Genomic DNA, 55,761 nt, shown 5'->3' with positions numbered 1-55,761 from the left:
CGGAGTCGACCGCCGAGGCGCCGGGTCCGCCGGGGTTGACGAACAGCGCGCCGATGCGCTCGCCGGTGGCCGGGATCTTGACGACGGCCAACTGTGCTTGCGGCCCAGCGGGATCCGCGTCGCTGATCGGCACCGGCACAGTTGTGCACTGTGCGGTCGGGATGTCACGGGCGCCGTCACCGAGGAAGCGCTGACAGCTCCCCCACGTGACCTGCGGCGCCGACGCCTGACCGGGCCCGGCGTTCGGCGTGGCAGCAGCCGGTGGGGCCGTGACACCCATGGCCAGCACGGTGCAGTAGACGAGCGCCGAGCCGATCCGACTCGTGCGTCCCATGGCAGCCATCGTCGCATGGCTGCCGGTTCGCCGCGGCGGCGAGGCGGTCACACTCCGGTCTCAGATGCGAGCGAAATTTGGTAACGAATGTTGACGCCGGCGTAGAAGCGTTGTGGCACCTAGTGTTTGGCGTCAGCAGGTGGTGCCGGGCGGGGGCAGCTTCAAATCGACCAGGTAGGCGGCGGAGTAACTGTCCACGCAGGCATTGCCCTGGAAGACGACCGTGTGCTGAGTTCCGTTGAACGTCAGCAGCACTCCACCGAGTTGCTTGGCCAGGTCCACACCCGCCTGATACGGCGTCGCCGGATCGTTGGTCGTGGACACCACGAGCACGGGCGGCAGACCGGGCGCCTTCACCTCATGCGGGGTGCTGGTCGCCGGGGTCGGCCAGAACGCGCACGTGCTCAGCGGAGCGTGCCCGGTGAAGTCGCCGTAGCTCATGAACGGCGCGACCTCACGCATCTTCTTATCTTCCGCGATCACCTTGTCACGGTCGGCGATCGCCGGCTGGTCCACGCAATTGACCGCGATGCGTGCGTCGGTGGCGTTGGTGTAGTGCCCCTGCGCGTCGCGGCGCATGTACATATCGGCCAGCGCCAGCATGGTGTCGCCGCGACCGTTGGACATCTCGGTCAGGCCCTGCGTCAGGTGCCGCCAGAGATTCGGCGAATACAGCGCCATGATCGTGCCGATGATCGAGTCACCGTAGCCGAGGCCGCGCGGATCCCGAGTCGGCAGTGGCTTGTCGACCAGCGGGTCGACCAGGCTGCGGTAGACGTCGACGGCTTTGGCCGGGTCGGTGCCCAGCGGGCAGCTGGGATCCTTGGCGCAGTCGGCGGCGTAGTCGTTGAAGGCTTGCTGGAACGCGGCGGCCTGGTCGATATCGGCCTGAATCGGATCGGCGTTCGGGTCGACCGCGCCGTCGAGGATCATCGCGCGCACCTTGTCTGGGTAGGCCTCGGCGTAGGCCGAACCGATCCGGGTGCCGTAGGAGTAGCCGAGGTAGGTCAGCTTGTCGTCGCCGACAGCCGCGCGCAGCGCATCCAAATCCTTGGCGACGCTGGCGGTACCGACATTGGCGAGGAAGTCCTTACCCATCTTGTCGACGCAGCGCTGGATGAAGGCCTTGGTCTCACCCTCGATGTGAGCGACACCTTTGGGGCTGTAGTCGACCTGCGGGTCGGCCCGCAGCCGGTCGTTGTCGGCATCGGAGTTGCACCACACCGCTGGGGTGGAGGAGCCAACCCCGCGCGGATCGAAGCCCACCATGTCGAAGCCCTGCCGCACCGAGGAGGGCAGGTTTTCCACGATGCTGGCGGCTGCTTCGATGCCCGACTCGCCGGGACCGCCCGGGTTGATGATCAGCGAGCCGATCTTCGTGCCGGTGGCCGGAAAACGAATCAGCGCAAGGACGGCGACGCCGGCGTCGGGCTTGGCGTAGTCGACCGGCACGGCGATCTTGCCGCATTGCGCACCCGCGGGAATCGGCAACGCGTTACCACCACCGCCACCGCCGACCCGGCACGGACCCCACTGCACCGGTTGCCCGATCTGCGGCCCGGCGATCACGGCCGATCCCCCCACGGTGGTGCTGCAGCCGGCGCTCGCGACGAGTGCGGCCACGGCGGGGAGCACCACAGCGGTGCGGATAGCGCGTGGTCGGTGGTAGAGCCTCATGGCAAACATGCTGCCATGCATGGCTGTGGCGCCCTGCACACCGACCCGCCGGGGCGGGTCATTTGGTGGCGTCGAGCAGTTCCTTCATGCCCACGGCGAAGTCATCGGCCAGATCCCACAGGTCCGGCAACAGCTCGGGGCAGGCGATCAGACCCACGTCGAGTTTGCCGTTCAGCGACATGACGGTGATGTTGAGACCTGAGCCGTGGAAGATCGGCCCAAGCGGGTACATCGCGGTCACCTTGGCGCCCAGGAAGTAGAGCGGAATCTGCGGGCCGGGCACATTGGAGATCACCAGGTTGTGCACCGGGCGGGCTTCGGTCAGCTTGGTCCGGGCGTAGACCCGCATGGCGACTCCGAAGATGGCCGGGCCGGCGAACTGACTCCAGTCCTGCAGCAGGGTCGCCCCGATCGCCGCGCTGTGTTCCTTGGCGGTGGTGTTCGCCGCGGCGATGGCCGCCAGGCGCTCGCCCGGATCCTCGATCTGGGTCTCCAGTCTGGAGAACATTCCAGAAACCTGGTTGCGGCCGGGACGGTCGGAGCGGTCATGCACGGAGACCGGAACCATGGCCACCAGCGACGACTCGGGCAGTTCGTCGTGGTCGAGCAGGTATTGCCGTAGCACGCCGGCGACCAGGGCCATGACCACATCGTTGACCTTGACCCCGAAGTGGTTCTTGACGGTCTTGATGTCTTCGAGGTCCAGTTCGGCGAACGCGACATTGCGGTGCGCGGTGATGGCGGCGTTGAACTTGGTCTGCGGCGCCGCGAAGGGGGCGGCCATCGCTCGGCCGCCGACCGCGCGCTGAACGGTGTCAACGACGGTGCTGACTGTCGAGGGAATGACCTTGGTGGCCAGATGCAGGGGCCGGGTGACGAAGTTACCCAGCCCGCCCAGCGCGATGCGCAGCTGGTTGGTGGCGCCGAACTCGTCGGCGACCGGCTCCGGTGCGGGCGCGTCCGGCTCGGTGCTGCACAGCTGCGACATCAGGTTGGCGCCGGTCACCCCGTCGACGGCCGCGTGGTGGACCTTGGTGAGCAGGGCCAGCCGGCCGCCGTCGCGGGCGTCGGTGCCGCCGACGCCCTCGATGACCCAGGTCTCCCACAGCGGGTGGCGGCGATCCAGCGGCAGCGAGGCCAGATGACCGCAGATCTCCCCGAACTCCGCGCGACCGCCCGGGGCCGGCAAGCCGATTCGGTGCAGGTGGCGGTCGATGTCGAAGTGCTCGTCTTCTACCCACACCGGATGGTCGAGGTTGAGGAAGCTGTTGGCGAGTCGCTCGCGGAAGCTCGGTATCGCCTTGACCCGCAAGGCGAATTCGTCACGCAGCCGCTGGAAGGTGTAGCCCCCGGGGATCGTGGACGCGTCGAACTCCAGGATCGAGCACACATGCAGTGGCTGGGTAGGAGTTTCGAGGTAGAGGAAGCTGGCGTCGAGTCCGCTGAGTCGTTGCAGGTGTTGCACCATGGGACCGATGGTATGTCGACAGGCTTGTGACAGGTGTGAGAAAGTCCACTTCACTGTCCGTTCATCTTTGCCAGCCGTGGTGGCACACTCGAGCGCGTCAAACGAACCCGGGGACCCGGATGGGCCTCGAGGATCGAGAACGACAAACTCAAGGGACAAAGATGTCTGAACAGACTGTCTATGGTGCCTGTACTACTTCCACTGTTTCGCGCAGCAAGGTTCGAAGTCACCATCTGCTGAAGTGGAAGTCCGAAGGCCACAAGTGGGCGATGCTCACGGTGTACGACTACTCCACCGCTCGGGCCTTCGATGAGGCCGGCATTCCCGTTCTTCTGGTCGGCGATTCCGCCGCCAACGTCGTCTACGGCTACGACACCACGGTGCTGGTTTCGGTCGACGAGCTCATCCCGCTGGTTCGCGGTGTGGTCCGCGGCGCCGAACACGCGCTGGTCGTGGCCGACCTGCCGTTCGGTAGCTATGAAGAGGGGCCGAAGCAAGCCCTGCGAACCGCCACCCGCTTCATGAAGGAAGCCGGCGCACACGCGGTCAAGCTCGAGGGCGGCGAGCGGGTCGCCGAGCAGATCGCGACGCTGAGCGCTGCAGGCATCCCCGTGGTCGCCCATATCGGGTTCACCCCGCAGAGCGTCAACGGCCTGGGCGGTTTCCGCGTCCAGGGCCGTGGCGATGCCGCCGAGCAGACCATCCACGACGCGATCGCGGTCCAGGAGGCCGGCGCCATCGCCGTGGTGATGGAGATGGTGCCCTCCGAGCTGGCCACTCAGATCACCGGCAAACTCACGATTCCGACGATCGGCATCGGCGCCGGGCCCAATTGCGATGCGCAGGTGCTGGTCTGGCAGGACATGGCCGGACTCACCAGCGGCAAGACCGCCAAGTTCGTCAAGCGCTTCGGGGATGTCGGTGGCGAATTACGCCGCGCGGCAACGCAGTACGCCGAAGAGGTGGCGACCGGCGCGTTCCCGGCCGAGGCGCACAGCTTCTAGCTGAACTCGGGCGCGCGCTTGTTCAGGAACGCGTCGATACCCTCGCGGCCGTCGGCACTGTCGGCGCATTCCCCGATCAGCCGGGCTTCGAGATTCATCTGTTCCTCGAGCCCGCTACCGAACGTGGCGAGCAAGAGTTTCTTCACTGCTCCACTGGAACCCTTTGCCCCAGAAGCGATCTGTTCGGCCAGCGCCTGTGCGCGGGCCTCCAGTTCGGCGGCGGGCACCACCTCGGTGACTAGTCCCCAGTCGGCGGCCTCGGGCGCCTTCAGGGTCCGGTTGGTCAGCATCAGCTCCTGGGTGCGGCGCACACCGATGATCCGCGGCAGGTAGTACGACGCGCCGCCGTCCGGACTCAGCCCGGCCTTGGTGTAGGCCATGGTGAACGACGCGTTGTCCGCAGCCAGCACCAGATCACCCGCGACCGCCAGGCTGAAGCCCGCGCCAGCGGCCACCCCGTTGACCGCGGTAATCAGCACCGCATCCATCTGGGCCAGCGTCGAGATCGCCCGGTGCAGATCGTCGGCGATGCCCTTGACGAACGGGCCCGGGCCCAGGGGGGACGCCGCCATCGCCTTGAGATCTCCCCCGGCGCAGAAGAACCGGCCGGCTCCGGTGAGCACGACGGCTTTGATCTCTCCGACGTCGCAGCGCTGCGCGACCTGCGCGAGCTCGGCGGTCATGTCGTCGTTCATGCCGTTGGCTGCGTCGGGCCGGTCCAGCACGATCCGCGCGATCGGGCCGGACTGCTCGAAGGACAGGGTCTGGTAGTCGCTCACGGCCGGAACGTTAGCAATGGCCGCCCAGGATCCGGAGCGCGGCATCGGCTATGACTGTTGGCGTCTCGGGAGTGCACTCTTTGTTGTCGGAGCGGCGGTTGATGACCGACTCCACCAGGCGGAACGGCAGGTCGTCGGCGTCGGGGATCCCGTCGCACTCCGCGATCACCTGAGCCGCCAGCTGGCGGTAGCGGCGGCGCAGCTCCTCGCGATTGGCCCGCAACTGCGCGAACCGGTCGATGCGAAGCTCCGGAAGTAGATACAGGGCGCCGAGGTTCCAGCGACTGCCGCACAACTGCGAGCAGTCCGCGACCACCAGGGCGTGCAGCTTGCTCGTGGCCGGGCCCGGCTGGGCGAGCAGCTCCCCGGCGAACCGAAGGGCTTCGTCGACGGTTCCGGCCAACAACGCGTCGAGGATGTCGTCCTTGGTGGCGAAGTGGTGGTACAGCGAGGCCTGACGCATGCCGACCGCGTCGGCGATCCGGCGGGTCGAGGTTCCGGCGTACCCAATCGTGGTGAACAGCTCGGCGGCGGCATCCAGGATCTCCTCGCGCGCGGTGTTGCCCGGTCGACGGGACTGTTCGAGCCGAGGACGACCACGCCCCTCATGGCCCGCGCTGCGCATAGACCATTGTCGCATTCACGGCCAGCGCCGATACCTGTCATTTGATAGAAATACAGTCAACCCAGTCGTTACACCGACGACACCCCATGGGAACGGCGCCTCGGTCAAACTTTCACTTGACAGTTAATCGGGCGTCGAAGCCCGGACAAGGAGTGAGACATGACCACCGCGTCGACCGACGGTGCCCGCTCGCACGCGCGATCCCAGGCGAGCAGCGCGGCCTTGCGCGTGCCCATACTGCCCGATGGCGTGGACGACTCGCGGCTGGTCTGGGCCGAGGCCGTCCCGGCCGAGTCCTACGTCTCCCGGGTACTCGGGCGGGGCACCCGCCTGCGGCTCTCCGATCCCGACGGCGGCGCCTGCGCGCACCTGCTGCTGTTCCGGGCCGATGCGTCCTGGGAACGGCTCAATGTCGCCGACACCATGAAGGTGCCGTGGCAGGCATACCTCGGTGTCGGCCACCCCCTGCTGTCCGATCAGGGCCGCCTGCTGGCGACGATCGTCGCCGACAGTTCCGGTCACCACGACCTCCTGTGCGGCCTGCCGCCGGCCGGTCAACAGCAGATGCTGCTGGCAATCATGAAACACGGCATGGACATTCGCGATGTCGCCCCGTCGGCGGCCCTGTTCAAAGGGGTGCAGGTCGAAAACTCCGGTGCGCTGACGTTCACCGGCTCGGCCGGGCCGGGCGGTTCGGTCGATCTGCTGATCCACCTGCCCGTCGTGGTGGCGGTGGTCAACACCGCCCATCCGCTGGATCCCCAGCCCGCGACGACCGGGCTGGACATCGTGGCGTGGCGGGCTGACGAGGAACTCAGCAGTCCGGTCAATACCGACCCGGAGTACTCCCGGGCGTTGTTCAACACCGAATCCACTTGGGCGGCAGCACAATGATCTCCGACGATATCGTTGCGGCGCGTTCACCGTGGTCGGCGATTCTGCGCGCCGGGCAGTCCCTGCAGATCATCGACCTGCACGGCAATCAGGCGGTGGACACCTTGTTCTATGCCGTCGACGGGGAGCGAGTGGACCCGGCCGGGCGCTACAGCGCACAGGCCACGATCGCCGCGCAGCACAACATCTTTCTGACGACGGGTTCGGTGTTGCGGGCCGCCGACGGCAGGGCGCTGGTGACGATCGTCGCCGACGAGGTCGGCAATCACGACACCATCGCCGGCGCCTGCTCCAAGGAATCCAACACGCTGCGCTACGGCCATCACACCGTGCACCAGCACGCCTGCGCGGAGAACTTCCTCGCCGAGGCCGCCAAGTGGGGAATGGGCAAGCGCGACATCGTCTCCAACGTCAACTTCTTCATGAACGTCCCCGTCGAGGCCGATGGGACACTGGGCATCGTCGATGGCCTGTCCGCGCCCGGCAAGTCGCTGACCGTTCGAGCCGATACCGACACGCTGGTGGTGGTCTCCAACTGCCCCCAGATCAACAACCCGTGCAACGGTTTCGACCCCACTGAGGTACGGATGGTGATCACGGCCTGATGACGACGATCGAGGTGATGCGGCCGGGAATGCTCACCACTGTTCAGGACTGGCCCGGCCGCGTCGGGTACTGGCATATCGGCGTGCCGCCATCGGGCCCGATGGACGACCTGTCGTTCCGGATCGGCAACCGGGTGCTCGGCAACTCCGAGGGAGCTGCCGGTCTGGAGTGTACGAAAGCCGGTCCGGCACTGCGCTTTCCCGACGGTGCTCGGGTCTGCGTCGCCGGTGCGGCCGCTCCGGTCGCCCTGGACGGCACACCGGTGCCAATGTGGCAGTCAGTCACGGTCCCCGCCGGTGGCGTGCTGGACGTCGGCATGGTTTCCGGGCCGGGGATGCGCTGCTACGTGCTGATCGCCGGCGGTCTGCAAGAGCTCGAATATCTAGGGAGCGCAGCGACGTTCACCCTGGGCTGCTTCGGCGGTCACGACGGGCGCCCGCTGCGTGCCGGTGATGTCCTCGCCGTGGGCGTGGATCCTGGCCCGGCCTCGGCCCGGCCGGCCCGCGCCACCATCGAGGAACAGCCGGCGATCGGCCACCGCTGGCAGGTCGCGGTCACCGAGGGCCCGCACGCCGCACCGGAATTCTTCACCCGCGCCGATATGGCTGCGATCGTCGGCACCGACTACACGGTGCACTTCAACTCCGATCGTACCGGTGTGCGCCTGATGGGCCCCAAGCCGCAGTGGGCCCGCACCGACGGCGGCGAAGCCGGATTGCACCCGTCGAACATTCACGACAATGCCTACTGTGTCGGCACTTTGGACTTCACCGGCGACACCCCGATCCTGCTCGGACCCGACGGGCCTAGCCTCGGCGGATTCGTCTGCCCGGTCACCGTGGTGCGGGGGGATCGCTGGAAGCTCGGGCAGATGGCCCCCGGTGACACCGTCCGGTTCGTGCCGGTGCGCGCCGACCGCGCCCCGTCGCTGGGCAGTATCGATGCCAACCGGCGGGCGTCGCTGCCGCTGGTGATCTCCACCTCCAGCGACGCCGACGACGGCGTGCTCGCCCGATTCGTCGGCGCCGAGGGCACCGATGTGACCGTGCGCCGCGCCGGTGACGGCGGCATGCTGGTCGAGTACGGGCCGATGGTGCTCGACCTGGCCATGCGCGCGCGGGTGCATGTGCTCTACGAATCCCTCTCGGCCAGTGCGGTTCCCGGTGTCACCGAACTAACCCCGGGCGTGCGTTCGCTGCAGGTTCAGTTCGATCCGGCCGTCGTGAGCGGACCGGAGCTGGTGGATCTACTGGCCCGCACCGAGGAGTCGCTGCCAGCCACTGACGAGCTCGTCGTACCCAGCCGCAGCGTGCACCTGCCACTGTCCTGGGACGATCCGGCCACCCACGAGGCCATCCAGCGCTACATCCACGGGGTGCGCGCCGACGCCCCGTGGTGCCCGTGGAACATCGAATTCATCCGGCGGATCAACGGTTTGGCCGATGTCGAGCAGGTGCATGACATCGTCTTCGGCGCGCAGTACCTGGTGCTCGGTCTCGGCGACGTCTATCTGGGGGCGCCGGTGGCCACTCCCCTGGATCCGCGCCACCGGCTGGTGACCACCAAGTACAACCCCGCACGCACGTGGACACCGGAGAACGCCGTCGGGATCGGTGGCGCGTATCTGTGCATCTACGGGATGGAGGGACCGGGCGGCTACCAGTTCGTCGGACGCACCACACAGGTGTGGAATCACCGCCACCCGCAGGACTCCCGCTCATTCGAGCCGGGAACACCGTGGCTGCTGCGCTACTTCGACCGGATCGGCTTCTACCCGGTCAGCGCCGAGGAGCTACTGGACCTACGGGCCGATATGGCAGCCGGCCGCGGTGACGTCGCGATCACCGACGGCACCTTCTCGATGGCCGGCTACCAGCAGTTCCTGACCCACAATGCCAGCGGCATTGCCGAATTCCGGGCCCAGCAGGCCGAGGCTTTCACCGCCGAGCGCCATGCCTGGGACCAGGCTGGCGAATTCGCGAGTCCGCTGGCCAGCTGACGCTATGGACTCGCGCGGTAGGGGATCATCTCGCGCGACAGGGCACGCCGGAGCGCTGGCTGCTGGCTGCACGCAACGGCGAAAACGGTCAACAGCAGCCAGCTCAACACCGAGCTGGCCAAGACGAGAATGAATGCCACCCAGGTGCCACCGGTCAGATGATCGTTCGCGGCTTGCCGTGCCCACAAGCGCCAGTAGATCGTCAGGTTCACGGTCAATCCGACGCCATAGGAGATGACGAAAGTGAACAGGTAGGGCTTCCAGGTGCCGTCGTGCAACCGAGCGGTCACCGGCTCATGGCGCAGCGGGTAGACCACAGACAGCACGTTGCCCACACCAAGCCAGATGAACACCATCGTCACCAGCTGGTCGATCAGGGCGACCGGGTTGACCTCGGTGGCCCACCACAAGGCGGCGACCACCGGTAGTCCGGCGGCGGTGATCATCAGCGCCATCGCCAGATTCTTGACCGCCAGCACCTGCCACATCCGGTCGCCGTCGGCCAGGCGCTGACGTACCCGTTCGGCATCGAAACATAGTGCGTTGGTGCAGATTACGCTACCGACCACAGCGGAGAACAGATACAGAGTCAGACCACTGAGGTCATAGCGCTTAATCTCGGTCAGGTGGTAGCCGGCCACCAGGGACAGTGCGATGGCCAGGGTGATGACGACGCGGAACAGAATCGCCCGCGGCCGGCCGACAGCGATGTGGCGGACCTCAGCCAGAACGCGGGCGCCCAGACCGGCCGCGGGCCGGCGGCCGATGGGTAATGGGAACCGCCAGGCATCGGAGGACGAGGTGTTTTCGGATCGGGTGGCGTCGACGGCCAGCACGGCTCGCGCGACCGACAGTCGGGCCGCCTCGATCGCGGCCAGAGCCGTAGCGTCACCGACGACGTCGCCGACCGCCCGCTGTTGTTTCGCTACTTCGTGTCGGGCGTCGGTGACGATGCCGCACAGTTCGTCGTCGTCCTGCCATTCAGCGGCGGTGATCGCTCGATCGAGACGGCTCAGCATCGCGGCGAGGTCGCACAGTTCTCGCAGCGCATGCGGATCGGGACTGCCATTCATTGCCGAGGAGACTACTGCCGCAGGACCAATCCCCGATCCAGCTCGATCGGTTCAGCATCACCCCACCATCTCGGCGCGACGTCGTGTTCACTTGGATATGACACCCTGACCGGCAGTGCATAACGCTGTTGGTCGTCGCGAGCGAAGGTGAAAATGGGTTCTGGAAACCGCCATGTCGAGGTGGAGAAGAAGTTCGACGTCCCCGCAGGCACGGTGTTCCCGTCCTTCGACGGGCTCGCCGCGGTAGCCCGGGTCGAGAAGCTGCCTGCGCAGTCGCTGAACGCCGTCTACTTCGACACGCCCGGTCGCGACTTGGCCGCCCACCGGATCACGCTGCGTCGCCGCACGGGCGGCCCCGATGCCGGCTGGCATCTGAAGCTGCCCGCCGGGCCGGACGCCCGCACCGAGGTGCACGCACCGCTGGACACCTCCGCGCAGGCAGCCGACACCGCGGTGCCGAACGACCTGGTCGACATCGTGCTGGCGATCGCCCGGGACCGTCCGCTGGCCCCGGTGGCCCGGATCGCGACGACCCGCAATGTGGTGATGCTCTACGGCGGTGACGGTGCCGGGCTGGCGGAGTTCTGCGACGACGAGGTCAGCGCGTGGGCGCTCGGATCGGCCGACGGCCCCGGCGAGGAACAGCGCTGGCACGAGTGGGAGCTGGAGCTGGTCGACGGCGAAATCGAGGGCGGCAGGGATCTGCTCAAGCGGCTCAGTAACCGGCTGTTGGACGCCGGTGCGGCACCCGCCGGGCGCGGCTCGAAGCTGGCGAAGGTGCTCGAGACCGCAGGGTCGCTGCCCGAGGCGCCCGAAGAGACGGAGGAGTCTTCGGATCCGGTGCACCGCGCGGTGGCCGAGCAGGTGGACGAGCTGCTGGTGTGGGACCGCGCCGTGCGTGCCGACACCTACGACTCGGTCCATCAGATGCGAGTGACCACCCGCAAGATCCGCAGCCTGTTGCAGGCGTCGGACGACTCGTTCGGGCTGAGCGACGACGCCTGGATCCTTGACGAGTTGCGTGCACTGGCCGGTGTGTTGGGGGTGGCCCGCGATGCCGAGGTGCTCGCCGAGCGCTACGAGGCCACGCTGAAGGAGCTGCCCGACGAGCTGATCCGCGGTCCGGTGTACGAGCGTCTGGTCGCCGGCGCCGAGCGCAGCTACCAGGCCGGTCTGCGGCGCTCGTTGTCCGCGATGCGCTCGCCCCGGTACTTCCGGCTGCTCGACGCACTGGAGGGCCTCGTCGCCACCCAGCGACCGGAGGCCGCCCCCGGTGAAGAGCCGAAGCCGGTGAGCCTCGACTCGGCCTACAAGAAGGTGCGCAAAGCGGCCAAGAACGCCGCGGAGGCCACCGAGGACCGCGATGAGGCGCTGCACCGGATTCGCAAGGGCGCCAAGCGACTTCGCTATGTCGCGGCGGCCACCGGCGAGCCCAAGGTGTCGGATCGGGCCAAGACCATCCAGACTCTGCTCGGCGATCACCAGGACAGCACGGTCAGCCGCAGCCACCTCCTCCAACAGTCCCAGGTGGCGCACGCGGCCGGCGAGGACACATTCACCTACGGTCTGCTGTATCAGCTGGAGGACGACCTCGCGAACCGGTGCCGCGAACAACTCGACGACGCGCTGAGCGCCTTGCGGAAGACGTTCAGCAAGTCGCACTGACGTGCGAGGGCTGCAGCGAGGTGATCGCTGCCGGCGGACAACGATTGCTCGTGATAGGGCGAACGAGTTGGCCTGTAAGCCGGATTCTGTCCCGCTCTGCCCCGGGTAACCGTGGCAGAGCGGCGGCGACCATCCATCTGGGCACACCGTCACCGGGTGCCTCGAGCGGCCTACCCGCAGGCTCGGGCGAGCAGCCCTCAAACGCCTGCGCAGCCGCACCAGGTGCGGCCTTCTTGGCCTTGCTTCGGGTGGGGTTTACCAAGCCATTCCGATTGCCCGGAATGCTGGTGCGCTCTTACCGCACCGTTTCACCCTTACCGCCCTGACGGACGGCGGTCTGTTTTCTGTGGCACTGTCCCGCGAGTCACCTCGGATTGCCGTTAGCAATCACCCTGCTCTGTGAAGTCCGGACTTTCCTCGACTCATGGAGCCGCGGCCGCCCGGCCAACTCGTTCGCCTGAACAAACTAGCTTATCTCCGCCGCACTGGATCACATTGTCGACCAGGTGGCCCTGCTGACCGTCTGGTCCGACCGCGTCGCGCTCGGCCGGCCCCAGCCGCACCGTCTCCCACTGTGCTGTCCGGTCGTCTCCAATTGATCTTGGGCGAGCAGCATTTCGTTATCGAGGCGGGCCAGGCCGTGGAGTTCAGCACGTGGACGCCGCACTGGTTCGGCACCGTCGACGGCCCCGTCGAGGCCATCATCCTGTTCGGCCCGCACGGTGAACGAGTTCACCTGCGCCAGTAGGGCTCAGTCCAGATACGAAGTCTGGTTCACCAGCCGCACCGAAGCGTTGCCGTCGGGATAGAACTCGGCGATGCTCAACGACGCCAGGTCGAGGTGCAGCCGGTGCAGGATGCTGGCGCCGGCGGCCAGCGCCAGCCGCAGCAGCGTCTTGATCGGCGTCACATGTGAGACCACCAGCACGGTCTTGCCGGGATGCTCGGTCAGAATCCGGGCCCGCAGCCGCTGGACCCGCTCCTGCACGTCGTCGAAACTCTCTCCCTCGGGCGGGCGCAGGCTGGTATCGCGCAGCCATTGGCCGTGCAAGTCCGGGTCACGTTCGCGGGCCTCGCCGAATGTCAGCCCTTCCCAGGCACCGAAATCCGTTTCGATCAGATCGTCGTCGACGGTGACGTCCAGGCCCAGGGCGGCCGCAGCAGCCGCCGCGGTGGCATGCGCACGCTGTAGCGGCGAGGTGATGACCACATCGATGTTTCCGACCTGCGCGAGGTGACGCGCCGCCGCCTCGGCCTGCCCGCGACCGGTATCGGTGAGCTCGGGATTGCCGCGGCCCGAATACCGGCGTTCACGAGAGAATTCGGTCTGCCCATGCCGCAACAGCAGCATGCGGGTCGGTGCACCCTGATTGCCCGTCCACACCGCGGGCGGCACCGCGACCGCCTCGGTGACCGGCTCGGCGGCAGCATCCATCGCCTCGTTGGCCAGCCGGTCGGCATGGGAGTTGCGCTCGCGCGGAATCCACGCATACGTCACCGAATCGAAGGTCGACGCGAGCGCGCGTGCCTGCTGCTGCAGCTCGGCCATCGCGGGGTGTTTGACCTTCCAGCGGCCGGCCATCTGCTCCACCACGAGCTTGGAATCCATCGAGACGCCAACCTCATTGGCACCGAGCTTGCGGGCCTCCACGAGCCCCGCGATCAGCCCGCGATACTCCGCGACATTGTTGGTGGCGACGCCGATCGCCGCACCGTGTTCAGCCAGCACGCTCTGATGATCAGCCGAGAAGACAACACAGCCGTAGCCCGCCGGGCCTGGGTTTCCCCGCGATCCGCCGTCGGCCTCGACAAGTACCTTCACCGCTACGCTCCGCCGAGGCGCAACAGGATCGCCTGGCACTCCGGGCAGCGGATCACTTCATCCTCCGCGGCAGCCGAGATCCTGGCCAGCTCGCCGCGATCGAGCTCGATGCGGCAAGCGCCGCAGCGCCGGCCCAGCAGCCGCGCGGCACCGACACCCGATGTCGCCCGCTGTCGCTCGTACAACTGCACCAAAGCGGAATCCAGGCCGGCCGCGACCGCGTTCCGCTGTGCAGCACGTTGACCACGCTGCTTCTCGATCTCTTCGAGCGCCTCGTCGCGGTTGTGCCCCGCGGTGGTCAGATCTGCTTGTAGCGCTTCGAGTTTCGCCACCTGACCGGTCTTGTCTCCAGCGAGTTGCTCAAGATGCTCCATCACCTCGAGCAGCGAGTCCTCCAGGCTGGACTGCCTGCGCTCCAGGGTTTCCAGCTCGTGCTGGAGCTCCTCGAGCTGTTTGGGATTGACGGTCCCGGAGTCGAGCAGTTTGCGGTCTCGATCCTCGCGCTGCCGCACGCCGTCGATCTCGGATTCGAACCGTGTCACCTCGGCGTCGACATCTTCCAGCGCGATGGCCAGCGCGGCCAGCCGGTCCGCCGCCTCGCGGTGGTCGGCCAGCGCGGTGTCGTAGCTCTGCTGCTCGGGCAGGTGAGCGGCGCGGTGGGCCAGCCGGGCCAGCTCGGCATCCAGCTCGGCCAGCTCCAGGAGCGAACGTTGCTGTGCCAATTCAGCTTTCACGGCATGCCTTTCGAAACGTCGATATTCCACGGGTCGGTGCGCAGGTCGCAGACGCCGACCTTCAGCGCCGCGCCGAAATGACCCCGCAGCAGCGCGGCGGCTTGTCCGCACCACGGGTACTCGCTAGCCCAGTGTGCGACGTCCACGAGCGCGACGCCACTGGCCCGCCGGTGCTCGTCGGCCGGATGGTGACGCAGGTCAGCGGTCACGTAGGCGTCCACGCCGGCGGCAGTCGCGGCGCCGAGCAGTGAGTCCCCGGCACCACCGCACACCGCCACCCGCGTCACCGGGGCATCGGGGTCGCCAGCCGCCCGCACCCCCCACGTGGTCTGCGGCAGGACCGCGCCGACCGAGGCGACGAAATCTGCGAACCGCAGTGGTTGTGCCAGGGTTCCGATGCGCCCGATCCCCACCCCGGCGGGCAGCGCGGCCAGCGGCAGCACGTCGAACGCCGGCTCCTCATACGGGTGCGACGCACGGATGGCGGCCAGCACCTGGGCGCGCAGCCGGGCCGGTGCCACCACCTCAATGCGGTCCTCGTCGACGTGCTCCATCGATCCGACCATGCCGATCGCCGGTGATGCGCCGTCGAGCGGCAGGAACTGGCCGGTGCCCGCGACACTCCAGCTGCAGTGTGAGTAGCCCCCGATATGGCCCGCGCCTGCGGCGAACAGGGCCGTCCGGACCGCCTCAGCGTCGGCGTCGGGCACGAAGATCACCCACTTGTCGGTGTCCTGGCCGGCGGCCGGGTCGAGCACGGCCTCGACCGTCAGCCCCAGCACCGCGGCCAGCGCATCAGAGACCCCGGGGTTGGCTGAGTCGGCGTTGGTGTGGGCGGTGAACAGTGCCCCACCGGCCCGGATCAGCTGATGGATCAGCGCGCCCTTCGGGGTGTTGGCCGCCACCGTGTCCACCCCGCGCAGCAGCAGCGGGTGGTGGGCCACCAGCAGCCCGCGCGGTCCGACGGTCGCCGCGACCTCGGCAGTGGCGTCAACGGCCACGGTCACTGAGTCGATGACATCGTCCGGGTCACCGCACACCAGCCCGACCGAGTCCCAGCTGTGCGCGAGCCCAGGAGGGTACGCGGCGTCGAGCACGGCGATGACTTCCGCCAGTCTCACGCCCGTCGCGCTGCCTGCAACCACGCCAAGAACAGTAGTGCGCGACGATCGGCAACAATGGAGCGGTGACCAGCACGGCCTCAGCCACCCGCCCCCAGTTGGTGATCTTCGATCTCGACGGCACCCTCACCGACTCGGCCGGGGGCATTGTCGCCAGCTTCCGGCACGCGCTGGGCGCGATCGGCGCCGACGTCCCCGACGGTGACCTGACCGGCCGCATCGTCGGCCCACCCATGCATGTGACGCTGTCCGGGCTGGGACTCGGCGAGCGTGCCGACGAGGCGATCGCGGCCTATCGCGCCGACTACACCAGCCGGGGCTGGGCGATGAACAGCCTGTTTGACGGCATTCCACAGCTTCTTGGCGATCTGCGCGCGGCCGGGGTACGGCTGGCGGTGGCCACTTCCAAGGCCGAGCCGACCGCGAGACGCATCCTCGAGCATTTCGAGCTGGCCGAGTACTTCGACGTGATCGCCGGCGCCAGCGTGGACGGGGTGCGATCCAGCAAGGCCGATGTGGTGGCCCACGCGCTGGGCCAGCTCCAGCCGCTGCCCGAGCGGGTGCTGATGGTCGGTGATCGTGCCCACGATGTGGAAGGCGCCGCCGAGCACGGCATCGACACGGTCGTCGTGGGGTGGGGCTACGGTGCGACCGATTTCCTGGAGCCCCATGCCGCCGAGGCCGCGGCCGCCCATGTACCGACGGTGTCGGCGCTGCGGGAGGTGCTCGGTGTCTGAGCGGCGGGCAGGAGGGCAGCGACCCGGGGATCGGGCGGAGCTGCATGTGACATTCGTGTGCTCGGGCAATATCTGCCGCTCGCCGATGGCCGAGAAGATGTTCGCCCACCAGATCGATCAGCGCGGCCTGGCCAACGTCGTTCGAGTGTCCAGCGCCGGGACCGGTCACTGGCATGTCGGGGACGGGGCCGATGAGCGTGCCAACACCGTCCTACGCCAGCACGGCTATCCGACCGATCACTCCGCGGCTCAGGTCGACGATGACCATCTCGGCGCCGACCTCGTGATCGCGCTGGGCCGCAACCATCTGCGGATGCTCACCCACCTCGGGGTCGAGCCCGAACGGGTGCGGCTGCTGCGGTCATTCGATCCGCGCTCGGGTAAGCACGCCGACGACGTCGAGGATCCGTACTACGGCAGCCACGCGGATTTCGAGGAAACGTTCACCGTCATCCAGGCCGCTCTGCCGGGTCTGCACGCCTGGGTCGACGAGCGGCTGGCCCAGGACGGTCTGAACTGCTGATGAAACGGCTGGCGTTCCTACTGCGCCCGGGCTGGATTGCCCTGGCGTTGGCGGTGGTGGCGTTCGCCTACCTGTGCTTCACGGTGCTGGCGCCGTGGCAACTGGGCAAGAACACCAAGACCAACCGGGAGAATTCGCAGATCGAGAATTCGCTGAAAGCGGATCCGGTCGCGGTGACGACGCTTCTGCCGCATCAAGATTCGTCGGCACCCGATGCTCAGTGGCGCCGAGTGACGGCCACCGGACACTACGTGCCGGCCGCTGAGGTGCTGGCAAGGCTGCGGGTGGTCGGCGGCTCACCCGCCTACAACGTGCTCACGCCGTTCACGATCGACGGCGGACCGACAGTGCTCGTCGACCGGGGCTATGTACTCCCGATCCAGGGAAACACAGTGCCCGAGATCGCGCCGGCGCCGACGGGAACGGTGACGATCACTGCGCGGCTGCGTGATTCGGAGACCGCGCCGCCCGACAAGCAGCCGTTCCGCGAGAACGGCTTCACCCAGATCTATGCCATCGACACCGCCGAAGTGACGGCGGCCACCGGCGTGCCAGTGGCCGGTTCCTACCTGCAGCTGATGGAGAATCAGCCGGGCATTCTCGGCGTCGCCGAGTTGCCACATCTGGATCCGGGGCCATTCCTGTCATACGGCATTCAGTGGATCGCGTTCGGTATCGTGGCCCCAATCGGGCTGGGGTACTTTGCCTATGCGGAAATCAAAGCCCGCCGCCGCGAGTCCGCTCCAACCACCGCGGCCGCCGGCAACCCGTCGGCCCCGGTCACCGTCGAGGACAAGCTCGCCGACCGCTACGGCCGACGGCCGTAAGTCCGATCGCAACCACCGCCGCGGCGGCCTGAACGGCTCGCGACAGCCGCACCGCGCGGCGCAGGTCACCGATGCCAGGGATGCGGCCGTCCCCGAGAGTCGGTCGGATCTCCAGCTCATGGTGATACTGGGTCGGGCCGCCGAGGCGCACCCCCAGCGCACCGGCGAAAGTAGCCTCCACCACGCCGGCATTGGGGCTGGGGTGCCGTGCCGCGTCCCGCCGCCAAGCCCGCAGCGCGCCGGCCGGCGAACCGCCGACCAGTGGCGCGCACACGACCACCAGCGCACCGCCCACCCGCGCCGGGAGATAGTTGGCAATATCGTCCAACCGTGCTGCCGCCCAACCGAATCGGGCGTACCGCGGCGAGCGGTGCCCGATCATCGCATCCAGGGTGTTGACGCCGCGGTACACCATGACCCCCGGAACTCCTCCGACCGCCGCCCACAGCAGCGGTGCGACATGCGCGTCGGAGGTATTCTCGGCCACCGATTCCAGAGCCGCCCGTGCCAGCCCGTCGGTGTCGAGCGCCGACGGGTCGCGGCCACACAGCGACGGCAGCAGCGCCCGGGCACCGTCGATATCACCGGCGGCCAGCAGGTCGGCAAGCCGGTCGCCGGTGCGGCCCAACGTGGTTCCGCCCAGTGCCGCCCAGGTGGCCGAGGCCGTCGCCGCCGCCAGCCCTGGACCTCGAGCGCCGCGCTCGATCAGCGCACCGGCGACGGCAAGCCCGCCCAGTAACACACCGGTATACAGTGCACCCGCGGCCCGGGTGTCGCGGTAGGTCAACTTTTCGAGTGCGGCTGCACACCAACCGAACCCCGCGACGGGGTGGCCGCGTACCGGATCGCCGAGGGCCGCATCGGCCAGTTGGGCCGCAAGGATGCCAACACCCCGCCACCGTCTGCGCGCAAACACCCCGGCACTCTCTCACACCTGGAGTACTGCCCAGATGAGGCCGCAATGATGCGACATCCGCGGCGGGTCTGCGACCTGCTCAACCCGGCCGCAGTGCCGGCGCCGGCCGCGCCCTGATCCGTTCCGCGGTCGACACCGCCCACGCTCAGGTCCACTCAACGCCCGCGAGCCCGGTGTCCTACCGGTCCTTCGATCCGACGCTGCAACTGTGGGTGGCGGCCTGCCTATATCGCTACTACATCGACCAGGTCAAGCCGCGTCAAGCCTCACGATACTTACACAACTATAGCGACTCCAATATAGTTGTGTATATGTCTGATGTGATTACCACTCAACAGGCCGCCCAGCGACTGGGCGTGCACCCCTCCCGCGTGCGCGCTCTCATTGCTGCTGGCACGCTGGCAGCGACTCGCGCGGGCAGCCAGTGGCTCGTGGACGCCGACAGTTTGGATCGACAGGCAGACCTCGTTGAAGCCGGCGCCACTGCGCGATCCTTCTCACCGCGCAGCGCCTGGGGCGCGGCTGCCTTGTGTGATGGACTCCCTGACAAGCTGACCGCCGGCGAGCGGCACCGCCTACGAAACCGGCTGGCACATGCTGCTAGCGGCGGCACCGATACGTGCGCTCTTGTGCGCCGGTGGCTTTCACGGCGGGCGGATTCAGTCCATCGCTATCGGGTTAGCGAAGAGGATCTAGCTGATCTTCTGAGCGCGCGCGGTGTCATGCCGACCGGGATCAGCACTGCGGACACATACAATCTCGGACTGGCAGCAGGGGGCGCGGGCGACGTCTACGTGAACGAGGATATTCGCCGCGAGCTCGTGAAGACGCATTTCCTGATCGAGAGTGCCCGCGGCAACCTAACACTGCGAGTCACTGCCACCGAAACGTTGAACACCGGCATTGCACCGAGATTGATCGCCGGGGTCGACCTGGCCGACGACACCGACAGCCGCACCCACGCTGCAGGGTGTCGCCTAATCGCCGAAGCGCTGCGGGCGGCGCAGGACTGATGACCGAGGAGGCCGGAACTCCTAGCCAGGGCAATACTGTGGCGCTGGCGGCCATCGCCGCCATAACCGGACAATCGGAGGCCAGCGCGACCGAGATGTTTTACACCGCAAGACAATCTGAGGTCGACGAGAACTTGGCCAGCTTCGAAGACATCGGGCTGGCAATCGATCGGTTGTGCACGCGGGTAGGACTCGCACCTGCACTCATGCAGGATGAACGAGACCATCACATCCGGGCATTACGCGATTTACCCTCCGCTCGCCCCCCGGGCTGACGCGCGCCGACCTGAATGCGTGGGACCGCTTGCTACGCACCACACCGGAAGTGGTGCCAACTGTGGAGCGCGAGCCAGTGGCGCTCTCCGACATGCCCGAGCATCAGCAGGCGATGTGGCTGACGCTGATGGAGTTCGAAGAATCCGATCCACCCCCGTGGGTGCTGGTGGGCGGACAGATGACTGCACTGCACCTGGCCGAACAAGGCCACACCGCTCATCGCCCGACCGACGACGGCGACGTAGTGGTCGGCGTATGGACCCGCCGTGATGCACTACGCGGCACCTCGATCTACCTGACAAGCAATGGCTTCACCGAGCACACGACCACCGACGGCTATGGCTACCGGTTTGTTCGCGGTAAGACAGCGATCGACGTGATGATCCCCGAAGGTCTCGATCGCCAGAACCGCTATCCAACAACGGGATCGGGACGGCCGGGGTTAAAAGCCGACGGCGGAAACCAGGCACTCACTCGCGCCGAGCGACTACCGATTCGTATCGGCGACCAAGTGGGATACGTTCGCCGTCCAACGCTCCTCGGTGCCATTGTGGCCAAAGCTCGCGCATGGGTCGTCGATCACCGAGATCCCGAGCGCCACGCCCAGGACTTGATTGCACTAGCAGAAGTCGCACTTCGGGATCCACGCGCAGTCATCAGCCAGACTCGGCCTGACGATCGCCGCGCCGTACGAGCTGCGCTACGTCGGCTGCCAACCGACCATCGCTTGTGGCGCGCCGCCGACGACCCAGCGGCCACCCGTAGTTTCTTGGCCCGGGTGGCACAATCGCCCAACTAACGGACGGTCGGCGGCCTCGCCCGCGGCCGTCTGCGCCGAACTCAACAGCGGACAACGGGGGTTCGGGGATCTGGAGAGGAATCAGCCCGCGAGTCGTTGAACTGGGGTCTTAATGGTGGGCGCGGACGGTATCGAACCGCCGACCGCTGGTGTGTAAAACCAGAGCTCTACCACTGAGCTACGCGCCCGTGCCCGGGCAGGTTACACGGCCCGCGCCGGTCCAGGGAAATCCTGGTCAGGCATCCAGCGCGCTCAGCGCCTGCTCCCAGACAGCCTGATCGCGCGCCTCACCAGGCTGCTTGCACTCGGCGAACCGCACGATCCCCTGGCGGTCGATCACGAAGGTGCCGCGGTTGGCAATGCCGGCGCCGGGGTTGAACACCCCGTACTCCTGCGCCACCGCCCCATGCGGCCAGAAATCGGCCAGCACCGGGAACTGGAACCCGCTCTGCGCCGCCCAGACCTTATGCGTCGGCGGCGGGCCGACGGAAATGGCCAAGGTCGCAACAGCGTCGTTGTCGAATACCGACAAATGGTCACGAACGTAGTCCAGCTCACCCTGACATATCCCGGTGAACGCCAACGGGAAGAACACCAGTAGGACGTTCTTGGCATCCTGGAAGGCGCTGAGCGTGACGGGCTGGCCGTTCTGGTCTTTCAGCGTGAAGTCAGGGGCAGGTGATCCGACCCCCAGTGTCACGAATGCCTCCCGGCCGCCTTCGACTTCGGCTGCACCAATCGGCTCGCGCTCCAGTCCCCCAAATTCGCCGAGGAGGTCTGCATCAATCCCGCGGTAGGGGCCGATTCGGCGATCTCAGCGGGAAGTACGTGACCGGGTTTACCGGTCTTGGGCGTCAACACCCAGATGATGCCATCGTCGGCCAGCGGCGCTATCGCGTCCATCAGCCGATCCACCAGGTCACCGTCACCGTCACGCCACCACAGGAGCACAACATCGACGACCTCGTCGGCATCCTCATCGAGCAGTTCCCCGCCGCTGGCGTCCTCGACGTCGGCCCGAATATCGTCATCGGTGTCCTCGTCCCAGCCCAGCTCCTGCACAACCTGATTTTTTTGTACGCCCAGCTTCTGGGCGTAACTCGGGGGGCCACCCTCCGCGACCACCGTCGGAACCTCCTTCAATTCAGGGTCGGCTGTCTAGGCCTATCGTCGCACGACAGCGATAATTACTCGCCGTGCGGTGGGAAAATCAATACGTCGCGTCGCACAGGCTCAGCGCATTCGACCTGGTGTCGTTGAGATCTTGGATCGTCTTATTGAACTCTCCCGGCCCGACATGAGCCTGGATCGCCTTGGCGGTCGCGTGCGCACCGTCGACCCAGTCCTTGAACGCCGCCTTCAGCTGGGCCGGGATCGCGTCGGTGACGCTGGCGGCGACGGCGTCGGCGCTCTTGTTCAGCGAATCCACCGCTGGTCCCTCGGTGGCCGAGATATCGGGGGTGTTCGCATTGAAGGCGCTGACAAAGGCATTGACCGAGTCGATCGCGTCGGCACTGGAGGTGGACAGGGTCTCGCAGGTGTCATGCATGGCCTGGGTTGTCAGGGACGCCTGGCGCTCGGATTCGCGGGCGCTGGAGGACGCCGCCGACTGCGAAACCGACACCGACATCGAGGTCCGGTAGGCCGGCGCGTCGCGCGCGTTGACCCCGGCATGGCCGCCGGTGACCGAGGTGCACCCCACCACGACGGCCATCACCGCGGCGGCGCCGCCGACCAGCAGACCGCCGATCCGCAGCCCGCGGGCACTCCCGATCAGCACAGCCCGCAGGCTACCGGGTGACGGCCTTGGCTGGCGCAGTGCCAGAAATTCACCGACCCCGAGGCTTCCCTACTCGTCGGTACCCCTTCCAGTGCGGCACGATAGGGGGTAGAGGGTGCAAAACCTGCGCCAGCTACTAAGGAGCTGAAGGTGACCACCGAGTTCGCGCGCCACGATCTGGCCCAAAACTCAAGCAGTCAAAGCGATTCCGATCGAGTACGGGTGATCCGCGAGGGTGTGGCGTCGTATCTGCCCGATATCGACGGCGAGGAAACCGCGGAGTGGCTGGAGTCGTTCGACGCACTTCTGGCCCGTTCGGGCCCGGCTCGGGCGCGCTACCTGATGCTGCGCCTGCTGGAGCGCGCCGGTGAACAGCGCGTCGCAATCCCCGCGCTGACATCGACGGATTACGTCAACACCATTCCCACCGAACTGGAGCCCTGGTTCCCCGGGGACGAGGATGTCGAACGCCGATACCGCGCCTGGATCAGGTGGAACGCCGCGATCATGGTGCACCGCGCGCAACGCCCCGGCGTCGGCGTGGGCGGACATATCTCCACCTATGCGTCCTCGGCCGCGCTCTACGAGGTCGGCTTCAACCACTTCTTCCGCGGCAAGGCCCACCCCGGCGGCGGCGACCAGGTCTTTATCCAGGGCCACGCCTCCCCCGGCATCTACGCCCGCGCCTTCCTCGAAGGCCGGCTCACCGCCGATCAGCTCGATGGCTTCCGCCAGGAGCACAGCCACCCCGGCGGCGGCCTGCCGTCCTACCCGCACCCGCGGCTGATGCCCGATTTCTGGGAGTTCCCGACGGTGTCGATGGGCCTGGGCCCGATGAACGCGATCTACCAGGCACGGTTCAACCACTACCTGCACGACCGCGGCATCAAGGACACCGCCGACCAGCATGTGTGGGCGTTCCTCGGCGACGGGGAGATGGATGAGCCGGAAAGCCGAGGCCTGATCCAGGTGGCCGCCAACGAAGGTCTGGACAACCTGACCTTCGTGGTCAACTGCAACCTGCAGCGCTTGGATGGACCGGTACGCGGCAACGGCAAGATCATCCAGGAACTGGAGTCCTTCTTCCGGGGCGCCGGCTGGAACGTCATCAAGGTGGTGTGGGGTCGCGAGTGGGACACCCTGCTGCATGCCGACAAGGACGGCGCGCTGGTGAACCTGATGAACACCACGCCCGACGGCGACTACCAGACCTACAAGGCCAACGACGGCGCCTACGTCCGCGACCACTTCTTCGGCCGTGACCCCCGCACCAAGGCCCTGGTCGAGCCGATGACCGACAGCGAGATCTGGAACCTCAAGCGTGGCGGCCACGACTACCGCAAGGTCTATGCCGCCTACCGCGCGGCCATGGAGCACAAGGGCCAGCCGACGGTGATCCTCGCCAAGACGATCAAGGGTTACTCACTGGGCGCCCACTTCCAGGGCCGCAACGCCACGCACCAGATGAAAAAGCTTGCACTGCAAGACCTCCGGGACTTCCGCGACGCCATCCGGATCCCGGTCAGCGACGCCCAGCTCGAGCAGGACCCGTACCTGCCGCCGTACTACCACCCGGGCCCGGAGGCACCGGAGATCCGCTACCTGATCGACCGGCGCCGCGCGCTTGGCGGCTTCCTGCCCGAACGGCGCACCAAGGCCAAAGTGCTGACCCTGCCCCCGCGGGATGTGTACAAGGCGCTCAAGAAGGGGTCCGGCCAGCAGCAGGTCGCGACCACCATGGCCACGGTCCGCACATTCAAGGAATTGTTGCGGGACAAGGAGATCGGGCACCGGATCGTCCCGATCATCCCCGACGAGGCGCGCACCTTCGGCATGGACTCCTGGTTCCCGAGCCTGAAGATCTACAACCGTAACGGCCAGCTCTACACCGCTGTCGACGCCGAATTGATGCTGGCCTACAAGGAAAGTGAGATCGGCCAGATCCTGCACGAGGGCATCAACGAGGCCGGGTCGACGGCGTCGTTCACCGCGGTCGGCACCTCGTACTCGACGCACAACGAGCCGATGATCCCGATCTACATCTTCTATTCGATGTTCGGCTTTCAGCGCACCGGAGACGGGCTGTGGGCGGCCGGAGACCAGATGGCCCGCGGCTTCGTCCTTGGCGCGACAGCCGGACGCACCACGCTGACCGGCGAGGGCCTGCAGCACGCCGACGGCCACTCGCTGCTGCTGGCGTCGACCAATCCGGCGGTGGTGGCCTACGACCCGGCGTTCGCCTACGAGATCGCCTACATCGTGGAGAGCGGCCTGGCCCGGATGTACGGCGAGAACCCGGAGAACATTTTCTTCTACATCACCATCTACAACGAGCCCTACGCCCAGCCGGCCGAGCCGGCGGATTTCGATCCCGAGGGACTGTTGCGGGGCATCTACCGGTACCGGGCTGCCAGCGAGAAGCGCTCCAACGTGGCGCAGATTCTGGCCTCCGGGGTGTCGATGCCCGAGGCACTGCGCGCCGCGGACCTGCTGGCCGAGCGCTGGGACGTCGCCGCCGACGTCTGGTCGGTGACCAGCTGGGGTGAGCTCAACCGTGACGGCGTGTCCGTGGAGAAGGAACTGCTGCGCCACCCCGACCGCCCGGCCCGAATGCCGTACGTGACGCAGGCGCTGGCCGATACCGCCGGCCCCGCTGTCGCGGTGTCGGACTGGATGCGCGCGGTGCCCGAGCAGATCCGGGCGTGGGTGCCCAACACCTACGTCACGCTGGGCACCGACGGGTTCGGCTTCTCCGACACCCGGCCCGCGGCGCGCCGCTACTTCAATACCGACGCCGAGTCGGTGGTGGTGGCCGTGCTGGAGGCGCTGGCCCGTGACGGGGAGATCGACCCGTCGGTGGCGATCGCGGCCGCCAAGGAGTACCGGATCGACGATGTCCTGGCCGCGGAGGTCTCCTTCGTCGACACGGGCAGCGCCTAGGTGTGATGTCCACACCGGCGTTTTTGGTGGGAACATCTAGAAATTCGGCGTAGCTTTTAGGGGTGCTCGACAACACACCACTCGAACCGCCGCGCTCTCCCCTGGAGTTGCTCGAGACTGTGCCGGAGTCGACGCTGCGCCGGCTCAAGCAGCACTCCGGCCGGCTGGCCGGCGAGGCGGTGGCGGCAATGACCGAGCATCTGCCGTTTTTCAGCGAGCTGGAGGCCTCCCAGCGATCGAGCGTGCAACTCGTGCTGCAAACCGCGGTGGTCAACTTCGCGGAATGGGTGCGCAACCCACTGAGCAACGTCGGCTATACCGCCGAGGCGTTCGCGCTGGTGCCCCAGGAGCTGACCCGCCGCATCGCCCTGGCCCAGACCGTCGACATGGTTCGCGTGAGTATGGAGTATTTCGAGGCCGCTCTGCCCTCACTGGGCCGCAACGAGGAACAGCGCGTCGCCCTATCGGTCGGCATCCTGCGCTACAGCCGCGATCTGGCCTTCGCCGCCGCGTCCTCCTATGCCGACGCCGCCGAGGCGCGCGGCGCCTGGGACAGCCGGATGGAAGCCAGCGTCGTCGACGCCGTCGTGCGCGGCGACACCGGGCAGGAACTCCTGTCCCGGGCGGCCGCACTGAACTGGGACACCACAGCCCCCGCGACGGTCGTGGTCGGCAGCCCGCCGGCCGGACGGGAAGGACTGGCCAGCGAAGATGTGCGCGCGATCGCCGCGCGGCACGGCCGGGGGGCGCTGGCCGACGTACACGGCACCTGGCTCATCGGCATCATCTCCGGCCCGCTCGGACCCACCGACCGGTTTTTCAACGATGTGATCAACGCTTTCGCCGACAGCCCGGTGGTGATCGGACCGACCGCACCGATGCTCAGCGCGGCCCACCACAGCGCCAGTGAAGCCATCTCTGGGATGAACGCCGTCGCCGGCTGGACCGGCGCGCCCCGGCCGGTCCTGGCCCGAGAACTGTTGCCAGAGCGGGCACTTCTGGGTGATGCATCGGCGGTCACCGCCTTGCACACCGAGATCATGCGACCGCTGGCCGACGCCGGACCGGCGCTCACCGAGACCTTGGACGCGTACCTCGACAGCGGCGGTGCCATCGAAGCTTGCGCCAGAAAATTGTTCGTTCATCCAAATACGGTCCGCTACCGCCTGCGACGGATCACCGACTTCACCGGCCGTGACCCCACGCTGCCACGCGATGCCTACGTCCTGCGGGTGGCCTCTACCGTTGGTCGCCTCGGTCACCGGGCGCCTATCCACACCACGGCAAACAGTTCTGTTGCACAGCTCACACCGCCGTTGGTCGATACCACGGGTGTCAATCAAGTCCGCAGGTAGATCGCGGTGCGGTATCGACGGAGTCGCATCACATGCACTTTTGTGGAGAATCAACAAAAACATAAGACAAGGTTCATAATCTCTTACACCGCATAAATCCCCTTTCACAATGTTCTCTTAAAGAGTGGCTCCTCAACCCGTGATCGCAGTGCTGGCTCCTGGCCAGGGATCCCAGACGCCCGGCATGCTCGCCGAATGGCTCGAGCTGCCCGGTGCCGCCGATCAGATCAAGACCTGGTCTGAGATTGCCGGCCTGGACCTGGCCCGTTTGGGCACCACCGCGACCGCCGACGAGATCACCGATACCGCGGTCACCCAGCCCCTCGTCGTCGCGGCCACGCTGCTCGCGAACGCCGAACTGGTCAAGCGCGGCCTGCTAGCCGATAAGAAGACCGTCATCGCAGGCCACTCGGTCGGCGAGATCGCGGCATACGCGATCGCCGGCGTCATCTCCGCTGATGACGCGGTGAAGCTGGCCGCCGTTCGCGGCGCCGAAATGGCCAAGGCCTGCGCCATCGAGCCGACGGGCATGTCGGCCATTCTGGGCGGCGACGAGGCCGAGGTGCTGGCCCGCCTCGAGGCCCTCGACTTGGTGCCCGCCAACCGCAACGCCGCCGGCCAGATCGTGGCCGCTGGAGCGGTCGCGGCCCTGGAGAAGCTGGCCGAGGACCCGCCGGCCAAGGCCCGGGTCCGCCAGCTGGCCACCGCAGGTGCCTTCCACACGCACTACATGGCCTCGGCGCTCGACGGCTATGCCGCCGCGGCCGCCGGTGTTACCACTGCCGAGCCCACCACCACGCTGCTGAGCAACGCCGATGGCCAGCCGGTAGCTTCGGCACAAGACGCGATGAAGAAGCTCGTCGCGCAATTGACCCGTCCGGTGCGCTGGGATCTGTGCACCGAGACCATGCGGCAGCTCTTTGAGAACACAGAGGGCTCGGCGATCGTCGAATTCCCGCCAGCGGGAACTCTGGCCGGCATCGCCAAACGAGAACTTCGGGGGGTCGCCAACCGTGCGATTAAGACACCCGCAGATCTGGACGGGCTCTCCGAACTCTAAAGAGCCCTTCTGGGACAACCACATAAATACGTAAGACCATGTAACACAACAAATCACGAAGGAGCCACTGTGCCCGCCTCTCAGGATGAAATCATCGCCGGTCTCGCCGAGATCATCGAAGAAGTCACCGGTATCGAGCCCTCCGAGGTCACCCCGGAGAAGTCGTTCGTCGACGATCTGGACATCGACTCGCTGTCGATGGTGGAGATCGCCGTGCAGACCGAAGACAAGTACGGCGTGAAGATCCCCGACGAGGATCTCGCCGGTCTGCGCACCGTCGGTGACGTCGTCTCCTACATCCAGAAGCTGGAAGAAGAGAACCCGGAGGCTGCTGCCGCCCTGCGAGACAAGTTCGCAGCCGAATGAGCAGGCCTTCCACTGCTAACGGCGATTTCCCCAGCGTCGTAGTCACGGCCGTCACGGCGACGACTTCCCTCGCGTCGGACATCGAGAGCACGTGGAAGGGCCTGCTCGCGGGCGAAAGCGGTATCCGCGCACTCGATGACGAATTCGTCCACAAGTGGGACCTGGCCGCGAAAATCGGTGGACACCTCAAGGAACCCATCGACGACGAGATGACCAGGTTGGACCTGCGACGCATGTCGTATGTCCAGCGAATGGGCAAGTACCTCAGCAAGCGAATCTGGGAAGCTGCCGGCACACCTGAGGTGGATCCGGACAGGTTCTCGGTCGTCATCGGCACCGGTATCGGCGGTGGCGAGAAGATCGTCGAAATGTACGACGCCATGAACGAGGGCGGGCCCCGCAAGGTGTCCCCGCTCGCCGTTCAGATGGTGATGCCCAACGGTGCCGCGGCGGTCGTCGGCCTCGAACTGGGCGCCCGCGCCGGGGTCATCACCCCGGTGTCGGCGTGCTCGTCGGGGTCGGAGGCCATCGCGCACGCTTGGCGGCAGATCGTCATGGGTGACGCCGATTTCGCCGTCTGCGGCGGCGTCGAAGGTGTCATCGAGGCGCTGCCGATCGCGGCGTTCTCGATGATGCGGGCCATGTCGACCAACAACGACAATCCCGAAGGCGCCTCCCGGCCGTTCGACAAGAACCGGGACGGCTTCGTGTTCGGTGAAGCCGGCGCCATGATGGTCATCGAGCTCGAAGAGCACGCCAAGGCCCGTGGCGCCAAGCCGCTGGCACGGTTGCTCGGAGCGGGCATCTCGTCGGACGGTTTCCACATGGTGGCACCTGCGCCGGACGGCCTGCGGGCTGGAGCGGCGATGAAGCGGGCGATGGAGACGGCAGGGTTGTCCGCCAAGGACATCAGCCACGTCAACGCGCACGCTACTGCCACCCCGATCGGTGACACCGCCGAGGCGAACGCGCTTCGGGTCGCCGGTGTCGGAGAGGCAGCGGTGTACGCCCCCAAGGGTGCGCTCGGCCACTCGATCGGAGCAGTCGGTGCGCTCGAGTCGATCCTCACGGTGCTGACCCTGCGTGACGGCGTCATCCCGCCCACCCTCAACTACGAGACACCTGATCCGGAGATCGATCTGGACGTCGTCGCAGGCGAACCCCGTTACGGCGACTACCAGTACGCGATCAACAACTCGTTTGGGTTTGGAGGACACAACGTAGCGCTGGCGTTCGGGCGCTACTGACACCGATCCGGGGGGAAAGGACTAGCAGGAAGCAGTGGCAGGGTTGACACAATTGTCAACGGGGAACGGCTTCCCCAACGTGGTCGTCACCGGCTTTGCTATGACGACCGCCCTGGCATCCGATGCCGAAGGCACGTGGAAACGGTTGCTGGACGGTCAAAGCGGCATTCGGCTTCTCGAGGACGAGTTCGTCGAGATGTACAACCTGCCGGTCCGCATCGGAGGCCACCTGCTCGAGGACTTCGACAGTAAGCTGACACGGGTCGAACTTCGCAGGTTGTCATACCTGCAGAGGATGTCCACCGTGATCAGCCGGCGGGCCTGGCAGAACGCCGGCTCACCGGAAGTCGATTCCAAACGGCTGATGGTGGCTCTTGGCACCGGGATCGGCTCATCCGAGGAACTACTGTTCGCCTACGAGGCGATGCGCGCCAAAGGATTACGAGCGGTATCCCCGCTGGCGGTCCAGATGTACATGCCCAATGCCGCCGCGGCGGCCGTCGGGCTCGAGCTCAAGGCGAGGGCCGGGGTCATCACCCCGGTCTCGGCTTGCGCCTCAGGGTCGGAGGCCATCGCGCAGGCCTGGCGACAGATCGTTCTCGGCGAAGCCGACATCGCGATATGCGGTGGCGTCGAAACCAAAATTGAGGCCGTGCCGATCGCGGGATTCGCACAGATGCGAGTTGTCTTGTCCACCACCAACGACGACCCGGCCGGCGCCTGCCGACCGTTTGACAAAGATCGCAACGGGTTCGTCTTCGGTGAGGGCGGCGCGATGATGATCATCGAGACCGAGGAGCACGCCAAGGCGCGCGGGGCCAACATCTCGGCCCGCATCATGGGGGCGGGCATCACCTCGGACGGGTACCACATCGTTGCACCTGACCCCAACGGCGAACAGGCGGGTCACGCGATGACGCGGGCAATCCAGCTCGCGGGTTTGCAGCCCACCGACATCGATCACATCAACGCCCACGCGACGGGCACCCAGGTGGGCGATGTCGCGGAGGCCAAGGCGATCAACAATGCGGTCGGCACTCACCGGCCCGCGATCTACGCGCCCAAATCGGCGTTGGGTCACTCGGTGGGTGCCGTCGGCGCGGTGGAGTCGATCCTCACCGTGCTCGCACTGCGGGACGGTGTCGTGCCGGCCACGCTCAACCTGCGCAACCTCGATCCGGAGATCGATCTGGACGTGGTGGCCGGCGAACCCCGGCCAGGCAACTACCAGTACGCGATCAACAACTCATTCGGATTCGGTGGTCACAACGTGGCGATCGCCTTCGGGAAGTACTGACAACACGATCCTGTTGCCAGTGCCAACTGAAATCCAGTGCGCACAGAGGAGATTCAGATGACGACCACCGCCCCGGAGACTGTCGGCGAATCGCTCGACCCGCGTGACCCGCTGTTGCGGCTGTCCACGTTCTTCGACGACGGCTCCGTCGAACTGCTGCACGAGCGCGACCGGTCCGGTGTGCTGTCCGCGGCCGGCACCGTCAACGGCGTGCGCACGATCGCCTTTTGCACCGACGGCACCGTCATGGGCGGTGCCATGGGAGTCGAAGGCTGCCAGCACATCGTCAACTCCTACGGCACCGCCATCGAGGAGCAGGCCCCGATCGTGGGCATCTGGCACTCCGGTGGCGCGCGGCTGGCCGAAGGTGTGAAAGCGCTACACGCGGTGGGACAGGTCTTCGAGGCCATGATCCGCGCTTCCGGCTATATCCCGCAGATCTCGGTCGTGGTCGGCTTCGCCGCCGGCGGTGCGGCCTACGGTCCCGCACTGACCGATGTCGTCATCATGGCGTCGGAGGGGCGGGTCTTCGTCACCGGCCCCGACGTCGTGCGCAGCGTGACCGGCGAGGACGTCGACATGGCCTCTCTCGGCGGCCCCGACACCCACCACAAGAAGTCCGGTGTGTGCCACATCGTCGCCACCGATGAACTCGACGCCTACGAGCGCGCCCGCCGGTTGATCGGATTGTTCTCCCAGCAGGGCCATTTCGACAAGAGCAAGGCCGAGGCCGGCGACTCCGACCTGCACGCGCTGCTGCCGGAGTCGCCCCGTCGCGCCTATGACGTGCACCCGCTGGTGGAGGCACTGTTGGACGCCGACACCCCGTTCGAAGAATTCCAGGGCAAGTGGGCACCGTCCATCGTCGTCGGCCTTGGCCGGTTGTCCGGTCGCACCGTCGGCGTCATCGCCAACAACCCGCTGCGTCTGGGTGGCTGCCTGAACTCCGAAAGCGCTGAGAAGTCAGCGCGTTTCGTGCGCCTGTGCGACGCGTTCGGCATCCCGCTGGTGGTTGTCGTCGACGTGCCGGGCTACCTGCCCGGCGTTGACCAGGAGTGGGGCGGGGTCGTGCGCCGCGGCGCCAAGCTACTGCACGCTTTCGGTGAGGCATCAGTTCCGCGAGTGACGTTGGTGACGCGAAAGATCTACGGCGGGGCCTACATTGCGATGAACTCGCGGTCGCTGGGCGCCACCAAGGTGTTCGCCTGGCCGGATGCCGAGGTCGCCGTGATGGGCGCCAAGGCCGCTGTCGGCATCCTGCACAAGAGGAAGCTGGCCGCCGCGCCGGACCACGAGCGCGAAGCCCTGCACGAGGAATTGGCCGCCGAGCATGAGCGGATCGCCGGCGGTGTGGACAGTGCCGTCGAGATCGGCGTGGTCGACGAGAAGATCGACCCGGCCCACACCCGCAGCAAGCTGACCCAGGCACTGGCCGAGGCGGCCGCCCGGCGCGGACGGCACAAGAACATCCCGCTGTAATCAAGCGCGGATGCGCGCCAATTATGTCGGCGGCCGTCCGGTATTGAGTCAGGCGCGGGCCAGCAGATCCTCGGCCACGGCCAGCGCCCGGGCCCGGTCGGCGGCGACCAGCCCGATGCGCGTGCGCCGGTCCACGATGTCATCGGCACTCAACGCGCCTTCGTGCGTGACGGCGAACTCGAATTCCGCACGGGTGACGTCGATGCCGTCGGCCACCGGGTCCGTCGGCCGGTCACAGCGCGCGGAGGCGATGACGTTGGGCGCCTCGGCCCCATATCGGGCGACCAAAGAGCTAGGCAGATGACTCGTAGTGCGCAGGGTGGCAACGGGATTGGCGGGGGCACCGACCAGCGGCAGGTTGCGGGTACGACATGGCTGGGCGGTGATCGACCGCGCGCTCAACGTGCGGTCGATGGCGTCCTCGGCCATGTGCCGGTATTCGGTGAGCTTGCCGCCGACGATGCTGAACACCCCGGCATCCGATTCGATGACGGCATGCTCGCGTGACAGATCCGACGTCCGGCCCTCGCCGGTGTCGATCAACGGCCGCAAGCCGGCATAGGAACCCTTGATGTCGGCATCGGTCAGCGCAGTTCCCAGCGCGATGTTGACAATGTCGAGCAGGAACCTGATTTCAGCCGGAGTCGGTTCGGGCACATCGGGAATCGGACCGGGCGCATCCTCATCGGTGAGTCCCAGATAAACGCGGCCGAGCTGTTCGGGCATCGCGAACACAAACCGGCTGATCTCGCCGGGGATCGGAATAGTCAGCGCGGCAGTCGGATTGCCGAACGACGCGGCATCGAACACCAGGTGTGTGCCGCGGCTGGGGCGCAGTTTGATCGCGGGATCGACCGCACCAGCCCACACGCCAGTCGCATTGATCACCGCGCGGGCGGTCACCTCAAGCGACTCGCCGGTCAGCTCGTCGCGCAGCTGCACCGAGGTGCCGGTCGCGGCCACTGCCGACACCCGGGTCAGGATCCGCGCACCGTACTGGGCGGCGGTACGGGTGACCGCGACGACCAGCCTGGCGTCGTCGATCAACTGTCCGTCATAGGCCAGCAGGCCGCCGTCGAGACCGTCACGTCGCACGCAAGGCACCATCGCGGTGGCCTGCGACACGCCCACGCGCCTGGACCGCGGCAGTGTCGACGATTTGGTGCCCGCCAAGATCCGCAGCGCATCGCCGGCCACGAAACCCGTTCGTATCAAGGCTCGTTGAGTGCGCCCCATCGACGGCAGCAGCGGAACCAGCTGCGGCATGGGGCTCACCAGATGCGGGGCGTTGCGGGTCATCAGGATGCCGCGTTCGACCGCGCTGCGCCGCGCGATACCGACGTTACCGGTCGCCAGATAGCGCAGGCCGCCGTGAACCAGCTTGGAGCTCCACCGGCTGGTGCCGAAGGCCAGGTCGTGCTTCTCGACCAGCAGGACCGATAGGCCACGGCTGGCGGCATCGAGCGCGATACCGGCGCCGGTGACGCCGCCGCCGATGACGACGAGGTCGACGCGGCCGTTGTCTCCGAGTTCGGTCAGCTCGGCGGCTCGCCGGGCGGCACTGAGGGCGGTGAGGTCACTCATGGTGCGAGGTATCCATTCAGGGCACGGGACAGCTCGACGCCCAGGGCGTCGGCGTCGAGGATGGGTTCGACGATCTGGGCGGACTGGATCGTGGACTGTCCGATGAGCAGCACCATCGCCGACATCTGGCGGACGTCGCCGGCGCGGACGCTGCCGTCGGCCTGGGCGGCGCGCAGTGCGTCGACGAGTAGGTCGATCAGGATCTGCTGGCTGGTGCCGAGGCGTCCGGCGATGTAGACCATCGCCAGGTCGGGGGCGGACCGCAGCACCGAGGTGATGAGTGTGTCGTCGCGCAGCCGGCGGGCCACCTCGACGATCCGCTCGACCAGGCCGGTGCGGCCGGCGCTGACTGCCGGGACCGCACGCCAAGTGCCGGTGATCCGGTCGGTGAGCAACGACGCCACGATCGTGTTGGTGTCTGGCCAGCGGCGATACACCGTCGGACGGCTCACGCCGGCCCGGCGGGCGATCTCGGCGAGCGTGACCCGCTCGACCCCGAAGTCGCGGACACAGCTGGCCGCGGCGGCGATGATCCGGTCGCCGATGCCCACTGATTCGTCGTTACTGATTGACAGCATCTGTAATACTGTAATGCATGAGCAACGATGCCCGCACCCTCGTTCCCCCGATGGCCTGGAACGCCTGGGGTGATCCCGAAGCCGCCAAGCCTCTCTCCGACGGGATTCGGGCACTGCTCGAGCAGGCCCTCGGCGTGACCGTCAGCGCGATCCCCGCCCCATCGATCGACGAGGTGCAGGTGCGCCCGTCGGCATTGGCCGACGTGCACCGCGATGCACTCTCGGAATTCGTGGGTGCCGACTACATCCGGACCGACGATCACGGCCGGCTGCTGTATGCCGGCGGTAAGTCCACCTTGGATCTGTTGCGCCGCAAGCAAATCCACCAGGATGCACCGGATGCGGTATTGCTCCCCTGCAACGAGGACGAGATCGCGACCGTACTGCGCTACTGCTCGCAGCACGGCATCGCGGTGGTGCCCTTCGGTGGCGGCACCAGCGTGGTCGGCGGCCTGGACCCGATCCGCGGTGAGTTCGCCGCCGTCATCGCACTGGACCTGCGTCGGCTCGACGCGCTGCACTCGCTGGACGAGACATCGATGCAGGCCGAACTTGGCGCGGGCGTCACCGGCCCAGACGCCGAGCGACTACTGGGTGAGCATGGCTTCTCGCTCGGACATTTCCCTCAGAGCTTCCGGTTCGCCACCATCGGCGGCTACGCGGCCACCCGCTCATCGGGCCAGGATTCCGCTGGCTATGGCCGGTTCAACGACATGATCCGCGGACTGACGGTGGTCACCCCAGTCGGCGTCCTGGACCTCGGCCGGGCGCCGGAGACCGCGGCCGGCCCCGACCTGCGCGAACTGTTCTCCGGATCCGAGGGGGTCCTCGGCGTCATCACCCGGGTTCGCCTGCGAGTGCATCCGGTCCCGGAAACCACGCGCTACGAGGCGTGGTCGTTCCCCGACTTCGCCACCGGCGCCGCCGCATTACGCGCCGTCACCCAGATCGGCACCGGGCCGACCGTGGTGCGGTTGTCCGACGAAGCCGAGACCGGCGTGAACTTGGCGACGACCGGGAGCATCGGCGAACAGAGCATCACCGGCGGGTGCCTGGCGCTGACGTTGTTCGAGGGAAGTGCCGCGCACACCGAGAGCCGGCACGCCGAGACCCGCGCGGTGCTGCAAGCCCAGGGCGGCACCTCATTGGGTGACGCACCGGCGAGGGCATGGGAGCACGGCCGTTTCGACGCACCGTATCTGCGCGATTCCCTGCTGGCGGCCGGCGCGTTGTGCGAGACGTTGGAGACGGCGACGACGTGGGCCAACCTCGGCACGCTGAAGGCCGCGGTCATTGAGGCGCTGACGAATTCGCTCGCCGAAAGCGGCACGCCGGCGTTGGTGATGTGCCACATTTCGCATGTGTATCCCACTGGGGCGTCGCTGTACTTCACCGTCGTGGCTGGGCAGCGCGGTGACGTCGCCGCGCAGTGGCTGGCCGCTAAAGTTGCTGCCTCCGATGCTATTTCGCGAACCGGTGGCACCATCACCCATCACCACGCGGTCGGGGCCGATCATCGGCCGTGGATGGGCACCGAGATCGGTGAGCTCGGAGTGAAGATTCTGCAGGCCGTCAAAGAGGCTGTCGATCCGGCCGGAATTCTGAACCCCGGCAAGCTGATTCCATGATTTCCCATGTCACCGTACTGACGAACCCGAAATCGGGTCACGGCAATGCGCCGCATGCCGGCGAGAAAGCGGTGGCCCGCTTCCAGGAGCTCGGGATCGACGTGACCGGCATCGTCGGCCGCGACGCCGCCCACGCGCGCGAACTGGTCGACGAGGCACTGACCCGGGATACCGACGCGCTGGTCGTGGTGGGCGGTGACGGGGTGATCCGTCTGGCGCTGCAGGCATTGGCGCGCAACGATATTCCACTGGGGATCGTGCCGGCCGGCACGGGTAACGACCATGCCCGGGAATACGGGCTACCGACGGCTGATCCGGTCGCGGCCGTGGACATCATCGCCGCCGGGCACACCGAGACGGTCGACCTCGGTCTCATCAAGGGCGCCGACGGGACCAGCACCTGGTTCGGCACGGTGGCCGCTACCGGATTCGACTCCTTGGTGAGTGATCGCGTCAATCGGATGAGCTGGCCGCACGGGCGCATGCGCTACAACGTCGCGCTGGTCGCGGAGATATCGCAGTTGCGGCCCTTGCCATTTCGACTGGTGCTCGACGGCGAGCGGGAGATCGTCACCGACCTCACGCTGGTGGCGTTCGGCAACACCCGCAGCTACGGCGGCGGCATGTTGATCACGCCAGGGGCCAACCACAGCGACGGACTGCTCGACGTCACGATGGTGGGTGCGTCATCGCGGGCGAAGCTGATCCGGCTGTTCCCTACGGTGTTCAAGGGCACGCATGTGAATCTCTCGCAGGTCAGGACCGCCCGGGCTCGGACTATCACGGTCGACTCCCCCGGCATCAATGCCTACGCCGACGGCGACTATGCGTGCCCGCTTCCCGCCGAGATCTCCGCGGTTCCCGGCGCACTGAAAATCATTGTTCCGCAACCGGCCTAGCGTTCCAGCGCCTTGGCGCAGCCGTCGAGGATGGCCTTGCAATCCCACGGCAGCAGCCGTGAGGTGAGAGCCTGTGCCGGCTTGCCACCCCCCTTGGCCGGATGGGTGTAGGTACTGACCCAATCGACGTGGGTGCCCTCGCCATCCGGGGTGAACGTCAGTGTGCCGCCCTCGTGTTCGAAGGCGGGAACTGATTTGACGATCAGATAGGTGTAGCTGTGCGGCGGATCGTAGGCGGTGATCTCCTCACGGAACCACAGGCCGATCGCGAACCCCGTCCTGATGGCGCCCAGGCCGCTGGGGGCGGGTGAGTCGTCGGCCCAATGGGCGGTGACGATCAACGGGGCGGCCTTCAGATTCACCGGGTCGGCCAGCCAGGCGAACACCTTCTCGGGCGGTGCGTAGATCGTCTTCTCGACGTGGAGGTGGACCAAGACTTCAGGCTAGGCGGCTACTCATTCGCAAGCGACACCATGGTTGTCGCGATCCAGCCCAGAGCGGTATCCCGGCTTCCCACTGTGCAAAGGCGCCGCACCCGCCGCCCTCGCTGCGGCGCAGTTCGAGTAGTAGACATCGGCAGAGCGGGCCGGCTGTTCCGTACGCGGTGGAGCCTCGGAAGGCACGGTGAGCAAGGGCAATTCGAGCGGAGAGGGTTGGGCGACAGCCGAGACGGTCACCGTTGTCGTGGACGTCGCGGCCGTCGCGGTAACAGTCCTCGTGACAGTCGAGGTGTCGACGAACTGGATCGCTTGTCTTCACCGCCGCAATTGGACAGCAATACAAGCAGCAGCACCAGGCCAGCAATAGAGCCGACTATCAGCGTGTTGCGATTGACCGGCGGCTTCGGCGCTGGGGGGCCCAAGGTGTACCCATCCCAGTACGCTCTCCCCGGCGCACCGGCAGGATCGGGGATACCACCCTGGCGGCGGCGTGGCACGGCTGTCTTCCAAAGTCCGCCCCCGTCGCGACCGTCGGTACCAGAATCTCGTCGATGCTAGGCGCGCGACGATTCCTGTCGTACCCGGGTGGCATACTCGAATATGTGTTCGATGCTGGTTTGCGGTCTTCGAGTGATGCGGCGGTGGTCGCCGCTATCGGCTGCGCAGCGCGTGCCGAGAATCAGGACGCCGCCCGGCGGATAGCCGCGATCGGGGAGTGGGCAGCCCGCCGCTGCGCTGATGACGAGCACGCGCACTGGGCATGTGATGACTGGGATGCCGCCGCCGCGGAAGTATCGGCGATCCTGGGGGTCACCCATGGTCGGGCCTCGACAGAGATGCTGATGGCGGTGTCGCTGCGCCACCGGCTGCCGCGGGTGGCCGAATTGTTCACGGCGGGATCGCTCAGTTATCGGGTGTGTGCGGCCATCGTGAACCGCACCGACCTCATCGAAGACCGCGAGACGCTGGCCTTGGTCGATACCGCCATCGCCGATGATGCGCTGACGTGGGGACCAACATCGGAGCTGAAACTGCAGCGCGCCATCGATTTCTGGGTGGACCGCTACGACCCGGGCGCGCTGCGCCAGGTCCAGTCCCGAGTCCGCGATCGTGACATCGTCGTCGACCTGCGCAACGCCAAGGACGGGGTTGTCGAGATTCGGGGATCAGTCCAGCAGACCGACGGCGTCGTGATCGAAGCCCGGTTGATCCAGCTGGCGCACGCCGTGTGTGAAGACGATCCCCGCACCATCGGGCAACGGCGCTCCGATGCGATGGGGGCGATCGCCGCCGGGTGGGATCACCTGGCCTGCCTATGCGGTAACCCGGACTGCCCCGCCGCCGAACCCGACGGACGTGCAGCCAGTGTCATCGTGCACGTGGTGGCCGAGGCCGACATCCTGGACACCCAGCCCGATCCGGCGATCCACGGTGAGAAGCCCGAACCCGAGCCCGAATCGCCCCGCCCGCGAGCCGGTGGCGTCGTGACCGGTAATCGCGGGATCGTACCCGCGCCACTGTTGGCTGAACTCATCAGAGCCGGCGCGAAGGTGCGCGAGCTGCGCCGGCCCAGTGACGTACCGGAACCGCAGTATCGCCCCTCAACGGCATTGGATGAGTTCGTTCGGATGCGCGATATGACCTGCCGCTACCCCAACTGCGACCTGCCCGCCGAGTACTGCGATGTCGACCACACAATCCCCTGGCCGTGGGGCCCCACCCACCCCTCGAACCTGGCCTGCAAATGCCGAAAACACCACCTGCTCAAGACCTTCTGGGCTGGCTGGGACGATCAACAACACCCCGACGGCACCATCACCTGGACCTCACCCACCGGCCACACCTACACCACCCAACCCGGAAGCCGCCTGCTCCTCCCACGCTGGAACGTCACCACCGCCACACTGCCCCCACCAGTCGGCCAACCCCCACCCACCACCGGCATCATGATGCCCACCCGACGAAAAACCCGCGCCGCCCAACGCGCCTACCGCATCACGGCCGAACGCAAACTCAACGACGCCCGCGTCGCCCAACGTAACAAACCACCACCATTTTGAATGAAATCTATTGTGGGCGAGGCCCTGCCATCATCACGTTCTCTCCTGCGGCGGCAGCTGCGCCGAGCAACTGGGCGCACACCGGCACCCGCGACGCGATCGGCCAGGCCAACGAGGCCGGTTTCGACCACTGTGCGCTCGGCCTACCGGAGCGCTATCCACTCGGCGTAGCCCAGCGGGTCGCCGACGAACTCATCACGAAATCGACCTAGCCGACTCCCCGGCTCAGCCAGCTGACCTCGCCGCCGTCGCCACCATCACGGTAAGGTTCCAGCGCCTCGTCCCAGGCCGTGCCCAGGACCGTGTCCAGCTCAGCCGCCAGGCTGTCGGCACCTGCGGCCATCATGTCGCGCAACCGCATCTCGCCGACCATGGTGTCGCCGTTGGCGCTCATCGCCCCGGCCCACAGACCCAGCTGCGGGGTATGGCAGAACCGCTCGCCGTCCACGCCCGCGCTGGGATCCTCGGTGACCTCGAACCGCAGGACCGACCACGAGCGCAGCGCATTGGTCAGCCGGGCACCGGTGCCGACGGGACCCGTCCAATTGGTCACCGCCCGCAGCTGGCCAGGCATGGCAGGCTGTGGGGTCCACTTCAGGTTCGCCCTGGCATTCAGGGTCGACGAAAGTGCCCACTCAACATGTGGGCACACCGCTGCGGGGGAGGCATGGATGTACACCACGCCAGTCGTCGCATCGGCGAACTGGTTCGACGCACGCATAACCTTCTCCTTCGGTTTCACGAGGGACGTCTTCCCCAACGACCTGGTGTTTCCGAGGATGCAGTTGTGTCGTACGTGCTTATTGTGCCTTGTGGGGCCCGTGTTGCGCTAGTTCGCTCCGTACACTCTCAGAACTTCATCAGAGATCGCCGGCCACAAGGGCTTGGCCCACTCGCCGAAATCCCGGTCCGTGAGCACTACCAGCGACAATGCCCGTTCCGGGTCCACCCACAGGAACGTGCCGGTCTGACCGAAGTGACCGAAGGTCCGCGCAGAGTTAGCAAACCCCGTCCAGTGGGGTGACTTCCCGTCCCGGATCTCGAAGCCCAACCCCCAGTCATTGGGCCGCTGAACTCCAAAGCCGGGCAACACCCCGCTCAGGCCCTCGAACTGCACGGTGGTCGCGCATTCATGCAGCTGGGCCGACACTGTCCGCGGCACCAGCAGGTCCTGCACGAAGACCGCCAGGTCGGCCACCGTCGACACCGCGCCGTAGCCCGCCGCTGCCGCACCCTCGTCCAACCGGGACGCAGCCATGCCCAGCGGCTCGAACACCGCTTCGGTCAGGTACTGGCCAAATTCGATGCCCGTGCCCACCTCGATCGTCTCGGCCAGCACCTGGAAGCCGTAGTTCGAGTAGACCCGCCGCGTGCCGGGTTCGGCCATCACCTCGGCGGAGTGCACGGACAGCCCGGAGGCGTGCGCCAGAAGATGCCGGACGGTGCTGCCCGGCGGACCGGCCGGGGTGTCCAGCTCGACCGCACCCTCTTCGATCGCTACCTGCGCAGCGCGCGCCGCGAGGGGTTTGGTCACCGACGCCAGCCGGAACTGCGCAGCGGTGTCGCCGCACTCGGCGATCACTCCAGCGGGGCCCACCACCGCAGCGGCGGCCGCCGGCACAGGCCAGTCGGCGATATGGTCGAGTGGGGTGGACACCCAGAGAACGCTACCGGCCAGACGGTCCGAGACCGCGGCGCGCCTGCGCCAACCACTCGTAGGCATCGGTCGCCTCGTACCCGGATTCCCGCAGCGCCGATTGCAACACCGTCACCGCTTCGCGATAGCGGCCCCGGCGCACCAGCACCGCTCCGCGCAGCAGATTGTCGACCGCGCCGACGGACTCGAGCTCGCCCAGATAGCGCTCAGCCTCATCGAGATCGCTTCCGGCCAAGGCGATCTGGATCGCACCCCGCAGCAGCCGGGGCAGGTCAGCCCGGTCGACCGCCGCGATCGCCGCCCGCACCTCCGCGCGGGCGGCCGCCAGATCGCCCAGCGCACAGCGCACCAACGCCGCACCGGGCTGCGGCACGACACCCAACTCCTGGGCCCTGGCATACGCCGCGAACGCACCGTCGAGATCACCGCGCCGACGCCGCACCTCACCAAGTTGGTAGTACACCTCACCGGCGACCGCCGTCGACGTGCCCGCCAACGACATCTCACGTAAAACCGCCGAGCGTTCGGCCGCCAGATCGGCGTCGCCGCTCAACACCGACATCACCGTCTCCAGATAGGTCAGCTGCACCAGTGCTGGGCTCTCGGGCGCCCCGGCCAGCAGGTCGCGTGCGCGGCGGATCCAGCTCTGGCCGACAGCCCACTCACCCCGCGACAACCACGCCGCACCGAGTTCGAGGGCCTTGCCCGCCGCCGCGTTGGGATCGGTTCGCGTCAGCCGGACGTAGACGAGTTCGCCGACCCGAGTGGCCTCGCGGCCATGGCCGAGCGCGCCCGCAGCACTCGCCATCGCGTCGAGATCGTCGAGGGCCAACGGGCCCACCGAACCTACCCGGGAGAATGCCGAGTAGCTGGTTTCGAAGTCACCGACCCGATCGGCGACACGGGCCATGACCAGCAGGTCGGTCTGCGTTTCGACTCTCGCGATAGGCAAGCCATTACCGTATCTTCCGAACGGGACGGGCGCGGCGCATTCCGCATCCGTCGCGCTAATGTTTGGCCCATGAGCCAGACAGTGCGTGGTGTGATTTCCCGATCCAAGAAGCAGCCCGTCGAATTGGTCGATATTGTCATCCCCGACCCCGGTCCCGGCGAGGTGGTGGTCAAGGTCATCGCGTGCGGGGTCTGCCATACCGATCTGACCTATCGTGAGGGCGGTATCAACGACGAGTACCCCTTCCTGCTCGGCCACGAGGCCGCCGGCACCGTCGAATCGATCGGCGCAGGCGTCACCAACGTCGAGGCCGGTGACTTCGTGATCCTGAACTGGCGCGCGGTGTGCGGTCAGTGCCGCGCCTGCAAACGCGGCCGCCCGTGGTACTGCTTCGACACCCACAACGCGACCCAGAAGATGACGTTGACCGACGGCACCGAGCTGACGCCGGCCCTCGGTATCGGCGCGTTCGCCGACAAGACCCTGGTCCACGAGGGACAGTGCACCAAGGTCGATCCCGAGGCCGATCCCGCCGTCGCGGGCCTGCTCGGGTGTGGGGTGATGGCCGGCCTGGGTGCGGCGGTCAACACCGGCGCGATCGGCCGAGATGACACCGTCGCGGTGATCGGATGCGGCGGTGTCGGTGACGCCGCGATCGCCGGGGCCGCCTTGGTCGGCGCGCGCAAGATCATCGCCGTCGACACCGATAACAAGAAGCTCGAGTGGGCCCGCGAGTTCGGCGCCACCCACACGATCAACGCCAAGGAACTCGACGCCGTCGAAACAATCCAGGATCTGACCGACGGGTTCGGGGCCGACGTGGTAATCGACGCCGTCGGCCGCCCGGAAACCTGGAAGCAGGCGTTCTACGCCCGCGATCTGGCCGGAACCGTTGTGCTAGTGGGTGTTCCGACCCCCGATATGAAACTCGAAATGCCGCTGGTCGACTTCTTCTCCCGCGGCGGATCGCTGAAGTCCGCCTGGTACGGCGACTGTCTACCCGAACGCGACTTCCCCACCCTGATCAGCCTGTACCGCCAGGGCCGGCTCCCGCTGGAGAAATTCGTCTCCGAACGCATCGGACTGGACACCATCGAAGACGCCTTCCACAAAATGCACGCCGGTGAGGTTCTGCGCTCGGTAGTCGTGCTCTGATGGCCGGTATCGAGCGGGTCGTCACCCGCGGCACCTTCGAACTCGACGGTGGCAGTTGGGAAGTCGACAACAACATCTGGATCGTCGGTGACGGCTCCGAGGTGATCGTCATCGATGCCGCCCATAACGCCAAGGCCATCGAAGACGCGGTCGGCAACCGTCATGTCGTCGCGGTGGTGTGCACGCACGGCCACAATGACCACATCACCGTCGCGCCGCAGCTGTCCGCCGATCTCGACGCCCCGGTTCTGCTGAACCCGGCCGATGACATGTTGTGGCGAATGACGCACGGCGACACACCGTTCCGCACCATCGAAGACGGCCAGGCCCTGAAGGCCGACGGTATCGAGCTGCATGCCATCGCCACCCCTGGGCACTCCCCTGGCTCCATCTGCCTCTATGCCCCGGCGCTCGGCGCGGTGTTCTCGGGCGACACGCTGTTCCAGGGTGGCCCCGGTGCGACCGGCCGCTCGTTCTCCGACTTCCCGACGATCCTCGGGTCGATCAAGGACAAGCTGGGCAAGCTGCCCGCCGACACCGTCGTCTACACCGGACACGGCGATACCACCCGTATCGGCGACGAACTGGTGCACTATGACGACTGGGTGAAGAAGGGCTCGTAAGGCCGTTAAGGACAAGTCACCGCACTGCGCGGATCGATGAGGATCTTCGCGCGCACCTCGGGATCGCCCAGCGCCCCGAATGCCGTTGCCACACCGGCGAGCCCAACCCTGCCGGTCACATTCGCCATGAGAAGCCCACGGCAATGACCCGCTTTTACCAGTTCAGCTGGCGCTAGCTGCCTTTCATGTGGCAGGAGGTCGACGAAGAAATCCAGCCGGTGCTCTGTGCGGCGGTCGACCCGAAGACGCGGGGCACCGAGTTCTACGGCCCCCGCGGCTTCCAGGAACTGGCCGGCGGCGGTGTCACCGAGGACTGCCGATGGCTGTGGCAATTGTCCGAACAGCTCACCGGCGTGAGTTATCCGACAAATTAGCGGACAACGACTAGCGTCAATCTCCTACAGCCAAACGGGAGGTTGTCATGGTTCCAGAAGAAGTCGCCAGGCCCGCGGGCGGTTCGGTGCGACGTTTCGCCCTGCGCTACTGGCTGGCCATCACCCTGGTGGTGCTGGCGGCGATATTCATCGCCCAGAACCGCACGCGCCAGCGGGTACAGATCCTGTGGATCTACGTCGAGTATCCGATGTGGCTGTTGCTGACCGCGATGCTGGTGGTGGGGATCGTGGTCGGGCTGTTGCTGCACCGCCGTCGCAAGAGCTGATATGCGCGAGTCCAGCAATGTGGTGCGTCCCGTACCGATGGACAGCCACACCTATACCGAGTCCTCCCGGCTGCAAGCGGCTGGATTGCGGCCTGCCACCAACCTTTTCGAGGAATCCGCGCGCAGCATCGCGATCCCGAGGGCACCGCAGCCCATCGCCATCGCCGACTATGGAGCGTCGACGGGCTACAACTCGCTGGTGCCAATCAGCGCGGCGATCGCCGTCATCCGCAAGCGGACTCGCTCCGATCACGCCATCCTGGTGGCGCATACCGATGTGCCCGGCAACGACTTCACCGCACTGTTCTCCACGCTGTCCGACGATCAGGACAGCTACCTCAAAAAAGACTCCACCACCTACGCCTCGGTGATCGGCCGCTCGTTCTATACCCAGATCCTGCCGTCGGACAGCATCGCGCTGGGGTGGAGTTCCTGGGCCATCCACTGGCTGCGCAGGGTGCCGATGCCGATCCCCGACCACGTGGAGATCTCGCACAGCACCGACGATGAGGCCCGTCGCGCCTACGCCCGCCAGGCCGCCGGGGACTGGCGCGACTTCGTCGCCTTCCGTGGCCGCGAGCTGGCACCCGGAGGCCGGCTGGTGGTGCTGACCGTCGGCCTGGCACCCGACGGCACTTCGGGATTCACGGCCGCGTTCGACGCGATCATGTCGACACTCGCGCACTTCGTCGATGACGGTGTGATCACCTCCGACGAGGTGCGCCGTATGTCGATCCCATCGATTGGCCGCGACGAGAAGGACTTTCGGGCGCCGTTTGCGCCGTCGGGGCGATTCGAGGGCCTCGAGATCGAGCACATCGAGATGGTGAACGGCGAAGACCGGTTCTTCTCACAATTCCAGAGCGACAACAACGAACGGGCCTTTGGCGCGAATTGGGCTGAATTCCTTCGTACTTCGATGTTTCCGATCCTGGCTGCCGCGCTGAACGTCGACGCCGACGCCGGTTCGGGGCGAGACCGACGCACCAAGCTACGTCGAGAATTCGTCGAACAGCTGGAGACGGCGGTCGCGGCACGGCTGGCCGCGGCGCCCGCGCCGATGTCCATTCCGTTGGCCATCGCGGTCCTGTCCAAGCGGCGCCGCTCAGCCTGACGGCGTCTGCACGTAGATTTGCGGCAGAACGGGAATCGGCGGAATTGTCGGGGTCGGGACCGGGCTCGAAGTCCAGCATCGGGCGCCTCGGACCAGGCCAACCGCTGGCCTCGTTGGGTCCGTCATGTCGTCCAATCCAGGCTCCCGCGACAGGCGGGTAGCCCCAGCGCCGCACTTTGGATTCTCCAAAGATGTCCGGGCCGTTACTCAGCGAATCGTGCCGCGCCCCGGGATCAGGGGCAGTTCCAGCGGTGTGACCCAGCCCGCGGGCAGTTCGTTGACGGCCGGAACGGCATTGAGCGCACGCAGTCCGGTCGACAGGCAGCCCGCGGTCGCGGCGTCACGCCCGGAACCGTCTGTGAACCTAAACGCGGTCTCTTGGACGATGCTGGGGGTGCCCTGGATATCGACTCGGTAGACGTCGTCCTGGGTGCCCGACGGCCAGTCCGGGGCGGCGTCCTGACCGATGCGGTTGACGTGTTCCAGCTGGATCCGGGTTTCGCCCTGGTAGATGCCGTTGATGGTGAACCGCACCGCGGCGACGTTCCCGGCCGGGATGACACCCTTCACGGTCTTACGCTCAGTCGGGGTCACCCACTTCTCCCAGGTGGTGGTGATCTCGTCGAGCTCGATGCCGGCGGCGTAGGCGATCATCGGCACCGTCGCGCCCCAGGCGAACACCAGGATGTCGGAGTTCTCCAGCAGTGGCTTGAACTCGGGCTCGCGGCCGATGCCCATCTCGAGTTCATAGTCACCCTCGTAGTTCGTGTAGTCCAGCAGCTCCGAGGCCCGGACCAAGCGCACCTGGGAGGCCAGACCCATCAGCGTCATCGGGAACAGGTCATTGGCGAAGCCGGGATCGATCCCCGTGGTGAAGCACGATGCCTGTCCCGCCTCGCAGGCCTGAGTGATCGGGTCGATCCAATTCGGCGGATTCAGGTGCATCTTCGGCCACACCCACGGCGTCATCGCCGTCGAGCACACGTCGATACCGGCGCGCAGGAACCGTGAGATGAGATCGATGTTGGCGTCGGCGTGCGCGGCGGTCGGCCCGTAATGCACCAGCGCATCGGGCTTCAGCGCGATCAGCGCGTCGACGTCATCGGTGGCCGCCAGGCCGATTTCGGGCATATCGCAGATCGTCCCGACATCGACACCGACCTTGGCAGGATTGCTGACACCAACCCCGACCAGCTCGAACTCGGGGTGCGCCACGACTTCGGGGATGACCATCCGGCCGACAAAACCAGTACCCCAGACCACGATTCGCTTCGCCATGGCTGGAGACTAACCGCGCGTCGTGCAATATCCGCTCACTTGTCCCGATCCTTGGAAGTGCGGCTTTTGCGCGGCGCAGCCGAGCGAGGTGGCCCGTCGGACTCCAAAAGCCCGGCCTGATGCCGATGGACACCGATGGCACCGATGCAGGCCGTCTGCCGGGCAAGACGATCCTCGTACCCGCGGATTAGCCGGAAGACCTGTCCCGCAGTGCGAATCGACGTTCGGCGTAGGCCAGGTCGTCGCGCCACAGCCGGGCAGCCGCCAGCCGCATCAACGACGTGATCACGGGTGCGACGCGCAGTGCGCGGTGGAATCCGGTCCGGTCGGATTGTGCGACGACAGCTTCGATGACCGCCGTCCGCGGGCGCCCGTCCGGTCCGGGTCCGACTGGGGTGGCATGGGTCTCGACGACGCTGCCGGCACCCTCGCCGTCGACGATCCGCATGACGATCGTCCGTGGTTCCGGCGCGGTGAATTCGGCGATCACCGGCACACCGAGGCGTCCCATTCGGAAGGTGACCGCCACCAGGAATCGGTCGGCGTCGTCGTCGGCGTCGACCGCCGGTGCGCTGAGCACCTCGAGCTGGGTGAACGAGTAAGGGTGGAACCACGCGCCATGCCAAGGGTCGAGCCGGTTGGCGATGACGTCGGATGGTTCGCAGACACCCTCCACCCGGGCGACCGCCGCCAGACGTGCTCCGGTGGGACGAACCGGGATCACCGGGGAGTCCAGTGGCGCTTCCCCCCCGACACCGTCGAGTCGCACCCACACCAGTACACCGTCGTCGAAGACGGGCAACGGCTTCCAGCCGAACTCCCGCGTGCCGTCGAGGCGCAGGCCGTGCCACGGGCAGATCAGCGCGCCGCAGTCGATCTTGCCGCCGGCCAGGTCGGCGCCGAGATGCGGGCAGGCCGCGGACCCGACATGCACGTGGCGCTGCTGATCGCGCCAGGCCACGATCTCGATCCCGCCGACCCGGGCGCCGAACGGCCGGTCCGCGCGGACTGCGGCACTGGGGGCGAACACATACCAGTTGCCGCTGGGCCGGGCTTCGGCACGCTTGAGCGCCGCGTTGATCAGCGCGGGCTCCGCATCCTGGTAGGTGGGACGCTGAGCCGCCCAGTTCGCCTTGGGAATAACCTGCAGCGGAAGGGTTTTCATACGGGACCGCAGGTTCATGACGCGCGCCCTTCCCGGCCCGCCAGCCAGCGCAGTACCGGTGAGCGACCCCCCACCGGAACGGTGTGCAACGTATGACCTTCCACGCCCCAGCCGGACAACAGTCGGTTGGCCGCCGACCATCCGGTGGTGGCTGCCCGCTCCATCAAGGCCACCGGCAGGTCGATGCGAATACCATCGCCGGCCAGCATCAGACCACCTGTCGGCGTGTCGACCGTCGGCCGATCGGCGAAAGCGCCCGGACTGAACAACGGACAGTCGTCGCGAATCAAGAGCGTCTCCCCTACGATGCGCGCCGTCGCGGTCTCCGGGTACAGCTGGTACAGGCGGCCCAGCATACGCTGCCGCAACTCGTCGGCCTCTGGCGGCTCGCCCACGGAATAGGAGTGCACCTCGAGCACCGAACCATGATGGACGCGCGCCCATTCCGCGGACTGGACTTCGTAATTGCTGACCACACTGATGTTGTCGATGGGGGCCAGACCGCCGGTCCCGAGGAACGCGGGCCGCCCGGTGTCCACCGGCTGGTCCAGCCAGAGCCGCTGCACGGCGAAGGGCGGCGCGGTGCGCAACTGCGACACCTGCCTGCGCCAGCCGTCATCACCCAGCCCCGGTGAGGCGGCCACGATTCGTTGCAGCCCGGCTGTGTCGGCGGCCAAGACCACACCGTCGGCGTCGACGGTCCGTCCGGTCGAATCATGCACCTGCAGGGTCCGGGTGCCGCCCACGCTGACCGATTCCGCGGACACTTCGGTGCGCAACCGCACCCCTTGACTGATCAGGTACTGGCCCAACGGTTCCCACAGTGCGGTGTCGAAGTTCGACTCAGCGACGTCGAAGACCAGCCCTTCACTGGAGCCCAGGAAGTAGATGTGGAACATGGTCGCCAGTTCAGCGGCCGAGAGTCGCTCCGGTCTGGCGAAGAAGCTGCGCGCGAACACCTCGAAGGCCAAGTGGCGGGCAGCGGCCGGAAAATTGATGTCCGTCAAGAACGTTTCGGCATCGAGCTCGTCGAGTTGATCATAGATCTCGGGTACCGAGACGGCGACCAGCGGCGCGGCCGCAACGGCGTTGAGCCGCACCAGATCCCGCACCCGGAACGTGGGGCTGCGCAGGGCGAAAGCCAATGCGTTCCATGGCGGCGTCTTCGGTAACCCCCGGAAGGTGTCGCGGCGGCCATGGCCGTCGATGAGCGGGTAGTCCTCGACCGCGCGGAGCCGCTCGAGGTCGGGGTCAGCGCGGCGTAACAACGCGCGCAGGTTGTAGTACTGGCGGAAGAACGCGTGAAAGCCGCGGTTATTCGCCACCGGTGTGCCGTCAGCCAGCTCGTCGGTCCAGCCCCCGACCCGCCCACCGAGGTACTCCTGGCGTTCCAGGAGCTCTACGGAGACACCTCGTTCGGCGAGGCCCGTCGCTGCCGCCAAACCCGCGACGCCGCCCCCCACGACCACGACATGCGGCTTGCGCGGTGACGCCTTGGCGTGCGGCGCCCCATCGGGGGCCGGGTGCGTAACGCGACGGCCGTCGATCACCGCGGCGCATCCGCTACGAAGGTGTGCACGATATCGCGCTGCCAACCGGGCATCGTTTCACTGTGCACACCGGTGAAACCCGCTGCGGCCAGCCGCCGTTGGAAGGCAGCGGCCCCATCGAACGCGTTGACGCTGCGCCATAGGTGTCGGTAGAGGGCGCTGTCGCGAGTCTGCCGCCAGCCGGACGGAATGATGATGCCCCAGCAGACCGCGTTCCAGATCGCTTGGGCTGCTCGCGAATCTCGCACCGAGTACTCGTGCACGGCCAGCGTCCCGCCTGGGCGAAGCAGCTGGCGAAATGCACTCAGCGTGGCATCGGGGTCGGCCAGGTTCCGCAACAGGTAGGCGGCGAAGATGCCGTCGAACGGGCCGTGCACCCCCGCCTCGGCGACGGCTTCGATCGGGCTGTGCACGAACCGGACCGCTGCCGGCCAAGACTTCACACTGGCCTCGGCGAGCATGCCGGCCGACGCGTCGACCGCGATGATCTCGGCATGCGGCGCCGCCTCCAGCAGCGCCGCCGTGGACGCTCCCGTCCCGCACCCGGCGTCGAGCAGTCGAAGGCCGCGGCCCCCGCGCGGAATACGCATCCGCCGCGCGGAGATTCTCAGGTGGTCGTGATAGCCGGGGTTCGCGCCGACCAGCTTGTCGTAGGCGCGAGCGCCCACATCGAAGGCACCGGGCACATCTATGGCCATTACTGATCCCCAACTTCGTTGTTGGGGCGGGGCCGTTGCCTCTCCCACAGCAGCAACACCGCGGTGACCATCGCCCAGCCGAACAGGAAGTCCTCCACCGGGATGTCCCACGGGAACCGCACCCCGGTGCTGTGCTGCTCGTTGTAGATGACGATCGGTGCGGACAGCTTGGTGAGCCAGCCATCGACGAGCACCTGGAATGCCACCACGATGGCCATAGAAATCCAGTATTCGACCTTGCCGAACAGCCCGGTGCGCAAGACGGCCAGTTCCAGCGCGAGGACCGCGAGGACCGCGACGACGGCGGGCAGGGTGTAGCCGAGCCCGGTCATCGGCGGCCCCGCAGCGCCCCGAGGATGGTGCTGACCGCCGAATAGGTCAGCAGGCCACAGATCGGGATCACGATGAAGAACAGCAACTCCTCCAACGGAATCGAGAATCCGACGTCGACTCCGCTGATGTAGCGCGGGTTGTAGCTCCACACCTGGCCGGCGATCGCGATCGCGTCCCACATGACAAAGACCGCCGCCACCGGACCGACCGACAGCAGCAGGCGCACCGGCTGGCGATAGACCCCGGCACCGAGGAACTCCAGCGGAGCGGTGATCAGGAGGCAGGCGCCTAGCACGATCAGGTACTGCCAATGATCCATCAGGCCGCACCGTACCCGCGGGCACGATGGGCCCGAATCAGGCCGGAGGAGAAGACCCTCAGCCGCCGTCCCAGGCTCACCGACGCACGCTGGCTGAACACCGCGAAGTCGATGGCCTCGATGCGGTCGAGAATTTCGGAGTACAGCGTGAACGCTGTCGCCACACAGGGTCTGGACTCCGGGGCGAGCAACGCGATACCTTTACGCGCCTCGCGGTAGACCGTGCGGGCGACATCGTGCTGGGCCGACAGTGCGCGGCGGACCTTGGGATCGGTCTGGTGGTGTTGGTGACACCACGTCAGAACGTCGCGGTCCACGTCGAATGCCGCGAGTTCGTCCGCCGGTAGGTAGACCCGGTTGCGTTCCAGATCCTCATCGACGTCACGGAGAAAATTGGTCAGCTGGAACGCCTGGCCCAACGCCTCGGCGTACGGCGCGGCCTCGCCTGCTGCGCCGACGGTTCCGAGGATCGGCAACATTTCCAAACCGATGACGGCAGCCGAACCCCGCATGTAGCGGTTGAGCGCCGCGCGGTCCGGATAGTCGGTGATCGTCAGGTCCATTCGCATGGATGTCAGGAAATCACCGAACAGATCCAACGGGATGCGGTAGGTGTGCACGGTGTGCAGCACTGCGGCCAGCACCGGCTCCGACTCGTCGGCGGTGCCGGTGAAGAACTTGGCCGACAGCCGGTCGAGCCGCTGCTCGCGCTCGGCCGGGCTGGCTTCATCATCCATATCGTCGAGGATGTCATCGGCGTAGCGGGCGAACCCATACAGCGCATGCACTGCCGGCCGCTGTGACGGGGTCAGCAGCCGGGTGGCCAGGAAATAGGTCCGGCCGTGCTCGGCATTCAGCCGCCGGCAGTACCGATAGGACTCCCGTAACCGGGAATCGTCGATCCCGGCGGCGTGTAACTCGGTGTGGATCATCACTACCTGCTTCCCGAGCTGAGGATGGTGCGGGTGTCGGACGGGTCGGGGACGGCCCCCGTGACTCGGTCGGCGGCCAGCCGCCCGGAGATGAGCGCGGTGGGCATCCCCACGCCCGGCACTGTCGAGCCGCCGGCCAGCACGGCGTTGTCGATGCCCCGAACGGTATTGGCCGGCCGGAACGGGCCGGTCTGGGCAAAGGTGTGCGCCAGCGCGAACGGCGTACCTGCGGCCATGCCCTGGCGGGCCCAGTCTGCAGGTGTCACCACGTCGAGAATCTCCGCGTCCAGCCCCGGCATCAGCCGTGCCACCGCAGTGGCCACCACCTCGTTGGCGTAGTCCTGCCCGTTCAAATCCCAATCAACAACGCCCTTTTCGAGATTCGGGGCCGGGGCCAGAATGTAGAGCAGGTCGCGCCCGGGCGGGGCGAGGCTGGGATCCCCCGCCGTCGGCCTGGTCACCAGCAGCGACGGATCGCTCATCAACACCCCGGAACGGATGATCTCGTCGAACGTGCCGGCCCACTTACCCCCGAAGCTGATGTTGTGATGCGCCAGGTGGTCGCCGACGGCAGGGACGCCGACGTGGGCCACCAGCGCCGACGGCGCCGGACGCACCTTGACCAGGCGGCGCGGTGCGCGCCCCAGCAGCCGGTAGGTCAGAGGCAGCTCCGTCGTGAGGACGACGGCGTCACAAGGAATCCGGCCCTGTGGGGAGATCACGGCGCTCACTCGCGAGCCGCTGCGTTCCAGTGCGGTGACCGTAGACCCGTAGTGGAATTGCACTCCCGCCGCGGCGGCGACGGCAGCCATCGCCTCGGGAACCGCGCGCATACCTCCGCGCGGAAAGTACACGCCGGCAACAGTATCCATGTAGGCGATCACCGCATAGGCGGCCAGGGCCCGCTGCGGCGGCACACCGGCGTAGAGCGCCTGGAACGTGAAGATCCGCTGCACCCTTTCGTCGGTGACGAACCGGCTCACCATTGGCTCCCAACCGCGGAAGCCGCCGATCGCGGCCAGCCGGGCCAGCTGCGGGGTCAGCAGGGACAGCGGTGAGGCGAAGTTAGCAGCGATGAAGCCGTCGAACTCCAGCCGGTAGAGCTCGGTGAGCCAGCCGCGCAGCCGCAGATAGCCGGCGGCCTGCTCGGGTCCGGCGAAGTCCTCGATCGCGGCGGCCATCGCGGCGGCGTCGGGGTGCACGTCCAACGTGCTGCCGTCGGCGAAGCTGGCCCGATAGGCGGGCTCGACGGGCATGAGTTCGAGATGGTCGGCCATCGACGCGCCGACCGCGGCGAACGCGTCGGCGATGATGTCGGGCATGGTCAGCACAGTCGGGCCGGTGTCGATCCGGTAACCGGCGATATCGGCCTGGCCCATACGTCCGCCCGGGAACAAATGGCGCTCAAGCACGGTCACCGAGCGGCCGCGACCAGCCAGGTGTAGCGCAGCGGAGAGCCCCGACAGGCCAGCGCCGACCACGACGACGTGGTCGGTGGCACCCGGGACGGTACGCATCGGTCTGGACGGCACCCCCTGACGATACCCAGCCTGATGCGCTCGCAATCAAGCTTCTGCGGCACACACCCAACTGGTTACAGTGCAGCCGATAGCGGGTCATCCGCTGTCTTCATCGTCGCCGTGCTCCTGGCCTGGACCTTCCGCCTGTGCCCCGGAGTCACCTGGCACGACGGCTCTACGTTCAGCGCGATCGATGTCGTGCGTGGCGTGCCTGGCCTGTGTCGCGTGCAATCGCTGCAGGGGCTGCATCGGCTGTGCCCGATGCACCGACTGCGCCGGTTGTGTCGGGTGCTACAACTGCTCGGGACTGCGCAACGCAGTGGGGCTCAAGGATGTTCACGCCTAGCCCCGCAGAAAGGGTCGGGCTATGACACAGCTGAACGGGAAAGTCGCGCTGGTAACGGGCGCGTCGTCAGGCCTCGGGGCCGCGACGGCGCAACTGTTCGCCGAGCGCGGAGCCACGGTATTCGGTATCGCACGCGACTCCGAACGGATGGCGACGGTGTTCGAATCGGTTCCCGGCGGTGCGTACGCATCGGTCGACATCACCAGTGCGCAGGCCTGCCGCGACGCCGTCGCCGAGTGTGCCGAACGCTTTGGCCGCGTCGACGTGCTGGTGAACGCGGCGGGCTTTCACCAGATGCGCAACACGACGTCGGTCACCGATGAGGACTGGGACTACGACCTTGCGGTCAACCTCAACGGGCCGTTCTATTTGATCCGGGCCGCACTGCCGCACCTGCTGGAGGTCGGCGGCAACATCGTCAACGTCGCCTCCATCGCCGGTATCGAGGGCGAGGTCTACTCGGCGGCATACTGCGCCGCCAAGCACGGGCTGGTCGGCATGACCAAGGCGCTGGCGATCGAGTACACCAAAAAGCAGTTGCGAGTGAACGTGATCTGCCCGGGCGGGATGCTCACCCCGCAGGTGACCGAGTTCAAGACGCCAGATGACGCGGACTGGAACCTGATCATGCGGATCGCCGCGCCTCGCGGAATGATGGCGCCGGTCGATGTGGCGAAGGTGATCGCGTTCCTGGCCAGCGATGACGCCGTCACCATCCATGGGGCGGTCTACAACGTCGATAACGGCAAGACCGCGGGTTAGATCCTGGCTTCAAAGGTCCGGCGGATGCCGGCCAGCATCTCGTTGTGAGCGTCGACCGCCTGGCGGACGGTGACGGCCAGCAGCGGCCACGGCGCGGTGAACCGGATCCGTTCGGTCAGCCGGGTGCCGCCCGGTATCGGGTCGAAGGAGACCACCGAGCACAGTTGGACCGCCGGAAATTGCCGGGACTCGGTGAGCACCGGGCCGACCGAGGGCACCTCGAGGCGCGCGGTGTACGTGATCGGCAGGGTGGCGATACCCAGCGGAATGCGGTCGCGGACGCGGTAGACCTGTATGTAGCCGTCACTGGTATCGGTACGCGACAGGCTCTCGACCGATACCATCAACGGGTGGACATCTTTGATGTTGTCCAGATCGACGTAGTGGGCCCGAACGTCATCGGGAGCGCCGGGCACGTCCTCACTGAGGACCCGCTCAACAGGGCCGGCCATTGCGAACTACTGAACGGCCGCCCGCTGCAGGACGCCAACCTGATCCGGGCAGTAGGTGGCGATCGCCGCACCGAGGAACTGGATCGCCTGGCCCTGGGTGCTGTTCAGCGGCAGGTTGGTCAGGATGAACTTGGCCGACGCGTACGTGTCCTTGTCCAGCCCGGTTGCCAGTCGCTTGCAGGTGATCTTGCCGATCCACGCGTTGTAGTCACGAGGGCCGTAGATCCCGAAGGTGTGCAGCTGGTTGGCGAAATCCGTGTCGGGATCGGCGTGCGACGGCGCGGCCAGGACAATCGGCACCGCGACGGCCGCGACGGCGGCCATGGCAAGCCTCGTAACGTTCATAGGCAAGATTGTAGGACAGCTAAACACTGTCGCAAGAGCCATACCGCACAATTGACGTAGTGACGCCTGACGTAGTGACGTCTGGATCTCACTTCGACGGATGATGTGACCTCAGGCACGATTGGTCGAGGGGAATCGATCGGCGGAGCTAACCGGGGGTATCGTCCCGATCAGTTAAGTGAGCTAATCTCTCAGTTAAACCAGCTAAGCTGTCGCGACGCTAAGAACAGAAAATGGGGTTGAGATGAGACGGACGGCCGCGCTCACGAATAGCGCTGAAGGAGTCATCGCGCT

At 66.9% G+C, this 55,761-nt stretch carries 59 protein-coding genes, 1 tRNA gene, 1 other RNA gene and 3 pseudogenes (1 of these 64 only partly in view); 31 read left to right on the top strand and 33 right to left on the bottom strand.

The annotated features are described in order from the left end of the window. The 3 genes from G6N13_RS17370 to G6N13_RS17360 form a co-directional block, all read right to left on the bottom strand. Positions 1–343, bottom strand: partial view of an alpha/beta hydrolase gene (locus G6N13_RS17370; protein WP_163698949.1) — the 5' portion only. Its footprint begins 1,190 nt before the window's first position; only the first 343 of its 1,533 coding nucleotides appear in the window; it begins with the start codon at positions 341–343; its stop codon lies off the left edge, out of view. A 123-nt stretch (positions 344–466) separates the two neighbouring features. Next, entirely contained in the window at positions 467–2,011 is a 1,545-nt protein-coding gene (locus tag G6N13_RS17365) for an alpha/beta hydrolase (protein WP_170310457.1), read from the bottom strand. Between the two features lie 58 nt (positions 2,012–2,069). Then, on the bottom strand, positions 2,070–3,467 hold the full coding sequence (locus G6N13_RS17360) for a WS/DGAT/MGAT family O-acyltransferase (protein ID WP_163702242.1): 1,398 nt from the start codon (positions 3,465–3,467) through the stop codon (positions 2,070–2,072). A 173-nt stretch (positions 3,468–3,640) separates the two neighbouring features. On the opposite strand from G6N13_RS17360, the gene panB reads away from it, so the two are divergent. Beyond that, positions 3,641–4,483, top strand: coding sequence for a 3-methyl-2-oxobutanoate hydroxymethyltransferase (gene panB / locus G6N13_RS17355; RefSeq protein ID WP_163698947.1), 843 nt, complete (start codon positions 3,641–3,643; stop codon positions 4,481–4,483). Here the strand turns inward: panB and G6N13_RS17350 are convergent. Continuing rightward, a complete protein-coding gene (locus G6N13_RS17350) occupies positions 4,480–5,262 on the bottom strand; it encodes an enoyl-CoA hydratase/isomerase family protein (RefSeq protein WP_163698946.1) in 783 nt (260 codons plus the stop codon). The two genes, panB and G6N13_RS17350, sit on opposite strands and share 4 nt — an antisense overlap. A 10-nt stretch (positions 5,263–5,272) precedes the next feature. Then, positions 5,273–5,902, bottom strand: a complete 630-nt coding sequence (locus G6N13_RS17345; protein WP_322789275.1) for a TetR/AcrR family transcriptional regulator — start codon at positions 5,900–5,902, stop codon at positions 5,273–5,275. 144 nt (positions 5,903–6,046) lie between these two features. Between G6N13_RS17345 and G6N13_RS17340 the strand changes: the two genes are divergently transcribed. The 3 genes from G6N13_RS17340 to G6N13_RS17330 are packed head-to-tail and all read left to right on the top strand — an operon-like array spanning position 6,047 to position 9,386. Further along, positions 6,047–6,781: a DUF1989 domain-containing protein gene (locus G6N13_RS17340; protein WP_163698944.1), complete on the top strand. Its 735-nt coding sequence runs from the start codon at positions 6,047–6,049 to the stop codon at positions 6,779–6,781. Further along, positions 6,778–7,386: an urea amidolyase associated protein UAAP2 gene (locus tag G6N13_RS17335; protein ID WP_163698942.1), complete on the top strand. Its 609-nt coding sequence runs from the start codon at positions 6,778–6,780 to the stop codon at positions 7,384–7,386. Before G6N13_RS17340 ends, G6N13_RS17335 begins: the two co-directional genes overlap by 4 nt. Further along, the gene (locus tag G6N13_RS17330; protein ID WP_407663935.1) at positions 7,383–9,386 is read left to right on the top strand and encodes a 5-oxoprolinase/urea amidolyase family protein; all 2,004 of its coding nucleotides are present in this window, start codon (positions 7,383–7,385) and stop codon (positions 9,384–9,386) included. The genes G6N13_RS17335 and G6N13_RS17330 overlap by 4 nt, the downstream gene beginning before the upstream one ends. Before the next feature lie 2 nt (positions 9,387–9,388). Here the strand turns inward: G6N13_RS17330 and G6N13_RS17325 are convergent, their stop codons facing one another. Beyond that, the gene (locus G6N13_RS17325; RefSeq protein WP_163698938.1) at positions 9,389–10,459 is read right to left on the bottom strand and encodes an ABC transporter permease; all 1,071 of its coding nucleotides are present in this window, start codon (positions 10,457–10,459) and stop codon (positions 9,389–9,391) included. Positions 10,460–10,612: 153 nt separating this feature from the next. Here G6N13_RS17325 and G6N13_RS17320 point away from each other — a divergent pair, with 153 nt between their 5' ends. After that, positions 10,613–12,124: a CYTH and CHAD domain-containing protein gene (locus tag G6N13_RS17320; RefSeq protein WP_163698935.1), complete on the top strand. Its 1,512-nt coding sequence runs from the start codon at positions 10,613–10,615 to the stop codon at positions 12,122–12,124. Positions 12,125–12,183: 59 nt separating this feature from the next. On the opposite strand, the gene rnpB is transcribed toward G6N13_RS17320, so the two are convergent. Next, positions 12,184–12,576, bottom strand: an RNA gene (gene rnpB, locus G6N13_RS17315) — RNase P RNA component class A. A 56-nt stretch (positions 12,577–12,632) separates the two neighbouring features. Here rnpB and G6N13_RS17310 point away from each other — a divergent pair. Further along, positions 12,633–12,872, top strand: a pseudogene (locus G6N13_RS17310) (cupin domain-containing protein); the annotation flags it as partial. Between the two features lie 3 nt (positions 12,873–12,875). Here the strand turns inward: G6N13_RS17310 and G6N13_RS17305 are convergent. From G6N13_RS17305 to G6N13_RS17295, 3 genes are read right to left on the bottom strand one after another with little or no spacing between them, the layout of a single operon-like run. Further along, positions 12,876–13,946, bottom strand: a complete 1,071-nt coding sequence (locus tag G6N13_RS17305) for a bifunctional RNase H/acid phosphatase (RefSeq protein WP_163698933.1) — start codon at positions 13,944–13,946, stop codon at positions 12,876–12,878. A 2-nt stretch (positions 13,947–13,948) separates the two neighbouring features. Continuing rightward, positions 13,949–14,680, bottom strand: a complete 732-nt coding sequence (locus G6N13_RS17300) for a zinc ribbon domain-containing protein (RefSeq protein WP_163698931.1) — start codon at positions 14,678–14,680, stop codon at positions 13,949–13,951. Next, positions 14,677–15,801 carry a Nif3-like dinuclear metal center hexameric protein gene (locus G6N13_RS17295; protein ID WP_179965163.1) on the bottom strand — a complete coding sequence of 375 codons (1,125 nt, stop codon included), beginning with the start codon at positions 15,799–15,801 and terminating at the stop codon, positions 14,677–14,679. Before G6N13_RS17295 ends, G6N13_RS17300 begins: the two co-directional genes overlap by 4 nt. 65 nt (positions 15,802–15,866) lie before the next feature. Between G6N13_RS17295 and G6N13_RS17290 the strand changes: the two genes are divergently transcribed. From G6N13_RS17290 to G6N13_RS17280, 3 genes are all read left to right on the top strand, one after another. Next, a complete protein-coding gene (locus G6N13_RS17290) occupies positions 15,867–16,538 on the top strand; it encodes an HAD-IA family hydrolase (RefSeq protein ID WP_163698927.1) in 672 nt (223 codons plus the stop codon). 85 nt (positions 16,539–16,623) lie between these two features. After that, positions 16,624–17,061 carry an arsenate reductase/protein-tyrosine-phosphatase family protein gene (locus G6N13_RS17285; protein WP_235678092.1) on the top strand — a complete coding sequence of 146 codons (438 nt, stop codon included), beginning with the start codon at positions 16,624–16,626 and terminating at the stop codon, positions 17,059–17,061. Further along, the gene (locus G6N13_RS17280) at positions 17,061–17,888 is read left to right on the top strand and encodes an SURF1 family cytochrome oxidase biogenesis protein (protein WP_163698923.1); all 828 of its coding nucleotides are present in this window, start codon (positions 17,061–17,063) and stop codon (positions 17,886–17,888) included. Before G6N13_RS17285 ends, G6N13_RS17280 begins: the two co-directional genes overlap by 1 nt. On the opposite strand, the gene G6N13_RS17275 is transcribed toward G6N13_RS17280, so the two are convergent. Next, on the bottom strand, positions 17,842–18,804 hold the full coding sequence (locus G6N13_RS17275) for a cobalamin biosynthesis protein (RefSeq protein ID WP_163698921.1): 963 nt from the start codon (positions 18,802–18,804) through the stop codon (positions 17,842–17,844). The two genes, G6N13_RS17280 and G6N13_RS17275, sit on opposite strands and share 47 nt — an antisense overlap. On the opposite strand from G6N13_RS17275, the gene G6N13_RS17270 reads away from it, so the two are divergent. From G6N13_RS17270 to G6N13_RS17255, 5 genes and pseudogenes are all read left to right on the top strand, one after another. Continuing rightward, positions 18,718–18,921, top strand: coding sequence for a hypothetical protein (locus G6N13_RS17270; RefSeq protein ID WP_163694292.1), 204 nt, complete (start codon positions 18,718–18,720; stop codon positions 18,919–18,921). The two genes, G6N13_RS17275 and G6N13_RS17270, sit on opposite strands and share 87 nt — an antisense overlap. Next, a pseudogene (locus G6N13_RS25300) lies at positions 18,912–19,163 on the top strand (oxygenase MpaB family protein); the annotation flags it as partial. The gene G6N13_RS17270 and the pseudogene G6N13_RS25300, both read left to right, overlap by 10 nt. Beyond that, positions 19,161–19,817: a hypothetical protein gene (locus tag G6N13_RS24590; protein WP_322789326.1), complete on the top strand. Its 657-nt coding sequence runs from the start codon at positions 19,161–19,163 to the stop codon at positions 19,815–19,817. The pseudogene G6N13_RS25300 and the gene G6N13_RS24590, both read left to right, overlap by 3 nt. After that, entirely contained in the window at positions 19,817–20,092 is a 276-nt protein-coding gene (locus tag G6N13_RS17260; RefSeq protein WP_163698919.1) for a hypothetical protein, read from the top strand. Before G6N13_RS24590 ends, G6N13_RS17260 begins: the two co-directional genes overlap by 1 nt. Positions 20,093–20,154: 62 nt before the next feature. Beyond that, on the top strand, positions 20,155–20,892 hold the full coding sequence (locus tag G6N13_RS17255; protein ID WP_163698917.1) for a hypothetical protein: 738 nt from the start codon (positions 20,155–20,157) through the stop codon (positions 20,890–20,892). A 113-nt stretch (positions 20,893–21,005) separates the two neighbouring features. On the opposite strand, the gene G6N13_RS17250 is transcribed toward G6N13_RS17255, so the two are convergent. The 4 genes from G6N13_RS17250 to G6N13_RS17235 all read right to left on the bottom strand — a co-directional run bounded on the left by G6N13_RS17250 (position 21,006) and on the right by G6N13_RS17235 (position 22,672). Next, positions 21,006–21,080: transfer RNA gene (locus G6N13_RS17250), tRNA-Val, on the bottom strand. Positions 21,081–21,127: 47 nt separating this feature from the next. Further along, positions 21,128–21,592, bottom strand: a complete 465-nt coding sequence (locus G6N13_RS17245) for a peroxiredoxin (protein WP_163698915.1) — start codon at positions 21,590–21,592, stop codon at positions 21,128–21,130. Next, positions 21,589–22,017 (bottom strand): DUF3052 domain-containing protein, encoded by a 429-nt coding sequence (locus tag G6N13_RS17240; RefSeq protein ID WP_163698913.1) that lies wholly within the window; start codon positions 22,015–22,017, stop codon positions 21,589–21,591. The genes G6N13_RS17245 and G6N13_RS17240 overlap by 4 nt, the downstream gene beginning before the upstream one ends. An 85-nt stretch (positions 22,018–22,102) precedes the next feature. Then, positions 22,103–22,672 (bottom strand): Rv2240c family protein, encoded by a 570-nt coding sequence (locus tag G6N13_RS17235; protein WP_235677802.1) that lies wholly within the window; start codon positions 22,670–22,672, stop codon positions 22,103–22,105. A gap of 150 nt (positions 22,673–22,822) precedes the next feature. Between G6N13_RS17235 and aceE the strand changes: the two genes are divergently transcribed. From aceE to G6N13_RS17200, 7 genes are all read left to right on the top strand, one after another. Next, on the top strand, positions 22,823–25,612 hold the full coding sequence (gene aceE / locus G6N13_RS17230) for a pyruvate dehydrogenase (acetyl-transferring), homodimeric type (protein ID WP_163698911.1): 2,790 nt from the start codon (positions 22,823–22,825) through the stop codon (positions 25,610–25,612). Positions 25,613–25,674: 62 nt separating this feature from the next. Further along, complete coding sequence (locus tag G6N13_RS17225; RefSeq protein ID WP_163698910.1) at positions 25,675–26,967, top strand: PucR family transcriptional regulator; 1,293 nt, start codon at positions 25,675–25,677, stop codon at positions 26,965–26,967. Positions 26,968–27,106: 139 nt separating this feature from the next. Further along, entirely contained in the window at positions 27,107–28,027 is a 921-nt protein-coding gene (locus G6N13_RS17220) for an ACP S-malonyltransferase (RefSeq protein WP_163702235.1), read from the top strand. 69 nt (positions 28,028–28,096) lie between these two features. Then, on the top strand, positions 28,097–28,393 hold the full coding sequence (gene acpM / locus G6N13_RS17215) for a meromycolate extension acyl carrier protein AcpM (RefSeq protein WP_163698907.1): 297 nt from the start codon (positions 28,097–28,099) through the stop codon (positions 28,391–28,393). Further along, positions 28,390–29,640, top strand: coding sequence for a 3-oxoacyl-ACP synthase KasA (kasA, locus tag G6N13_RS17210; protein ID WP_163698905.1), 1,251 nt, complete (start codon positions 28,390–28,392; stop codon positions 29,638–29,640). Before acpM ends, kasA begins: the two co-directional genes overlap by 4 nt. A gap of 34 nt (positions 29,641–29,674) precedes the next feature. Continuing rightward, complete coding sequence (kasB, locus tag G6N13_RS17205; protein ID WP_163698903.1) at positions 29,675–30,937, top strand: 3-oxoacyl-ACP synthase KasB; 1,263 nt, start codon at positions 29,675–29,677, stop codon at positions 30,935–30,937. Between the two features lie 57 nt (positions 30,938–30,994). After that, the gene (locus G6N13_RS17200) at positions 30,995–32,416 is read left to right on the top strand and encodes an acyl-CoA carboxylase subunit beta (protein ID WP_163698901.1); all 1,422 of its coding nucleotides are present in this window, start codon (positions 30,995–30,997) and stop codon (positions 32,414–32,416) included. Between the two features lie 48 nt (positions 32,417–32,464). Here G6N13_RS17200 and G6N13_RS17195 read toward each other — a convergent pair whose 3' ends face one another. Together G6N13_RS17195 and G6N13_RS17190 are read right to left on the bottom strand one after the other, a co-directional pair. Beyond that, positions 32,465–34,000, bottom strand: coding sequence for a glycerol-3-phosphate dehydrogenase/oxidase (locus G6N13_RS17195; protein ID WP_163698899.1), 1,536 nt, complete (start codon positions 33,998–34,000; stop codon positions 32,465–32,467). Next, positions 33,997–34,578, bottom strand: coding sequence for a TetR/AcrR family transcriptional regulator (locus tag G6N13_RS17190; RefSeq protein ID WP_179965003.1), 582 nt, complete (start codon positions 34,576–34,578; stop codon positions 33,997–33,999). Before G6N13_RS17190 ends, G6N13_RS17195 begins: the two co-directional genes overlap by 4 nt. A gap of 50 nt (positions 34,579–34,628) precedes the next feature. Between G6N13_RS17190 and G6N13_RS17185 the strand changes: the two genes are divergently transcribed. Both G6N13_RS17185 and G6N13_RS17180 read left to right on the top strand, forming a co-directional pair. Further along, complete coding sequence (locus tag G6N13_RS17185; RefSeq protein ID WP_163702232.1) at positions 34,629–36,206, top strand: FAD-binding oxidoreductase; 1,578 nt, start codon at positions 34,629–34,631, stop codon at positions 36,204–36,206. Continuing rightward, positions 36,203–37,105: a diacylglycerol kinase gene (locus tag G6N13_RS17180; RefSeq protein ID WP_163698897.1), complete on the top strand. Its 903-nt coding sequence runs from the start codon at positions 36,203–36,205 to the stop codon at positions 37,103–37,105. The genes G6N13_RS17185 and G6N13_RS17180 overlap by 4 nt, the downstream gene beginning before the upstream one ends. Here G6N13_RS17180 and G6N13_RS17175 read toward each other — a convergent pair. Both G6N13_RS17175 and G6N13_RS25295 read right to left on the bottom strand, forming a co-directional pair. Continuing rightward, the gene (locus G6N13_RS17175; protein ID WP_163698895.1) at positions 37,102–37,539 is read right to left on the bottom strand and encodes an SRPBCC family protein; all 438 of its coding nucleotides are present in this window, start codon (positions 37,537–37,539) and stop codon (positions 37,102–37,104) included. The two genes, G6N13_RS17180 and G6N13_RS17175, sit on opposite strands and share 4 nt — an antisense overlap. 21 nt (positions 37,540–37,560) lie before the next feature. Beyond that, entirely contained in the window at positions 37,561–37,728 is a 168-nt protein-coding gene (locus G6N13_RS25295; RefSeq protein ID WP_235678091.1) for an excalibur calcium-binding domain-containing protein, read from the bottom strand. A 458-nt stretch (positions 37,729–38,186) separates the two neighbouring features. Between G6N13_RS25295 and G6N13_RS17165 the strand changes: the two genes are divergently transcribed. After that, positions 38,187–39,605 carry an HNH endonuclease signature motif containing protein gene (locus G6N13_RS17165; protein ID WP_235677801.1) on the top strand — a complete coding sequence of 473 codons (1,419 nt, stop codon included), beginning with the start codon at positions 38,187–38,189 and terminating at the stop codon, positions 39,603–39,605. After that, on the top strand, positions 39,602–39,817 hold the full coding sequence (locus G6N13_RS24360) for a hypothetical protein (protein ID WP_179965002.1): 216 nt from the start codon (positions 39,602–39,604) through the stop codon (positions 39,815–39,817). Before G6N13_RS17165 ends, G6N13_RS24360 begins: the two co-directional genes overlap by 4 nt. Here the strand turns inward: G6N13_RS24360 and G6N13_RS17155 are convergent. The 3 genes from G6N13_RS17155 to G6N13_RS17145 all read right to left on the bottom strand — a co-directional run bounded on the left by G6N13_RS17155 (position 39,814) and on the right by G6N13_RS17145 (position 42,214). Continuing rightward, a complete protein-coding gene (locus G6N13_RS17155) occupies positions 39,814–40,326 on the bottom strand; it encodes a DUF3145 domain-containing protein (RefSeq protein WP_163698891.1) in 513 nt (170 codons plus the stop codon). The two genes, G6N13_RS24360 and G6N13_RS17155, sit on opposite strands and share 4 nt — an antisense overlap. A 108-nt stretch (positions 40,327–40,434) precedes the next feature. Then, a complete protein-coding gene (locus tag G6N13_RS17150; RefSeq protein ID WP_235677800.1) occupies positions 40,435–41,262 on the bottom strand; it encodes a serine hydrolase domain-containing protein in 828 nt (275 codons plus the stop codon). 10 nt (positions 41,263–41,272) lie between these two features. Continuing rightward, the gene (locus G6N13_RS17145; protein WP_163698887.1) at positions 41,273–42,214 is read right to left on the bottom strand and encodes a tetratricopeptide repeat protein; all 942 of its coding nucleotides are present in this window, start codon (positions 42,212–42,214) and stop codon (positions 41,273–41,275) included. Positions 42,215–42,283: 69 nt separating this feature from the next. Here G6N13_RS17145 and G6N13_RS17140 point away from each other — a divergent pair, with 69 nt between their 5' ends. After that, positions 42,284–43,369 carry an S-(hydroxymethyl)mycothiol dehydrogenase gene (locus tag G6N13_RS17140; RefSeq protein WP_163698885.1) on the top strand — a complete coding sequence of 362 codons (1,086 nt, stop codon included), beginning with the start codon at positions 42,284–42,286 and terminating at the stop codon, positions 43,367–43,369. Beyond that, positions 43,369–43,992 (top strand): MBL fold metallo-hydrolase, encoded by a 624-nt coding sequence (locus G6N13_RS17135; RefSeq protein ID WP_163698884.1) that lies wholly within the window; start codon positions 43,369–43,371, stop codon positions 43,990–43,992. Before G6N13_RS17140 ends, G6N13_RS17135 begins: the two co-directional genes overlap by 1 nt. Positions 43,993–43,997: 5 nt before the next feature. On the opposite strand, the pseudogene G6N13_RS25290 reads toward G6N13_RS17135, so the two are convergent. Then, positions 43,998–44,111 (bottom strand): annotated as a pseudogene (locus G6N13_RS25290) (hypothetical protein); the annotation flags it as partial. A gap of 66 nt (positions 44,112–44,177) precedes the next feature. Between G6N13_RS25290 and G6N13_RS17130 the strand changes: the two are divergent. The 3 genes from G6N13_RS17130 to G6N13_RS17120 are packed head-to-tail and all read left to right on the top strand — an operon-like array spanning position 44,178 to position 45,767. Continuing rightward, positions 44,178–44,366 carry a hypothetical protein gene (locus tag G6N13_RS17130; protein WP_179965001.1) on the top strand — a complete coding sequence of 63 codons (189 nt, stop codon included), beginning with the start codon at positions 44,178–44,180 and terminating at the stop codon, positions 44,364–44,366. Positions 44,367–44,413: 47 nt separating this feature from the next. Beyond that, positions 44,414–44,653 carry a DUF1049 domain-containing protein gene (locus G6N13_RS17125; RefSeq protein WP_163698882.1) on the top strand — a complete coding sequence of 80 codons (240 nt, stop codon included), beginning with the start codon at positions 44,414–44,416 and terminating at the stop codon, positions 44,651–44,653. 1 nt (position 44,654) lies between these two features. Further along, a complete protein-coding gene (locus tag G6N13_RS17120; RefSeq protein WP_163698880.1) occupies positions 44,655–45,767 on the top strand; it encodes a class I SAM-dependent methyltransferase in 1,113 nt (370 codons plus the stop codon). Between the two features lie 207 nt (positions 45,768–45,974). Here G6N13_RS17120 and G6N13_RS17115 read toward each other — a convergent pair whose 3' ends face one another. From G6N13_RS17115 to crtI, 8 genes are all read right to left on the bottom strand, one after another. After that, entirely contained in the window at positions 45,975–47,045 is a 1,071-nt protein-coding gene (locus G6N13_RS17115) for an NAD(P)H-dependent amine dehydrogenase family protein (RefSeq protein WP_163698878.1), read from the bottom strand. A gap of 187 nt (positions 47,046–47,232) precedes the next feature. Beyond that, entirely contained in the window at positions 47,233–48,210 is a 978-nt protein-coding gene (locus G6N13_RS17110; RefSeq protein WP_235677799.1) for a DUF5914 domain-containing protein, read from the bottom strand. A gap of 14 nt (positions 48,211–48,224) precedes the next feature. Then, positions 48,225–49,760 (bottom strand): FAD-dependent oxidoreductase, encoded by a 1,536-nt coding sequence (locus G6N13_RS17105; RefSeq protein ID WP_163698874.1) that lies wholly within the window; start codon positions 49,758–49,760, stop codon positions 48,225–48,227. Next, entirely contained in the window at positions 49,757–50,458 is a 702-nt protein-coding gene (locus G6N13_RS17100; RefSeq protein ID WP_163698871.1) for a class I SAM-dependent methyltransferase, read from the bottom strand. The genes G6N13_RS17105 and G6N13_RS17100 overlap by 4 nt, the downstream gene beginning before the upstream one ends. Then, positions 50,458–50,790: a lycopene cyclase domain-containing protein gene (locus G6N13_RS17095; protein ID WP_163698869.1), complete on the bottom strand. Its 333-nt coding sequence runs from the start codon at positions 50,788–50,790 to the stop codon at positions 50,458–50,460. Before G6N13_RS17095 ends, G6N13_RS17100 begins: the two co-directional genes overlap by 1 nt. Beyond that, a complete protein-coding gene (locus G6N13_RS17090; RefSeq protein ID WP_163698866.1) occupies positions 50,787–51,110 on the bottom strand; it encodes a lycopene cyclase domain-containing protein in 324 nt (107 codons plus the stop codon). Before G6N13_RS17090 ends, G6N13_RS17095 begins: the two co-directional genes overlap by 4 nt. After that, positions 51,110–52,042: a phytoene/squalene synthase family protein gene (locus G6N13_RS17085; protein ID WP_163698865.1), complete on the bottom strand. Its 933-nt coding sequence runs from the start codon at positions 52,040–52,042 to the stop codon at positions 51,110–51,112. The genes G6N13_RS17090 and G6N13_RS17085 overlap by 1 nt, the downstream gene beginning before the upstream one ends. A 2-nt stretch (positions 52,043–52,044) precedes the next feature. Next, positions 52,045–53,559: a phytoene desaturase family protein gene (gene crtI / locus G6N13_RS17080; RefSeq protein WP_163702230.1), complete on the bottom strand. Its 1,515-nt coding sequence runs from the start codon at positions 53,557–53,559 to the stop codon at positions 52,045–52,047. Between the two features lie 370 nt (positions 53,560–53,929). Between crtI and G6N13_RS17075 the strand changes: the two genes are divergently transcribed. Continuing rightward, a complete protein-coding gene (locus G6N13_RS17075; RefSeq protein WP_163698863.1) occupies positions 53,930–54,670 on the top strand; it encodes an SDR family NAD(P)-dependent oxidoreductase in 741 nt (246 codons plus the stop codon). Here the strand turns inward: G6N13_RS17075 and G6N13_RS17070 are convergent. Both G6N13_RS17070 and G6N13_RS17065 read right to left on the bottom strand, forming a co-directional pair. Continuing rightward, a complete protein-coding gene (locus G6N13_RS17070; RefSeq protein WP_163698861.1) occupies positions 54,667–55,122 on the bottom strand; it encodes an SRPBCC family protein in 456 nt (151 codons plus the stop codon). The genes G6N13_RS17075 and G6N13_RS17070 overlap by 4 nt on opposite strands. Positions 55,123–55,128: 6 nt before the next feature. Further along, positions 55,129–55,467, bottom strand: coding sequence for a DUF732 domain-containing protein (locus G6N13_RS17065; protein ID WP_170310456.1), 339 nt, complete (start codon positions 55,465–55,467; stop codon positions 55,129–55,131). Between the last annotated feature and the right edge of the window lie 294 nt (positions 55,468–55,761).

Source organism: Mycolicibacterium sarraceniae (genome assembly GCF_010731875.1).
Lineage (GTDB): Bacteria > Actinomycetota > Actinomycetes > Mycobacteriales > Mycobacteriaceae > Mycobacterium > Mycobacterium sarraceniae.
Note: the sequence above shows the minus strand (reverse complement) of the source record. Positions and strands in the feature narration are given on the sequence as shown.

Excerpts from the sequence above, each read along its gene's own strand:
- G6N13_RS17085 (WP_163698865.1), bottom strand. The coding sequence starts at position 52,042 with ATGATCCACACCGAGTTACACGCCGCCGGGATCGACGATTCCCGGTTA.
- G6N13_RS17090 (WP_163698866.1), bottom strand. The coding sequence starts at position 51,110 with ATGGATCATTGGCAGTACCTGATCGTGCTAGGCGCCTGCCTCCTGATC.
- G6N13_RS17140 (WP_163698885.1), top strand. The coding sequence starts at position 42,284 with ATGAGCCAGACAGTGCGTGGTGTGATTTCCCGATCCAAGAAGCAGCCC.
- G6N13_RS17320 (WP_163698935.1), top strand. The coding sequence starts at position 10,613 with ATGGGTTCTGGAAACCGCCATGTCGAGGTGGAGAAGAAGTTCGACGTC.
- G6N13_RS17125 (WP_163698882.1), top strand. The coding sequence starts at position 44,414 with ATGGTTCCAGAAGAAGTCGCCAGGCCCGCGGGCGGTTCGGTGCGACGT.
- G6N13_RS17100 (WP_163698871.1), bottom strand. The coding sequence starts at position 50,458 with ATGGCCATAGATGTGCCCGGTGCCTTCGATGTGGGCGCTCGCGCCTAC.
- G6N13_RS17070 (WP_163698861.1), bottom strand. The coding sequence starts at position 55,122 with ATGGCCGGCCCTGTTGAGCGGGTCCTCAGTGAGGACGTGCCCGGCGCT.
- G6N13_RS17325 (WP_163698938.1), bottom strand. The coding sequence starts at position 10,459 with ATGAATGGCAGTCCCGATCCGCATGCGCTGCGAGAACTGTGCGACCTC.
- kasA (WP_163698905.1), top strand. The coding sequence starts at position 28,390 with ATGAGCAGGCCTTCCACTGCTAACGGCGATTTCCCCAGCGTCGTAGTC.
- G6N13_RS17075 (WP_163698863.1), top strand. The coding sequence starts at position 53,930 with ATGACACAGCTGAACGGGAAAGTCGCGCTGGTAACGGGCGCGTCGTCA.
- G6N13_RS17120 (WP_163698880.1), top strand. The coding sequence starts at position 44,655 with ATGCGCGAGTCCAGCAATGTGGTGCGTCCCGTACCGATGGACAGCCAC.
- G6N13_RS17365 (WP_170310457.1), bottom strand. The coding sequence starts at position 2,011 with ATGAGGCTCTACCACCGACCACGCGCTATCCGCACCGCTGTGGTGCTC.
- G6N13_RS17180 (WP_163698897.1), top strand. The coding sequence starts at position 36,203 with ATGATTTCCCATGTCACCGTACTGACGAACCCGAAATCGGGTCACGGC.
- G6N13_RS17280 (WP_163698923.1), top strand. The coding sequence starts at position 17,061 with ATGAAACGGCTGGCGTTCCTACTGCGCCCGGGCTGGATTGCCCTGGCG.
- G6N13_RS17065 (WP_170310456.1), bottom strand. The coding sequence starts at position 55,467 with ATGAACGTTACGAGGCTTGCCATGGCCGCCGTCGCGGCCGTCGCGGTG.
- G6N13_RS17115 (WP_163698878.1), bottom strand. The coding sequence starts at position 47,045 with ATGGCGAAGCGAATCGTGGTCTGGGGTACTGGTTTTGTCGGCCGGATG.
- G6N13_RS17135 (WP_163698884.1), top strand. The coding sequence starts at position 43,369 with ATGGCCGGTATCGAGCGGGTCGTCACCCGCGGCACCTTCGAACTCGAC.
- panB (WP_163698947.1), top strand. The coding sequence starts at position 3,641 with ATGTCTGAACAGACTGTCTATGGTGCCTGTACTACTTCCACTGTTTCG.
- G6N13_RS17155 (WP_163698891.1), bottom strand. The coding sequence starts at position 40,326 with ATGCGTGCGTCGAACCAGTTCGCCGATGCGACGACTGGCGTGGTGTAC.
- G6N13_RS17095 (WP_163698869.1), bottom strand. The coding sequence starts at position 50,790 with ATGACCGGGCTCGGCTACACCCTGCCCGCCGTCGTCGCGGTCCTCGCG.
- G6N13_RS17335 (WP_163698942.1), top strand. The coding sequence starts at position 6,778 with ATGATCTCCGACGATATCGTTGCGGCGCGTTCACCGTGGTCGGCGATT.
- G6N13_RS17345 (WP_322789275.1), bottom strand. The coding sequence starts at position 5,902 with ATGCGACAATGGTCTATGCGCAGCGCGGGCCATGAGGGGCGTGGTCGT.
- G6N13_RS17185 (WP_163702232.1), top strand. The coding sequence starts at position 34,629 with ATGGCCTGGAACGCCTGGGGTGATCCCGAAGCCGCCAAGCCTCTCTCC.
- G6N13_RS17340 (WP_163698944.1), top strand. The coding sequence starts at position 6,047 with ATGACCACCGCGTCGACCGACGGTGCCCGCTCGCACGCGCGATCCCAG.
- G6N13_RS17260 (WP_163698919.1), top strand. The coding sequence starts at position 19,817 with ATGACCGAGGAGGCCGGAACTCCTAGCCAGGGCAATACTGTGGCGCTG.
- G6N13_RS17195 (WP_163698899.1), bottom strand. The coding sequence starts at position 34,000 with ATGAGTGACCTCACCGCCCTCAGTGCCGCCCGGCGAGCCGCCGAGCTG.
- G6N13_RS17110 (WP_235677799.1), bottom strand. The coding sequence starts at position 48,210 with ATGAAAACCCTTCCGCTGCAGGTTATTCCCAAGGCGAACTGGGCGGCT.
- G6N13_RS17285 (WP_235678092.1), top strand. The coding sequence starts at position 16,624 with ATGGCCGAGAAGATGTTCGCCCACCAGATCGATCAGCGCGGCCTGGCC.
- crtI (WP_163702230.1), bottom strand. The coding sequence starts at position 53,559 with ATGCGTACCGTCCCGGGTGCCACCGACCACGTCGTCGTGGTCGGCGCT.
- G6N13_RS17190 (WP_179965003.1), bottom strand. The coding sequence starts at position 34,578 with ATGCTGTCAATCAGTAACGACGAATCAGTGGGCATCGGCGACCGGATC.
- G6N13_RS17130 (WP_179965001.1), top strand. The coding sequence starts at position 44,178 with ATGTGGCAGGAGGTCGACGAAGAAATCCAGCCGGTGCTCTGTGCGGCG.
- G6N13_RS17200 (WP_163698901.1), top strand. The coding sequence starts at position 30,995 with ATGACGACCACCGCCCCGGAGACTGTCGGCGAATCGCTCGACCCGCGT.